Source organism: Bacillus spongiae (assembly GCF_037120725.1).
Taxonomy (GTDB): Bacteria; Bacillota; Bacilli; order Bacillales; family Bacillaceae_K; genus Bacillus_CI; species Bacillus_CI spongiae.
In genome coordinates, this window is record NZ_JBBAXC010000002.1 from 345,121 (window position 1) to 402,791 (window position 57,671).

Annotated in this window: 48 protein-coding genes and 1 pseudogene; 44 read left to right on the forward strand and 5 right to left on the reverse strand. The window is 37.6% G+C overall.

Annotated elements, in window-relative coordinates; genetic code table 11:
* Nucleotides 1-47: 47 nt before the first annotated feature.
* Both WAK64_RS03880 and WAK64_RS03885 read right to left on the reverse strand, forming a co-directional pair.
* Nucleotides 48-185 carry a hypothetical protein gene (locus WAK64_RS03880; RefSeq protein ID WP_336585630.1) on the reverse strand — a complete coding sequence of 46 codons (138 nt, stop codon included), beginning with the start codon at nt 183-185 and terminating at the stop codon, nt 48-50.
* Nucleotides 186-403: 218 nt separating this feature from the next.
* Nucleotides 404-589 (reverse strand): hypothetical protein, encoded by a 186-nt coding sequence (locus tag WAK64_RS03885; protein WP_336585631.1) that lies wholly within the window; start codon nt 587-589, stop codon nt 404-406.
* A gap of 434 nt (nt 590-1,023) precedes the next feature.
* Between WAK64_RS03885 and WAK64_RS03890 the strand changes: the two genes are divergently transcribed.
* From WAK64_RS03890 to WAK64_RS03990, 21 genes are all read left to right on the forward strand, one after another.
* On the forward strand, nt 1,024-5,340 hold the full coding sequence (locus WAK64_RS03890; protein WP_336585632.1) for a PolC-type DNA polymerase III: 4,317 nt from the start codon (nt 1,024-1,026) through the stop codon (nt 5,338-5,340).
* Between the two features lie 158 nt (nt 5,341-5,498).
* The gene (gene rimP / locus WAK64_RS03895; RefSeq protein WP_336585633.1) at nt 5,499-5,969 is read left to right on the forward strand and encodes a ribosome maturation factor RimP; all 471 of its coding nucleotides are present in this window, start codon (nt 5,499-5,501) and stop codon (nt 5,967-5,969) included.
* A gap of 30 nt (nt 5,970-5,999) precedes the next feature.
* On the forward strand, nt 6,000-7,127 hold the full coding sequence (nusA, locus tag WAK64_RS03900; RefSeq protein ID WP_336585634.1) for a transcription termination factor NusA: 1,128 nt from the start codon (nt 6,000-6,002) through the stop codon (nt 7,125-7,127).
* Between the two features lie 12 nt (nt 7,128-7,139).
* Entirely contained in the window at nt 7,140-7,409 is a 270-nt protein-coding gene (gene rnpM / locus WAK64_RS03905; RefSeq protein ID WP_336585635.1) for an RNase P modulator RnpM, read from the forward strand.
* A 3-nt stretch (nt 7,410-7,412) separates the two neighbouring features.
* A complete protein-coding gene (locus tag WAK64_RS03910) occupies nt 7,413-7,715 on the forward strand; it encodes a YlxQ family RNA-binding protein (RefSeq protein WP_336585636.1) in 303 nt (100 codons plus the stop codon).
* 19 nt (nt 7,716-7,734) lie between these two features.
* Entirely contained in the window at nt 7,735-9,834 is a 2,100-nt protein-coding gene (gene infB, locus WAK64_RS03915; protein WP_336585637.1) for a translation initiation factor IF-2, read from the forward strand.
* Nucleotides 9,834-10,112 (forward strand): DUF503 domain-containing protein, encoded by a 279-nt coding sequence (locus WAK64_RS03920; protein WP_336585638.1) that lies wholly within the window; start codon nt 9,834-9,836, stop codon nt 10,110-10,112. The genes infB and WAK64_RS03920 overlap by 1 nt, the downstream gene beginning before the upstream one ends.
* Nucleotides 10,113-10,133: 21 nt before the next feature.
* Nucleotides 10,134-10,490, forward strand: coding sequence for a 30S ribosome-binding factor RbfA (gene rbfA / locus WAK64_RS03925; RefSeq protein ID WP_336585639.1), 357 nt, complete (start codon nt 10,134-10,136; stop codon nt 10,488-10,490).
* 179 nt (nt 10,491-10,669) lie between these two features.
* Complete coding sequence (gene truB, locus WAK64_RS03930) at nt 10,670-11,581, forward strand: tRNA pseudouridine(55) synthase TruB (RefSeq protein ID WP_336585640.1); 912 nt, start codon at nt 10,670-10,672, stop codon at nt 11,579-11,581.
* A gap of 13 nt (nt 11,582-11,594) precedes the next feature.
* Nucleotides 11,595-12,545, forward strand: coding sequence for a bifunctional riboflavin kinase/FAD synthetase (gene ribF / locus WAK64_RS03935; protein ID WP_336585641.1), 951 nt, complete (start codon nt 11,595-11,597; stop codon nt 12,543-12,545).
* Between the two features lie 133 nt (nt 12,546-12,678).
* Nucleotides 12,679-12,948 carry a 30S ribosomal protein S15 gene (gene rpsO, locus WAK64_RS03940; protein WP_336585642.1) on the forward strand — a complete coding sequence of 90 codons (270 nt, stop codon included), beginning with the start codon at nt 12,679-12,681 and terminating at the stop codon, nt 12,946-12,948.
* Nucleotides 12,949-13,175: 227 nt separating this feature from the next.
* Nucleotides 13,176-15,293 carry a polyribonucleotide nucleotidyltransferase gene (gene pnp, locus WAK64_RS03945; RefSeq protein ID WP_336585643.1) on the forward strand — a complete coding sequence of 706 codons (2,118 nt, stop codon included), beginning with the start codon at nt 13,176-13,178 and terminating at the stop codon, nt 15,291-15,293.
* 139 nt (nt 15,294-15,432) lie between these two features.
* Nucleotides 15,433-16,422, forward strand: coding sequence for a polysaccharide deacetylase family protein (locus tag WAK64_RS03950; protein ID WP_336585644.1), 990 nt, complete (start codon nt 15,433-15,435; stop codon nt 16,420-16,422).
* A gap of 52 nt (nt 16,423-16,474) precedes the next feature.
* Complete coding sequence (locus WAK64_RS03955) at nt 16,475-17,707, forward strand: M16 family metallopeptidase (protein WP_336585645.1); 1,233 nt, start codon at nt 16,475-16,477, stop codon at nt 17,705-17,707.
* A 185-nt stretch (nt 17,708-17,892) separates the two neighbouring features.
* On the forward strand, nt 17,893-18,132 hold the full coding sequence (locus WAK64_RS03960) for a YlmC/YmxH family sporulation protein (RefSeq protein ID WP_336585646.1): 240 nt from the start codon (nt 17,893-17,895) through the stop codon (nt 18,130-18,132).
* A gap of 503 nt (nt 18,133-18,635) precedes the next feature.
* Nucleotides 18,636-19,523, forward strand: coding sequence for a dipicolinic acid synthetase subunit A (dpaA, locus tag WAK64_RS03965; protein WP_336585647.1), 888 nt, complete (start codon nt 18,636-18,638; stop codon nt 19,521-19,523).
* Between the two features lie 4 nt (nt 19,524-19,527).
* The gene (dpaB, locus tag WAK64_RS03970) at nt 19,528-20,121 is read left to right on the forward strand and encodes a dipicolinate synthase subunit B (protein ID WP_336585648.1); all 594 of its coding nucleotides are present in this window, start codon (nt 19,528-19,530) and stop codon (nt 20,119-20,121) included.
* 159 nt (nt 20,122-20,280) lie between these two features.
* Nucleotides 20,281-21,324 carry an aspartate-semialdehyde dehydrogenase gene (asd, locus tag WAK64_RS03975; RefSeq protein ID WP_336585649.1) on the forward strand — a complete coding sequence of 348 codons (1,044 nt, stop codon included), beginning with the start codon at nt 20,281-20,283 and terminating at the stop codon, nt 21,322-21,324.
* 110 nt (nt 21,325-21,434) lie between these two features.
* Complete coding sequence (dapG, locus tag WAK64_RS03980) at nt 21,435-22,673, forward strand: aspartate kinase (protein WP_336585650.1); 1,239 nt, start codon at nt 21,435-21,437, stop codon at nt 22,671-22,673.
* A gap of 27 nt (nt 22,674-22,700) precedes the next feature.
* Nucleotides 22,701-23,561, forward strand: coding sequence for a 4-hydroxy-tetrahydrodipicolinate synthase (gene dapA / locus WAK64_RS03985; protein ID WP_336585651.1), 861 nt, complete (start codon nt 22,701-22,703; stop codon nt 23,559-23,561).
* A gap of 869 nt (nt 23,562-24,430) precedes the next feature.
* Nucleotides 24,431-26,950, forward strand: coding sequence for a hypothetical protein (locus WAK64_RS03990; RefSeq protein ID WP_336585652.1), 2,520 nt, complete (start codon nt 24,431-24,433; stop codon nt 26,948-26,950).
* A gap of 575 nt (nt 26,951-27,525) precedes the next feature.
* Here the strand turns inward: WAK64_RS03990 and WAK64_RS03995 are convergent.
* Nucleotides 27,526-27,657 (reverse strand): hypothetical protein, encoded by a 132-nt coding sequence (locus WAK64_RS03995; protein ID WP_336585653.1) that lies wholly within the window; start codon nt 27,655-27,657, stop codon nt 27,526-27,528.
* Between the two features lie 409 nt (nt 27,658-28,066).
* On the opposite strand from WAK64_RS03995, the gene WAK64_RS04000 reads away from it, so the two are divergent.
* The 9 genes and pseudogenes from WAK64_RS04000 (at nt 28,067) to WAK64_RS04040 (ending at nt 37,494) form a co-directional block, all read left to right on the forward strand.
* A complete protein-coding gene (locus WAK64_RS04000) occupies nt 28,067-28,606 on the forward strand; it encodes a GNAT family N-acetyltransferase (RefSeq protein WP_336585654.1) in 540 nt (179 codons plus the stop codon).
* A gap of 178 nt (nt 28,607-28,784) precedes the next feature.
* Nucleotides 28,785-29,240 (forward strand): hypothetical protein, encoded by a 456-nt coding sequence (locus tag WAK64_RS04005; RefSeq protein WP_336585655.1) that lies wholly within the window; start codon nt 28,785-28,787, stop codon nt 29,238-29,240.
* Nucleotides 29,241-30,229: 989 nt separating this feature from the next.
* Nucleotides 30,230-31,897: a ribonuclease J gene (locus tag WAK64_RS04010; RefSeq protein WP_336585656.1), complete on the forward strand. Its 1,668-nt coding sequence runs from the start codon at nt 30,230-30,232 to the stop codon at nt 31,895-31,897.
* Nucleotides 31,898-32,115: 218 nt separating this feature from the next.
* Entirely contained in the window at nt 32,116-32,841 is a 726-nt protein-coding gene (locus WAK64_RS04015; protein ID WP_336585702.1) for a ClpP family protease, read from the forward strand.
* The gene (locus WAK64_RS04020; RefSeq protein WP_336585657.1) at nt 32,838-33,050 is read left to right on the forward strand and encodes a YlzJ-like family protein; all 213 of its coding nucleotides are present in this window, start codon (nt 32,838-32,840) and stop codon (nt 33,048-33,050) included. The genes WAK64_RS04015 and WAK64_RS04020 overlap by 4 nt, the downstream gene beginning before the upstream one ends.
* Before the next feature lie 97 nt (nt 33,051-33,147).
* Nucleotides 33,148-35,505 carry an FtsK/SpoIIIE family DNA translocase gene (locus WAK64_RS04025; protein WP_336585658.1) on the forward strand — a complete coding sequence of 786 codons (2,358 nt, stop codon included), beginning with the start codon at nt 33,148-33,150 and terminating at the stop codon, nt 35,503-35,505.
* 428 nt (nt 35,506-35,933) lie between these two features.
* A pseudogene (locus WAK64_RS04030) lies at nt 35,934-36,550 on the forward strand (DUF3885 domain-containing protein).
* Nucleotides 36,551-36,786: 236 nt separating this feature from the next.
* Entirely contained in the window at nt 36,787-36,942 is a 156-nt protein-coding gene (locus tag WAK64_RS04035) for a hypothetical protein (protein WP_336585659.1), read from the forward strand.
* Entirely contained in the window at nt 36,943-37,494 is a 552-nt protein-coding gene (locus WAK64_RS04040; protein WP_336585660.1) for a dihydrofolate reductase family protein, read from the forward strand.
* A gap of 251 nt (nt 37,495-37,745) precedes the next feature.
* Here the strand turns inward: WAK64_RS04040 and WAK64_RS04045 are convergent, their stop codons facing one another.
* Nucleotides 37,746-39,632, reverse strand: a complete 1,887-nt coding sequence (locus tag WAK64_RS04045) for a glycoside hydrolase family 30 protein (RefSeq protein ID WP_336585661.1) — start codon at nt 39,630-39,632, stop codon at nt 37,746-37,748.
* A 712-nt stretch (nt 39,633-40,344) separates the two neighbouring features.
* Here WAK64_RS04045 and WAK64_RS04050 point away from each other — a divergent pair.
* The 5 genes from WAK64_RS04050 to WAK64_RS04070 all read left to right on the forward strand — a co-directional run bounded on the left by WAK64_RS04050 (nt 40,345) and on the right by WAK64_RS04070 (nt 45,954).
* The gene (locus WAK64_RS04050) at nt 40,345-41,070 is read left to right on the forward strand and encodes a GntR family transcriptional regulator (protein ID WP_336585662.1); all 726 of its coding nucleotides are present in this window, start codon (nt 40,345-40,347) and stop codon (nt 41,068-41,070) included.
* Nucleotides 41,071-41,127: 57 nt separating this feature from the next.
* Nucleotides 41,128-42,210 carry a BMP family lipoprotein gene (locus WAK64_RS04055; protein WP_336585663.1) on the forward strand — a complete coding sequence of 361 codons (1,083 nt, stop codon included), beginning with the start codon at nt 41,128-41,130 and terminating at the stop codon, nt 42,208-42,210.
* 212 nt (nt 42,211-42,422) lie between these two features.
* Entirely contained in the window at nt 42,423-43,955 is a 1,533-nt protein-coding gene (locus WAK64_RS04060) for an ABC transporter ATP-binding protein (protein ID WP_336585664.1), read from the forward strand.
* Nucleotides 43,948-44,994 (forward strand): ABC transporter permease, encoded by a 1,047-nt coding sequence (locus tag WAK64_RS04065; protein WP_336585665.1) that lies wholly within the window; start codon nt 43,948-43,950, stop codon nt 44,992-44,994. The genes WAK64_RS04060 and WAK64_RS04065 overlap by 8 nt, the downstream gene beginning before the upstream one ends.
* The gene (locus WAK64_RS04070) at nt 44,995-45,954 is read left to right on the forward strand and encodes an ABC transporter permease (RefSeq protein ID WP_336585666.1); all 960 of its coding nucleotides are present in this window, start codon (nt 44,995-44,997) and stop codon (nt 45,952-45,954) included.
* A 41-nt stretch (nt 45,955-45,995) separates the two neighbouring features.
* Here the strand turns inward: WAK64_RS04070 and WAK64_RS04075 are convergent, their stop codons facing one another.
* Nucleotides 45,996-47,468, reverse strand: coding sequence for an aminotransferase class V-fold PLP-dependent enzyme (locus WAK64_RS04075; protein ID WP_336585667.1), 1,473 nt, complete (start codon nt 47,466-47,468; stop codon nt 45,996-45,998).
* 305 nt (nt 47,469-47,773) lie between these two features.
* Here WAK64_RS04075 and yfmF point away from each other — a divergent pair, with 305 nt between their 5' ends.
* The 9 genes from yfmF to recA all read left to right on the forward strand — a co-directional run bounded on the left by yfmF (nt 47,774) and on the right by recA (nt 56,983).
* Nucleotides 47,774-49,054 (forward strand): EF-P 5-aminopentanol modification-associated protein YfmF, encoded by a 1,281-nt coding sequence (gene yfmF, locus WAK64_RS04080; protein WP_336585668.1) that lies wholly within the window; start codon nt 47,774-47,776, stop codon nt 49,052-49,054.
* Entirely contained in the window at nt 49,051-50,337 is a 1,287-nt protein-coding gene (gene yfmH / locus WAK64_RS04085) for an EF-P 5-aminopentanol modification-associated protein YfmH (protein ID WP_336585669.1), read from the forward strand. The genes yfmF and yfmH overlap by 4 nt, the downstream gene beginning before the upstream one ends.
* A gap of 359 nt (nt 50,338-50,696) precedes the next feature.
* Nucleotides 50,697-51,422, forward strand: coding sequence for an elongation factor P 5-aminopentanone reductase (ymfI, locus tag WAK64_RS04090; protein WP_336585670.1), 726 nt, complete (start codon nt 50,697-50,699; stop codon nt 51,420-51,422).
* 72 nt (nt 51,423-51,494) lie between these two features.
* Nucleotides 51,495-51,743, forward strand: a complete 249-nt coding sequence (locus WAK64_RS04095; RefSeq protein ID WP_336585671.1) for a DUF3243 domain-containing protein — start codon at nt 51,495-51,497, stop codon at nt 51,741-51,743.
* A 167-nt stretch (nt 51,744-51,910) separates the two neighbouring features.
* Nucleotides 51,911-52,702, forward strand: a complete 792-nt coding sequence (locus WAK64_RS04100; protein ID WP_336585703.1) for a DUF3388 domain-containing protein — start codon at nt 51,911-51,913, stop codon at nt 52,700-52,702.
* An 18-nt stretch (nt 52,703-52,720) separates the two neighbouring features.
* A complete protein-coding gene (locus WAK64_RS04105; protein WP_336585672.1) occupies nt 52,721-53,617 on the forward strand; it encodes a helix-turn-helix domain-containing protein in 897 nt (298 codons plus the stop codon).
* Between the two features lie 53 nt (nt 53,618-53,670).
* Nucleotides 53,671-54,249: a CDP-diacylglycerol--glycerol-3-phosphate 3-phosphatidyltransferase gene (gene pgsA, locus WAK64_RS04110; RefSeq protein WP_336585673.1), complete on the forward strand. Its 579-nt coding sequence runs from the start codon at nt 53,671-53,673 to the stop codon at nt 54,247-54,249.
* 21 nt (nt 54,250-54,270) lie between these two features.
* The gene (locus WAK64_RS04115; protein ID WP_336585674.1) at nt 54,271-55,509 is read left to right on the forward strand and encodes a competence/damage-inducible protein A; all 1,239 of its coding nucleotides are present in this window, start codon (nt 54,271-54,273) and stop codon (nt 55,507-55,509) included.
* A gap of 448 nt (nt 55,510-55,957) precedes the next feature.
* Nucleotides 55,958-56,983, forward strand: a complete 1,026-nt coding sequence (gene recA / locus WAK64_RS04120) for a recombinase RecA (protein ID WP_336585675.1) — start codon at nt 55,958-55,960, stop codon at nt 56,981-56,983.
* Nucleotides 56,984-57,671 lie beyond the last annotated feature (688 nt).

The window sequence follows — 57,671 nt, forward strand, 5'->3', positions numbered from 1 at the left end:
TAGCAGCTCGGGGTCATTTGTCAAATCACTGCGGAAATCAGGATTTCCTACGTGCTTCGCCAAATGCCTGTCGCTGCTGAGCAACTCGACTCCGCTTTTCGGTATTGTCTAGCTTCGTCGGGTAGCAGCTCGGGGTTATTTGTCAAATCACTCCGGAAATCAGGATTTCCTATGTGCTTCGCCAAATGCCTGTCGCTGCTGAGCAACCCGTCTCCGCATTTCGGTGTTGTCTAGCTTCGTCGGCTTGTGGCTCGGGGTCAACTGCCACCCCACTCCGGAAATCAGGATTTCCTACGTGTCTCGTCAGTTGCCTGTCGCCCCAGAACGAGCCGACTCCGCATTTCGTTGTTGTCTAGCTTCGTCGTGTAGCAGCTCGGGGTCATTTGTCAAATCACTGCGGAAATCAGGATTTCCTACGTGCTTGCCAAATGCCTGTCGCTGCTGAGCAACCCGACTCCGCATTTCGTTGTTGTCTAGCTTCGTCGTGTAGCAGCTCGGGGTCATTTGTCAAATCACTCCGGAAATCAGGATTTCCTACGTGCTTCGCCAAATGCCTGTCGCTGCTGAGCAACCCGACTCCGCTTTTCATTTTGTCTAGCTCCACAGCCCAGCGCCTAGTAAACTTGTCCTCTCCTCTTTACGATAAGTCAACATCGGATTCCTTTGTAATCCGTGTTTCCTTTATCTCGTATGGAGAGGAGCAAGTTTATACGTCGCTGAACGGGCTGTTCCGCTTAGGCCTACAGGAAGTAGGTCATGAAGGCGTTGTGACAGGACGTCACGCACTTAGCCTTCGTTCCTTGATGTTGTCCAGCTTCGTCGGCCAGCGCCTAGTAAACTTGTGCACTCCTCCTTACGATAAGTCAACATCGATTCGCTATCGCTCCTCGTGTTTCCTTTATCTCATGCGGAGCACCTCAAGTTTATACGTCGCTAAACGGCCTCCTCCGCATTTCAGGATTGCATTATTCTTTGGTTTTCATTAATATGAGTACTAGATTTATTTAGATAGGAGAGTGAAGTATGAGTAATAACCTATCCGGTAGAGAACGATTTCGACTATTGTTACAGCAAATGCAATTAACGGAGGATGCATTTGTACAGTATTTTAAGGAAGCTGAGATTTTACGCTTAATCGTTGATCGAAAAACAAAAAGTTGGCATTTTGTGTTTCAGCTAGACGAAGTCATACCGTATCCTGTATTTGCACGATTTTCAGATCGTTTAATTCATACATTTAAGCATATTGCGACAGTAGGTTTTTCAGTAAGTGTGAAAAATCATCATCATTCCGAAAATCACATTGCGGATTATTGGAGAGAGTGCATTAAAGATATACAAGGAATATCCCCTCCTATTTTAGCAATGCTAAATCAGCAACAGCCAAAGGTTCAAGGGAATAGATTATTAATTGAAGCTACTAATGAATTAGAAGCAACGCAAGTGAAAAAGAAATACGGAGATATGATCTCTTCGATTTTAACTAAATACGGATTTCCTGCATTTTCGATTGATACAGCTATCGTCGAAAAACAGGAAAACGAGGATTTTGCAAATTTTCTGAAGCAAAAGCAAATAGAGGATCAAGAACGAGGCAAACAAGCAGTTGTTGATATGCAAAAGCGTGATGCGGAAGAGACAAATGGCACAGAACCATCAGGTCCATTAATGATTGGCTTAACGATTAAAGAGGATGCTGATTTCCGTAAGCTAGAGGAGATTTATGATGAAGAGCGCAGAGTAGCTGTCGAAGGGTTTGTTTTTGAAGCGGAAACGAAAGAGTTACGAAGCGGGAGAACCTTGTTAACTTTTAAAGTGACAGATTACACTAGCTCAATTATGGTAAAAATGTTCTCTAGAGATAAAGAGGACGCTGCAATTATGGCGAATTTGAAAAAAGGAATGTGGATTCGCGCAAGAGGAAGTATTCAAAATGATACATTTGTTCGTGATCTCGTTATGATTGCGAATGACTTAAATGAAATTACCCCTGTTTTACGTAAAGATAAGGCACCTGAAGGTGAAAAGCGAGTTGAGCTTCATCTTCATACACCGATGAGTCAAATGGATGCAGTATCATCTGTAAGTGACCTAATTTCGCAAGCGAAAAAATGGGGACATAAAGCGATAGCTGTGACCGACCACGCAGTTGTTCAATCCTTTCCTGAGGCATTTAGTGCTGGGAAAAAAAATGACATTAAAATAATATATGGAGTTGAAGCGAATCTAGTAGATGATGGAGTCCCGATTGCGTATAATGAAGCCCATCGTTTATTAGAGGAAGATACCTTTATTGTTTTTGACGTAGAAACTACAGGGTTATCTGCCGTATACAATACGATCATTGAATTAGCAGCAGTTAAGGTTCATAAGGGAGAGGTAATTGACACATTTGAACGATTTGCCAACCCTCATCACCCACTATCAGCGACAACAATTGACTTAACGGGTATTACTGATGATATGGTTTCTGGTGCTCCAGAGGTTGAAGAAGTTTTAAGAGATTTTCATAAATGGGCGGAAGACGGTATTCTAGTTGCTCATAATGCTACCTTTGATATGGGCTTTCTAAATGTTGGCTACCAAAAATCCGGTTTAGCAAAAGCTAGTAATCCGGTTATCGATACGTTAGAATTAGCTCGTTTTCTTTATCCTGAGATGAAAAACCATCGATTAAATACTTTAGCGAAAAAGTTTGATGTTGATTTAACGCAACATCACAGAGCAATCTACGATGCAGAAGCTACAGGATATTTACTTATTAAAATGTTAAAAGACGCAAATGAAAAAGACATACACTACCATGATCAAATGAACCAGTATATGGGTAAAGGAGAAAGTTTCAAACGATCTAGACCGTATCACTGTACCTTGCTCGCTCAAAATGAAATAGGACTTAAAAACTTGTTTAAGCTTGTGTCCATTTCTCATATTGATTATTTTTATCGTGTCCCTAGAATTCCTCGATCCGTACTACAAAAGCATCGTGAGGGAATAATTGTTGGCTCTGGCTGTTCTAAGGGTGAAGTGTTTGAAGGAATGATGCAGAAGGCTCCTGAGGAAGTAGAAGACTCCGCTCGGTTTTACGATTATATCGAGGTTCAACCGAAGGAAGTCTATCAACATTTAATCGAGATGGATTTAATTCAAAGTCAGCAAAATTTAGAAGATATTATTGAAAAAATTATTGACCTTGGAGAGCGACTGCATATCCCTGTAGTAGCGACAGGAAATGTACATTACTTAAACCCTAACGATGCCATTTATCGTAAAATTCTTATTAATTCACAGGGTGGTGCCAATCCATTAAATCGCCATCAATTGCCTGAGGTTCATTTTCGAACAACGGATGAAATGCTTCAATGCTTTTCCTTTTTAGGTGAGGATAGGGCGAAGGAAATAGTTGTCACGAATACGAATAAAATGGCGGATATGATTGAAGTCATAAAACCGATTAAGGATGACCTGTATACGCCAAAAATTGATGGTGCTGATGAAGAAGTGAGGGAAATGAGCTATTCAATGGCTCGAAGTATTTACGGTGACGAATTACCAGACCTCGTTGAAGCAAGATTAGAGAAAGAATTAAAAAGTATTATTGGTCACGGGTTCGCCGTAATTTATTTAATTTCTCATAAACTCGTAAAAAAATCACTTGACGATGGGTACCTAGTTGGTTCACGTGGCTCAGTCGGATCTTCATTTGTAGCGACGATGACTGAGATTACGGAAGTAAATCCACTTCCCCCACATTATGTTTGTCCTAGTTGTAAGCATTCAGAGTTCTTTAATGATGGTTCTGTAGGGTCAGGGTTTGATTTGCCGAATAAAGATTGTATAAAGTGTGGAGTACCATACACAAAAGATGGTCATGATATACCTTTTGAAACATTCCTTGGCTTTAAAGGGGACAAAGTTCCAGATATCGATTTGAATTTCTCAGGAGAATACCAACCTCGCGCTCATAACTATACAAAAGTGCTGTTTGGGGAAGAATATGTTTATCGAGCAGGAACAATTGGAACAGTTGCAGATAAAACAGCTTATGGATATGTAAAAGGCTATACTTCAGATCATAATTTACAATTAAGAGGGGCAGAGGTTGATCGGTTAGTAAAAGGGTGTACCGGAGTGAAACGAACTTCTGGTCAGCATCCAGGTGGAATTATCGTTGTTCCAGATTATATGGAAATCTATGATTTTTCGCCCATCCAGTATCCCGCCGATGATCAAAGCAGTGAATGGAAAACAACACATTTTGACTTCCATTCTATTCACGATAATTTACTTAAATTAGATATATTAGGCCATGATGATCCCACTGTTATCCGGATGCTTCAAGATTTATCAGGAATTGACCCTAAAACAATCCCAACAGACGATCCAGAAGTGATGAAAATATTCAGCGGTCCAGAGCCGTTAGGCGTCACTGAAGAACAAATTATGTGTAAAACAGGAACGTTAGGAATTCCTGAATTCGGGACTCGGTTTGTCCGTCAAATGCTAGAAGATACAAAACCTACGACGTTTTCGGAGCTTGTCCAAATTTCAGGATTGTCTCACGGGACGGATGTTTGGTTGGGCAATGCACAGGAGTTAATACACAATAAAACGTGTACGTTAAGTGAAGTAATTGGGTGTCGAGACGATATAATGGTCTATTTAATTTATCAAGGCCTAGAACCATCCTTGGCATTTAAGATTATGGAATCTGTTCGTAAAGGGAAAGGGCTTCAACCTGAAATGGAAGATGAAATGAAAAAAAATAACGTTCCCGATTGGTATATCGATTCCTGTAAAAAGATTAAATATATGTTCCCGAAAGCACATGCCGCAGCCTACGTTCTTATGGCTGTTCGAATAGCGTATTTTAAGGTTCATTTGCCTCTATTATATTATGCTGCTTACTTTACAGTTAGGGCAGAGGACTTTGACGTAGATGCGATGGTAAAAGGAACTCAATCCATTCGAGCAAGAGTAGAAGAGATATTGGCGAAAGGCTTAGAGGCTGCGCCAAAAGAAAAAAGTTTATTGACCGTATTGGAGTTGGCATTGGAAATGACAGAAAGAGGATTTAACTTCCAAAGAGTTGACTTATACAAATCGGATGCAAGTCAATTCATTATTGAAGGTAATTCACTCATTCCGCCGTTTAACTCGATTCCTGGATTAGGTACAAATGCGGCCATTAATATTGTGAAGTCTCGTAAAGAAGGTGAATTCCTCTCGAAGGAAGACCTGCAGCAGCGCGGCAGAGTGTCTAAAACGATTATTGAATATCTAGACAATCACGGCTGTTTAGAATCGTTGCCAGACCAAAACCAGTTGTCTCTTTTTTAATGTCATATTTGCATAAAAATAGTGGATATGGTATAGTTTTATTGGAAATACTAGAGATAACTCTGAAGGAAAGAGTGGGGGCTCCCCACTCTTTCCTGTTTGCTAAGAGACTTTTTTCATTCTTGGTTCCAGATCTATTATTTAACCAGGAGGTATATATGAGTAAAATTACGAATCTCGTAGAGGAGCTTGTTTCACCGATTTTAGAGGATATGAATTTAGAATTGGTTGAAACGGAATACGTAAAAGAAGGAAGTAGTTGGTTTCTTCGCGTATTTATAGATAAAGAGCAAGGTGTAGATATTGAAGAATGTGGAATCGTCAGTGAAAAACTGAGTGAAAAGCTTGATGAGCTTGATCCGATTCAACACAATTATTTTCTTGAAGTTTCTTCTCCTGGAGCGGAAAGACCTCTGAAGAAAACGGAGGATTTTCATAAAGCTGTTGGAAAAAATGTTCATATTAAAACATATGAACCCGTTGATGGAGAAAAAGTTTTTGAAGGAAAGCTTCTTGAATACACAGAAGATACTCTTATCATTGAATTAACGATTAAAACAAGAAAAAAACAAGTGCAAATCCCAAAGGAAAAAGTGGCAAAAGCAAGGCTTGCTATCATCTTTTCCTAAGGAATCGTATAGAAGGGGGATAAAGGGAAAATGAGCACAGAATTTTTAGATGCTCTAACGATTTTAGAGAAGGATAAAGGTATTTCAAGGGATGTATTAATCGATGCAATTGAAGCAGCACTCGTATCGGCGTACAAGCGGAATTTTAATCAAGCACAAAACGTCCGTGTAGACTTAAATGTTGATACAGGTACAATGCGCGTATTTGCTCGTAAAGAAGTAGTGGATGAAGTATTTGATCCTCGTTTAGAAATATCCATTGAAGATGCTAAAAATTATAATCCTAACTATGTTGTAGGGGATATCGTTGAATTGGAAGTAACACCAAAGGATTTTGGACGAATAGCTGCGCAAACAGCGAAGCAAGTGGTTACACAACGTGTTCGTGAAGCAGAGCGAGGTATTGTCTATTCTGAATTTATCGATAGAGAAGAAGATATTATGACAGGTATTGTTCAACGATTGGACCATCGCTATATTTATGTAGCCCTTGGCAAGATTGAAGCACTTCTTCCAATTAACGAGCAAATGCCAAATGAATCCTATAAACCACACGACCGTATTAAAGTATTTCTTACAAAAGTTGAAAAAACAACAAAAGGACCACAAATTTTTGTATCTCGGTCCCATCCTGGCTTATTGAAGCGTTTATTTGAAATTGAAGTTCCTGAAATTTTTGATGGGACGGTTGAAATTAAGTCTGTTGCACGTGAGGCAGGAGACCGCTCGAAAATTTCTGTTTACGCTGATAACCCTGAAGTTGATCCTGTTGGCGCTTGTGTAGGAGCAAGAGGAGGACGTGTTCAGGCTATCGTTAATGAATTAAAAGGTGAAAAAATCGACATTGTTGAATGGTCAGAAGACCCTGTTGAATTTGTTGCAAATGCACTTAGCCCTTCAAAGGTCCTTGAAGTACAAGTGAATGAAGAGGAGAAGGCTACGACCGTAATCGTTCCTGACTATCAGCTTTCTTTAGCAATCGGTAAGCGCGGTCAAAATGCAAGGTTAGCAGCAAAATTGACGAATTGGAAAATTGATATTAAAAGCGAAACGGATGCACGTGCATTGGGAATCTATCCTCGTGAAGAGAATCTCCTCGTATCTGAACCTACTGAATCAGATGAAGAAGATGATCTTTTTAAAGATGGAATCGAGTAAAAGGTGCATACAATGAATACTCGAAAAAAAATCCCATTAAGAAAATGTGTAGCAACTGGTGAAATGAAACCAAAAAAAGAAATGATCCGTATCGTTCGTTCAAAACAGGGAGACGTATCTATCGACCTAACTGGAAAGAAGTCTGGTAGAGGGGCTTATTTATCTAAGGATAAGGAAGTCATTTTATTAGCCAAAAAGAAAAATATTTTAGCCAACCAATTAGGTGCAAAGATTCCTGAGACTGTATACGAAGATCTTTTACAAGCAGTGGAAGAGGAGTAGAACATGAAATCAGCGCCTTGGCTATCGTTACTAGGTTTGGCAAATCGAGCGAGAAAAGTGATTTCTGGAGAAGAATTGGTCATTAAAGAAGTAAGAAGCGGACGTGCCAAGCTTGTTATATTATCACAAGATGCTTCTGAAAATACGGCGAAAAAAGTGAAAGATAAATGTCGTACATATGGTGTGCCAGTTAGGATTGTCGAAAATCGTGAACTCTTGGGTCACGCCATTGGCAAGGAAGCTCGTGTTGTGGTTGCCCTGTCTGACAATGGGTTTGCTAACAAGCTGTTCACTTTGCTCGATTAAATTCAATGGGGGTGAACATATGAGTAAAACGCGTGTTTACGAATATGCAAAAAAACATAATGTATCTAGTAAAGACATTATTAACAATTTGAAAGAACTGAATGTGGAAGTATCGAATCATATGGCAACATTAGATGATGCGATGATTCAAAAGTTAAATAAAAAATATGTAAAAGAAAATCCGGTGGAAGATGCACCGAAAAAAGAAAAGGTGAAATCTGTGCCGACAAATCCAAATAAAAAAAATCCAAATAAACCTGCAAATAATAAAGGGAAAAACCAAAGAAATCAAAGAAAACAAAATAGTAAGCGACCAGCTAATAAAAATCAACACAAGCCAGCTCCAACACCTAGAAAAGAAAAAGAGCTTCCAGAAAAAATTACATTCACAGAATCTCTAACAGTAGCAGAATTAGGGAAAAAGCTTCACCGTGATCCAGCTGAAATTATAAAAAAATTATTTATGTTAGGTGTAATGGCTACCATTAACCAACAATTAGATAAAGATTCGATTGAATTAATATGTTCTGAGTATGGTGTTGAGGTAGAAGAAGAAATCTTAGTCGATACAACTGATCTTGAAACATATTTCACTGAAGATAGCGAGAATGATGTTGTTGAACGCCCATCAGTTGTAACGATTATGGGACACGTTGACCATGGTAAAACAACGCTTCTTGATTCCATTCGTAATACGAAAGTGACGGAGGGAGAAGCTGGTGGAATTACACAACATATTGGTGCTTATCAAGTAGAAGAAAAAGGTAAGAAGATTACTTTCCTTGATACACCTGGCCATGCTGCGTTTACAACGATGCGTGCAAGAGGGGCTAAAATTACGGATATTGCGATTATCGTTGTTGCAGCAGACGATGGAGTAATGCCTCAAACAGTAGAAGCCATTAACCATGCAAAAGCAGCAGAGGTTCCGATTATTATTGCTGTTAACAAAATGGACAAACCAACTGCAAACCCTGATCGTGTTATGCAAGAGCTTACTGAGCATGGACTTGTACCTGAAGATTGGGGTGGAGATACGATCTTCGTTCCACTATCTGCTCTAACAGGTGAAGGAATCGACTCTTTGTTAGAAATGATTTTACTTGTTTCAGAAGTAGAGGAGTTAAAAGCGAACCCAGACCGTTTAGCAATGGGTACAGTAATTGAAGCAGAGCTTGATAAGGGAAGGGGTTCTGTTGCAACATTACTTGTGCAAAACGGTTCGTTAAAAGTAGGAGATCCAATCGTAGTTGGAAATACGTACGGACGTGTTCGTGCAATGGTCAACGACCTTGGCAGAAGAGTGAAAGAGGTTGGACCGTCAACTCCTGTAGAAATAACGGGATTAAATGATGTCCCACTTGCTGGAGATCGTTTTGTCGTATTGCCAAACGAAAAGAGTGCTCGTCAAATTGGAGAAAGCCGTGCTCAACAAGCTTTGCAAGCACTTCGAAGTGAAAAATCCCGTGTTACACTTGATAACCTATTCGAGCAAATGAAGCAAGGGGAAATGAAAGACTTAAACATCGTATTAAAAGCAGACGTTCAAGGTTCTCTAGAGGCTGTATCAGCAGCTCTATACAAAATTGACGTTGAAGGTGTAAATATTAAAATTATTCACACAGCTGTTGGTGCGCTGAATGAGTCTGATATTACGTTAGCAGCTGCATCAAATGCCATTGTTATTGGGTTTAATGTTCGTCCTGACGTAAATGCAAAACGTGCTGCAGAAGCTGAAGGTGTTGATATCCGCCTTCATAGAATTATTTATAAAGTTATTGAAGAAATTGAAGCGGCAATGAAAGGGTTATTAGACCCTGAATTTGAAGAAAAAGTAATTGGGCAAGCAGAAGTGCGCCAAACGTTTAAAGTTTCAAAAGTTGGTACAATTGCGGGTAGTTTCGTAACGGAAGGGAAAATTACTCGTAATAGTGGCATTCGTGTTATTCGCGATGGAATTGTCATTTTTGAAGGAGAATTAGATGCACTTAAACGCTTTAAAGATGACGCAAAAGAAGTTGCTCGTGGATATGAATGTGGTATTACAGTTCAAAACTTTAACGATATTAAAGAGGGCGATGTATTAGAAGCCTTTGTAATGGAGGAAGTGGAGCGTTAATGATCGGCTTTGCCGAATGTGAATTTTTTATTCATCATACGCACTCCTTAAAAGAAAAAAGAGCCGTGCTTCAGCGTGTACTGACACGGCTTAAACAAAAAGCGAATGTTTCTGTTGCTGAAGTGAAGTATCAAGATTTATGGCAGCGCACTGGGGTTGCCATTGTGACAGTAGCTTCTAGTAGAAAGGCAGCAGAACGGGAGCTTAATAACGCGCTAACGTTTTTGGACTCTTTTCCAGATTGGGAAAGAACAAATACAACGGTAGAATGGTTATAACAGACAAAAGAGGTGACAAATATGAGTCTTCGTGCCAATCGAATCGGAGAGCAAATGAAAAAAGAGCTCAGCGATATTATCGGACGCAAAATTAAGGACCCTCGTATTGGATTTGTTACAGTTACAGATGTTCAAGTATCTGGTGATTTGCAACAATCAAAAGTATATATTACTGTCCTTGGTGATGAAAATCAAAGAGAAAATACATTAAAAGGACTTGCCAAGGCGAAAGGTTTTATCCGTTCGGAGCTAGGGCATCGAATTCGTTTACGCAAGACACCTGAAATCATTTTTGAATTTGATGAATCAATTGATTATGGAAATCATATTGAAACACTGTTACAGAAAATTTCAGATGAACCAAAAGTAGAAGAATAAGAAAGAAGGATGCTCTAAATACAACAATTCAGTTTTGTATTTGAGCATCCTTCTTTTTTTATTGGGAAAAAAGGAAATGTTTTGCTTCAGAAGTAGGAGGTATAGAACATTTCCATATACGCATTCATCCATTACTGGTATGCGTACTTGAATTAATTACAACTCGAGGAGCGATTTTATTGAACGGTATTTTGCCTCTTTGGAAACCAAAAGGAATGACAAGCCACGATTGTGTATTTAAAGTCCGAAAGATTTTAAAAATGAAAAAAGTAGGTCATACAGGGACGTTAGATCCCGATGTAACAGGCGTTTTACCGATATGTCTTGGTCGTGCAACAAAAGTTGCAGAATACATTACAGATGCTGGTAAGGTGTATGAAGGTGAGGTAACGATTGGGTGGTCAACTACAACAGAAGATTCTTCAGGTGAAACCGTTGACAAGAAAACAGTAAACCGTTCCATTAAAAGGGACGAGGTATTAGCTGTTCTGAAAAACTTAACCGGTGAAATCCTGCAAACTCCACCAATGTTTTCTGCTGTGAAAGTGAATGGTAAAAGGCTTTATGAATACGCTCGACAAGGAATTGAGGTTGAAAGACCATCGCGTAAAGTAACGATACACTCTTTAGAGTTATTAGACGATCGTCAGTGCTTTGAAGGAGAGTCGATAACATTTGCATTTCGTGCAGCTTGTAGTAAGGGCACATATATAAGAACACTAGCAGTAGAAATAGGGGAGCAATTGGGATACCCCGCTCATATGTCTAAACTAGTTAGAACAAGTGCGGCAAACATTTCCTCCGATATGTGCATCACACTACAAGATTTAGAAGATAAGATGAAAATGGGTGATTTGAAAGAGAATATCCTTCCTATTGAATATGGAATTTCTTATTTGCCGAATCTTGTAATAAGTGATACATTAGCAGAGAAAGTAAAAAATGGAGCACTTTTAACTATTCCTGATGCTTGGCCTTCCTCTGATGCAAAAGTTGTGTTTTATCATGATAATAAGGCGATAGCTATTTATCAAAATCATCCAACAAAATCAGGTTTAATTAAACCTATAAAAGTTCTTCATAATGACTAATGAAGTAAGGTGAATGATTGTGGAAAAAATAACGATACATCATCCCCATGATTTGAATAAAGCGGAAATCTCTCCCCTTGTCATGGCACTTGGCTATTTTGACGGTGTACATAAAGGACATCAAAAAGTCATCTCAACAGCGAAAAGATATGCTGATGAACATCAATTAAAAACAGCGGTTATGACCTTTGACCCCCACCCTTCAGTGGTATTAGGGCGTAAGCATCAGCATGTCCGATATATAACACCATTAGAAGAGAAGATGAAGGTTTTTGAGGATTTAGGTGTTGATATTGCCTTTGTCGTGCGATTTACGTCAGATTTTGCTTCATTAACACCACAGGAGTTTGTCGATCAGTATATTATTATGCTAAATGTTCAACATGTTGTTGCTGGCTTTGATTACACATACGGACGTCTTGGAAAGGGAACGATGGAAACGATTCAGTTTCATTCACGGGACACCTTTACTTATACGACAGTAGCTAAGCTTACTGAAAGAGAAGCGAAAATCAGTTCAACCAAAATCCGAGAATGTATTGCTGAGGGACAAATTGAGACGGTGCATAATTTGTTGGATCGACCTTATCATACAAAAGGAACCGTTGTTCATGGAGATAAAAGAGGGAGAAAAATAGGGTTTCCAACAGCTAATATTGAACAAGAAGATACGTATTTAATACCAAGAACAGGCGTATATAGTGTTCAAATATTTGTTCAAAATAAATGGTATGATGGTGTTTGTAATGTTGGCTATAAACCAACGTTTAAAAACCCTGATGAAAAAGTTTTATCAATTGAAGTTCATATCTTTAATTTTGATCATTCTATTTATGGAGAAGAGATTCAATTAAAATGGTTTAAGCGAATTCGTGATGAACAAAAATTTAATGGAATCGAAGCTCTCATTAGCCAAATTGAAAAAGACAAGATGACAGCCTTAGCTTTTTTCAAAAACCATTAGGTTTAGACTTGCTTTTTTCATTAAAAAAAGGTATTCTATTAAACGTATGATATTAACCATTGCTTGGCAGTGCGATTCACCAACGTCTGCGAGGTAATTGGGGATTATAATGAATATTTAGGAGGTGAACAGGATGGCTATCACTCAAGAACGTAAAAACGAATTAATCAGTGAATACAAAATTCACGACAATGATACTGGATCTCCAGAAGTTCAAATTGCTATCCTTACGGAAGAGATTAACAACTTGAACGAGCATCTACGTACTCATAAAAAAGACCACCACTCACGTCGCGGTCTTCTAAAAATGGTAGGACGTCGTCGTAACCTATTGACTTACCTACGTAATAAAGACGTACAACGCTATCGTGAAGTAATCAATAAACTTGGTCTACGTCGATAGTTCACTTAAAGAAGCGGGATTCTTCCCGCTTTTTTATTAGCCAAAAAAGTGATACAATAACCGCCATAAAGATAGAAATTAAAATTATTATTTCCAAAAGATGAATGGGAAGGTATAAGTTCCTACTTCTTTTGATTAAACTATTTATACATAAGGAGTGATATGTACTATTGCATATCACAATATACAATGAAAATATAATGAAAATTGATGAGAGGGGTTTGTAAATGGAACAAGAAAAGAAAAGTTTTTCAATAGATTGGGCAGGAAGAACTTTATCAGTTGAAATCGGCCAGTTGGCTAAGCAAGCAAATGGCGCAGCAATGGTTCGTTATGGTGATACTGCTGTATTAAGTACAGCTACAGCTTCAAAACAAGCAAAGCCAGTAGATTTTTTTCCGTTAACCGTTAACTATGAAGAGCGTCTGTATGCTGTTGGAAAAATTCCTGGTGGCTTTATTAAACGGGAAGGTCGCCCTAGTGAAAAGGCTATTCTCGCTAGTCGACTAATTGACAGACCGATTCGCCCGTTATTCGCGGATGGTTTTCGAAATGAAGTTCAAGTTGTCAGCATGGTAATGAGTGTTGATCAAGACTGTTCTTCAGAAATGGCAGCAATGTTCGGATCATCATTAGCACTGACAGTTTCGGATATACCATTTGAGGGACCTATTGCAGGTGTTGTTGTTGGGATGATTGATGGGGAGTTTATTATTAACCCATCGGTTGAACAAATGGATCAAAGTGCTATGAATCTTGTCGTAGCTGGAACAAAAGATGCCATTAATATGGTAGAGGCTGGGGCTGATGAGATTCCAGAAGAAACGATGCTTGAAGCCATCATGTTTGGACATGAAGAAATCAAGCGCTTAATTGCGTTTCAAGAAGAAATCCGTGAAGCAGTAGGAAAAGAAAAAAGACAAGTAGAACTATTTCAAATAGATCAGGATCTTGAAGCGGAAGTGCGTTCCATGTGTGAAACGAAATTAATTTCCGCCATTCAAGTACAAGAGAAACATGCTCGTGAAGAGGCGATTACTTCTGTAAAGGATGAAGTCATTGCTACATTTGAAGAAAACGAGGCAGAAGAAGAAGATATCAAGTTAGTGAAAAAAGTATTAGACAAACTTGTAAAAGCGGAAGTACGTCGCCTAATTACGGAAGAAAAGGTGCGTCCTGATGGTCGTGGCCTAGATGTTATCCGCCCACTATCATCTTCTATTGGATTGCTATCACGAACTCACGGTTCTGGCTTATTCACACGTGGACAAACACAAGCCTTAAGTGTATGTACATTAGGAGCACTTGGAGATGTACAAATATTAGATGGACTTGGTATAGAAGAATCAAAACGATTTATGCATCATTACAACTTTCCGTTATTTTCTGTAGGTGAAACGGGGCCTTTACGTGGACCTGGCCGTCGTGAAATTGGACATGGGGCATTAGGAGAGCGTGCATTAGAGCCTGTTATTCCGAATGAAAAAGAGTTTCCGTACACCATTCGTTTAGTTTCAGAAGTTCTTGAATCCAATGGTTCTACTTCTCAAGCTAGTATTTGTGCAAGTACGCTCGCAATGATGGACGCTGGTGTCCCAATTAAGTCTCCAGTAGCTGGAATTGCGATGGGACTAGTTAAATCTGGTGAACATTACTCTATTTTAACGGATATTCAAGGTATGGAAGACCATTTAGGAGATATGGACTTTAAGGTTGCGGGAACATCCAGTGGTGTAACGGCCCTACAAATGGATATTAAGATTGATGGGTTAAGTAGAGAGATTCTTGAAGAAGCACTACAGCAAGCCAAAAAAGGTCGTATTCAAATCCTTGATTCCATGCTTGCAACAATCAACGAACCTCGTACACAGCTTTCAGAATATGCACCTAAAATAGTGATGATGTCGATTAATCCTGATAAGATTCGTGATGTCATCGGTCCAAGTGGAAAACAGATCAATAAAATTATTGATGAGACTGGTGTAAAAATTGATATAGAACAAGATGGAACAGTCTTTATCTCTTCAACTGATGAAGAAATGAATAAGAAAGCAAAGAAAATCATTGAGGATATTGTTCGCGAAGTAGAAGTTGGGCAAATGTATTTAGGAAAAGTGAAACGAATTGAAAAATTCGGTGCTTTTGTTGAAATCTTTGCTGGTAAAGACGGGTTAGTTCATATATCTGAACTTGCAGAGGAACGAGTTCGAAAAGTGGAAGACGTTGTTGCACTTGGAGATGAAATTCTCGTGAAAGTGATTGATATTGACAATCAAGGAAGAGTAAACTTATCCCGAAAAGCAGTCATTCGAGAACAGAAAGAAAAAGAAGAACAACAAAACTAGCCGTAAAAAAGGCCAGCTCTCAGCTGGCTTTTTTTTATGTTCTAGTTTTGACACCCCACAACGCTAGGAATAGTACTAGTAAGCATTATGGTTCTACCTTGTCCATAAAGGTCATAAAGTACTAGGGGGGGTGGATTAAATGAAAATAGAAAAAAAAGGGATTGCCATTGTACTTATTATTATTATAGGGTGGTTAACAGTAAATAATCCTTGGACTAACAGTTATGTAACCACATTAAAAACCATTGACGTTCCAGTAGATGGTAAAAATGAGTTGATCCAAAGAATTGAAAAAGAAGCAAAAGCTTTTTATATTGCGCCTAAAGATGCAGTTGTGGATTCTGTCTGGAAGGCAACAGCAGGATATAATGGATTAAAGGTAGATATAGAAGGCTCGTATAAGAAAATGAAAAAGGAAGGAAAGTATCAAAAGGATTTACTCATTTTTGAACAGATTTCTCCAAAGGTGCATTTATCTGATCTTCCTGCTGCCCCAATTTATCGTGGAAACCCAGACAAGCCAATGGTAAGCTTTCTTATCAATGTTGCATGGGGAAACGAACACTTACCGAAAATTCTTTCCGCTTTAAAAAAACACCAAGTATTTGCGACTTTCTTTTTAGAAGGAAGATGGGTTAAAGAAAATCCAGACCTTGCCAAAATGATTGTAGATGCAGGGCATGAAGTAGGGAATCATTCTTATTCTCATCCTAATATGAAAAATTTGAGTAGTGCTGAAATTCAAAGAGAACTGACGAAAACAAATGAAATAATAGAATCGACTATAGGAAAACGAGTAAAGTGGTTCGCTCCTCCTAGTGGAAGTTTTGGAGAGGAAGTCGTAGACATTGCGGCAAGCATGCATATGAAAACGATTTTATGGAGCGTTGATACGATTGATTGGCAAAAACCATCAGTAAACGTTATGATAGAGCGAGTAGTGAAAAAAGTACATCCGGGGGCAATGATTTTAATGCACCCAACCCAACCTACCGCTGATGCTATGGAACAGTTAATTATTGAAATTAAAAAGAAAAACCTTCGGATAGGTACCGTAACCCAACTTTTAAAAGAAGACAGAATTATTCTCCCTCAAGGAAATAATCCAACTAATTCTGGAGAAACTTAAACTAATAATACATGTGAATGGTTTTTTGACAGCAAGAACAGGAGGAAGTAATTTGATAAAGAGATATACATGCCAAAATGGACTAAGAATTGTACTAGAGGAAATCCCAACTGTTAGGTCTATAGCAATTGGTGTTTGGATTGGTACAGGTTCTGTTAATGAAAATAGCCAAAATAACGGTATTTCTCATTTCTTGGAACATATGTTATTTAAGGGAACGAAAACCCGTTCAGCTAGAGAAATAGCGGAGTCGTTTGATAAAATTGGTGGACAAGTTAATGCCTTTACTTCAAAGGAATATACTTGCTACTATGCAAAAGTACTTGATAATCATTCATCATATGCATTGGAAATTTTAGCTGATATGTTTTTCAATTCTACTTTTGATAAAGATGAGCTTGAAAAAGAGAAAAAGGTTGTATATGAAGAAATCAAAATGTATGAGGATACACCTGATGATATTGTGCACGATATGCTCGGTAAAGCGATTTATCAAGACCATTCGCTAGGTTATCCAATTTTAGGTACTGAACAAACGTTATCCACCTTTACAAGTGACACATTAAAAGAATATGTACATAATATGTATGCGCCTGAAGAGGTTGTTATTTCGATAGCAGGCAATGTTGAGGAATCTTTTATGAAACAAGTAGAAAAGCTATTTGGTAGCTATACTGGAGGAGTTCGCGAACCAAAAGACGAAAAACCCGTTTTCCATGCCGTTCAAATTTCTAAAAAGAAAGAAATTGAACAAGCCCATTTATGTTTAGGATTCGAAGGATTTAAAGTAGGGCATCCTGATATATATAACTTAATTGTTTTAAATAATATTCTAGGTGGAAGTATGAGCTCTCGTCTGTTCCAAGAAGTAAGAGAGCAAAAAGGATTAGCCTATTCAATATTCTCTTATCACTCAGCATATCAGGATAGTGGGCTTGTTGCATTATACGGCGGAACGGGAGCAACACAGCTTCAAGAATTATTTGAGACCATCCAACAAACCCTCAGTACCATTACGAAGGATGGAGTGACAGAAAACGAATTTTTAAACAGTAAAGAGCAGTTAAAGGGAAATCTTTTACTAAGTCTTGAAAGTACTAATAGCCGAATGAGCAGAAATGGGAAAAATGAATTATTATTACGAAAGCATCGGTCACTAGATGAAATTGTTGAAGATATTGATAAAGTAAGTCTTTCTGCTGTTAATGAAACGGCAAAGACAATCTTCTCACGTGACTATTCTATGGCGCTCATATCACCTACTGCAGAACTACCGACAATCTAAACATAGGAATGGGAATATAAGCAATGGTGTTAGAAGGGGATAGCGGCTTCTTAAACAATTGTAATTTACATCAATGATATTTCTGTCTACACACTAAAACTTATTTGTACTATTAATCGAGTTTCTTCATTCTAAATCTTTTCTCTTTCGTATAAAATGTACTATAAAGAAAATGGGAGGGAACTATGCGATTAAGTGAATTGAGTGGAAAAGAAATCGTTGATTATCAAAAAGCAGAAAGATTAGGGATACTAGGTCAAACGGATTTGGAATTTGATGATAAAACAGGTCAAATTTCATCGTTAATTATTCCAACGGGTAAATGGTTTGCCCGAAAGCAAAATGCTGAAACAAGGGTTCCTTGGCATCAAATTAGAACAATTGGAACAGATATGATCATTTTAGAAATACAAGATCATGACTAACATCTACCCTTCTCATGTGACACAAGCAAACACTACTTAGGCTGCCTTACCTCCAACTTTAAATGGAGGAAGGTAGCCTTATTTTTTGTTTGTATCATCATGTAGCAATAAGGCTAGGGCCTCGTTTAAAAAATGGGAAAAATAACTTCTCCTACTTTTAGGACTTTGCTTGAATCAATCTTATAACTGCTTCCTTCATTTTCTACAATGGAAACACCCTCTAATATACATGTTAAGTGTATTTTTCGTCATTCATCCATTCTTCGTCAATTTTGATATTTAAGCAACGTTTACATTCTTTAACGATCATTTCCAAGCAGCTTTTATTGAACAACAATAAGAACGAGTTTGTACCAAGGATAGTACGAGGGAAAAGCATCTATTTTCCTTATCTTCATTATTTCCTATAGTCTTCAATCACCCATCTCTCTATAGTCACATACAATGTTGAAGTGATATACACTCGGAAGAAGTTATTACAATTAAAGAAGGTGAATGCATTGATGTTGACTGGAATGCAGATCGCAATCATTGGCGGAGATGCTCGTCAACTCGAGATCATTCGTAAGCTTACAGAACTAGATGCCAAACTCTCCTTGGTAGGGTTTGAACAATTGGATCACGCGTTTACAGGGGCAGTGAAAGAAAGGTTGGAAGATGTTGAATTCAGTGACCTTGATGCAGTAATTTTGCCTGTTCCAGGTACTAGTTTGACAGGAGAAATTGATACAATCTTTTCTAATGAAAAAGTTCAGCTTACAAAAGAGCTTATATCGGAAACTCCGCCACATTGTACGATTTATTCAGGGATTAGCAACGACTATTTAAATGAATTAACAGGAAGTACGAATCGAAAACTTGTTCAATTATTTGAAAGAGACGATGTAGCTATCTATAATTCTATTCCAACAGTCGAAGGAACGATTATGATGGCCATTCAGCATACGGATTTTACGATCCATGGTTCTAATTGTATTGTTTTAGGATTAGGTCGAGTGGGAATGAGTGTAGCAAGAACATTTCACCACCTTGGTGCAAAGGTTAAAGTTGGAGCGAGAAAAACGGAGCATATTGCAAGGATATCTGAAATGGGTCTGACTCCATTTCATTTGGATCAATTAGAAGAAGAAGTACATGACGTCCACCTTTGTATAAATACGATTCCTGCTCCTGTTGTAACAGCATCCGCTATAAGTAAGATGCCTACACATACGTTAATTATAGATCTTGCTTCTAAACCAGGAGGAACCGATTTTCGATATGCAGATAAAAGAGGAATAAAAGCTTTACTCGCGCCTGGTTTGCCTGGAATTGTTGCACCGAAAACAGCTGGTCAAATATTAGCCAATGTATTGTCTTCCTTACTTCTAGGTCAGTGGAAAGGAGAATAGGGATATGGATCTAAATGGAAAGCGAATAGGTTTTGGTCTAACAGGGTCACATTGTACGTATGATGCAGTCTTTCCTGAAATTGAGAATTTAGTGAAAATTGGAGTGGATGTCATTCCAGTCGTATCTTCAACTGTTAAAAATACCGTTACACGTTTTGGTGACGGTGAGGATTGGATTAAAAGAATTGAAGAGGTAACGGGACATAAAGTAATTGATACCATTGTGAAAGCTGAACCATTGGGACCTAAACTTCCGCTTGATTGCATGGTTATCGCTCCATTAACAGGAAATTCAATGAGTAAATTAGCCAATGCGATGACTGATTCCCCAGTCTTAATGGCGGCAAAAGCGACATTAAGAAATCATCGACCAGTTGTTCTCGGCATCTCAACGAATGATGCTCTAGGATTAAACGGAACGAATCTAATGAGGCTAATGGCGACAAAAGATATTTATTTCATTCCATTTGGGCAAGATGCACCTGAAAGTAAACCAAAATCAATGGTAGCAAGAATGACTAGTTTACAACAAACGATTGAAGCTTCATTAGACAGAAAGCAAATCCAACCAGTTGTGATTGAACGATATCTAGACTAAAGTAAAAATGGCGACTCAAAGGAGGGTCGTCTTTCCTACGAATGCAAGCAAAAAGAGTTACAGTATTGCTTGCGACTATGGTAAAATAATTTTTATTAAACAAATATATATTTGCGACAGTTTATACTGTCTTTGAGAATTGGAAGGAGAAAAGTAGTCATGAATACAACTGGATTTCATGTGGCAGTACTTGGAGCAACAGGAGCAGTAGGGCAGCAAATGATCGCAACACTTGAAAAGAGAGATTTTCCTATTAGAAAATTGACGTTACTTTCCTCTGCTCGTTCAGCTGGCAGTATTGTAAACTTTAAAGGAAAAGAAATCATCGTAGAGGAAGCGACTCCAGATAGTTTTGAAGGGGTTAATATTGCTCTATTTAGTGCAGGAGGATCGATTTCTAAAAAGTTTGCCCCAGAAGCAGTAAAACGTGGGGCGATTGTAGTCGATAATACGAGTGCTTTTAGAATGGATCAAGATGTTCCACTAGTCGTCCCAGAAGTAAATGAAGCTGATTTACATCAACACAAAGGGATTATCGCAAATCCAAATTGTTCAACGATTCAAATGGTTGTTGCATTAGAACCAATTCGAAAGCAATTTGGGTTAAATAAAGTTTTAGTTAGTACGTATCAAGCTGTATCGGGTGCAGGTAAAGATGCAATTGACGAACTTTATGAACAGTCTAGGAATATATTAAACGGTGAAAAGGTAGATCCGCAGGTACTTCCGGTTAAAGGCGAGAAGAAGCACCATCAAATTGCTTTTAACGCAATTCCGCAAATTGATTCGTTTATGGAAAATGGCTTTACGTTTGAAGAGATGAAAATGATCAATGAAACGAAAAAGATTCTCCACATGCCTTCATTGAAGGTAGCCGCAACCTGTGTTAGATTACCAATTGAAACGGGGCATTCTGAATCCGTCTATATTGAAGTAAACGAAAGCGGCGTTGATACAAAAGATATTCAGTTACTTATGAAAGACTCGCCAGGGGTCGTTCTTGAAGACTTCCCGGAACAACAGGTTTATCCTTTGCCAGCTAATGCTGTAGGGAAAAATGAAGTGTTTGTAGGAAGAATTCGTCGTGACCTTGATGAAGAAAAAGGCTTCCATTTATGGATTGTTTCAGATAATCTCCTTAAAGGAGCAGCCTTTAATTCTGTACAAATTGCGGAAAGTCTAGTGAAACTTGGACTTGTTTAAAACGACAGTGACCATAAAACTTATTCTATGAGTTATCCATTAATAAAGCTTCACTTTTTTGACCCCCAATAGGCTGCCTAAGGGAATAATTAGAAAACAGAGGTGTAAAAATGAAGCTTATTGTGCAAAAGTTTGGAGGAACATCAGTTAGAGATGAAGATGGAAGGCAACGAGCATGTAACCATGTGAAAAATGCTAGAACTGATGGGTATAAGGTGGTAGTGGTAGTGTCAGCCATGGGAAGGAAAGGGGACCCTTATGCAACTGACACCCTTCTTTCCCACGTAGGTGGATCGAATACGCTTCTAACCAAAAGAGAGCAAGATTTATTATTGTCTTGTGGTGAGGTTATTTCCAGCTTAGTATTTGTTAATATGCTAGTAGAACAAGGAATCAATGCGGTCGCATTAACAGGTTCTCAAGCAGGATTTATAACGAATAATGACCATACTAACGCTAAAATTATTGAAATGAAAACTGAACGGGTTGTGGAGTTATTAAAAAATCATGATGTGGTTGTGGTAGCTGGGTTTCAGGGAGCAGGTAAAAATGGAGATGTTACAACGATTGGAAGGGGAGGTAGTGATACCTCTGCTGCTGCTTTAGGTGTCGCGTTAAAAGCGGAATATGTCGATATATTTACCGATGTTACAGGAATGATGACAGCTGACCCAGGATTAACGAAAAAGGCGAGAGCTTTATCAGTCGTTACCTATAATGAAGTGTGCAATATGGCGTATCAAGGGGCAAAAATCATACATCCTCGTGCGGTTGAAATCGCTATGGCAGCGAAAATACCAATCAGAATTCGTTCAACCTATTCTAGCGAATTAGGAACGCTCGTTACTTCATTAGACCATAGACAAAACCACTATATAATGGATGAACGACCTGTCACGGGAATTGCTCATGTTCCAAATATTGCTCAAATAAAAGTGTTTGCTAAAAAGGATCAATATAATTTGCAGTCTGAAGTATTTAAAGCCATGGCACAGGCGAATATTTCTGTCGATTTTATCAATATCTCACCTCAGGGAGTTGTGTACACCGTATCGGAAGATGTGATAGAAAAGGCTATTCAAACCTTAAAAGACCTTTCTCATCAACCTGTTGTAGAGTACAATTGCGCAAAAGTATCGGTCGTAGGTGCGGGAATGACAGGAGTTCCTGGAATAACGTTTACGATAGTAACAGCTTTAGCGGAAAAAGGAATACGCATTCTTCAATCAGCTGATAGTCACTCAACGATTTGGGTTTTAGTAAAAGATAAAGATCTTGTTAGTGCTGTTAATGCTCTGCATGACGTCTTTCACTTAGAAGAGGTACCAGAAAAGCAGCTCAACGAATAAAAAATGGAATAGGAGTGTAGGAAAAGCATGAACTTTGGTCTAATTTCAACCGCAATGGTGACACCTTTTGATCATAAAGGGAATATTGACTTTAAGAAAACATCTGCCCTTGTAAATTATTTAATTGCAAATGGTACGGACTCTCTCGTAGTAGCGGGAACCACAGGAGAGTCTCCAACCTTAACGACAGAAGAGAAGCTCGCTTTGTTCTCCCACGTTGTGAAAGAGGTAGATGGACGTGTACCAGTTATTGCTGGAACGGGAAGTAATAATACTTACGCTTCTATTGACTTAACAAAAAAAGCTGAACAGACAGGAATTGATGGAGTATTAGTTGTAACCCCATATTATAATAAACCATCTCAAATGGGACTATATGAACATTTTAAATCAATTGCTGAAGCAACCTCTTTACCTGTAATGCTTTATAATGTTCCAGGTCGAACAGTAACAAACCTTTTACCTGAAACAGTCATTAAGTTATCTAAGATTGACAACATCGTTGCTGTAAAAGAGGCGAGTGGGAATTTAGATGCAATGACTGAAATTATTGCAAATACGCCAGAAGATTTCCTTCTTTATAGTGGCGATGATGGGTTAACCCTACCGATTCTCTCCATTGGAGGAGTAGGAGTTGTTTCTGTTTCATCCCATATTATTGGAAACGAAATGAAAAAAATGATAAATGCTTTCCTTGATGGAAATCATGCTGAAGCAGCTATTTTACATCAAAAGCTTCTCCCTTTAATGAATGGATTATTTGCTCAACCAAGCCCATCTCCAGTTAAAACAGCACTCCAATTAACGGGTATGGATGTAGGTTCTGTCAGGTTGCCTCTAATTCCCTTAACAGAAGAAGAGCGTAATACACTTCAAGCGTTACTTTAAATGACAGTGGGCGAAATATAATATCGGATATTTAGGAAAGTAGGATGAAAATCTTCCTCTCCAATGCACATAAAAAGAGCTGGGTTCTTAAGGAATCCAGCTCTTTTTATGCATGATACGCAATTGTACTGAGTGATAGGAAGTACTCAAGGATATGTCAGCATCTGATTTGTTTAAAAATGAATCGCTTCATTGCTCCCTTATTGAATTATCAGTAAGACTTTTTCTTTGTTCAATTTTTCTCGTACTCAACGCTCATTTAATTAAATTCTTGAGTTTGTGGTTTGTTCCTTCTGTGTGTCTATTTTAAAAAAGGAGAAAAGATAGGAGAGTTTCTGCGTCCATTCTCAAGTTTTTTCACTAGAAGTATTTATAGGTGATGGCATTATTTTTATAAGTCTATAAGTCTTCATTTTTTAGCTATAATTACTATGTTTCTATTTTTTTATTCAGAATTTTCATAAAAAATAATTAACGACAAAATCCTACATTTCTTGTTATTTACTCTCTAAGAGCTTTGTTCTATTATTAAGACGATAGGGATTGTAGGCGCCGGCACTCTCTATTACATATGTAATGTTTCAAGATTATACAATAGACTCTAGTCAATCTGACATCACCCATTCTCCCAAGGTGAATTGTATGAAACCTCATCAAGTGCGATAGTAAAAACATATCTTGATAATTTTCTTAATATTCTTTTTACTTTAAGTCCCCATTAGAATACTTCTACAAACAACAGCGTACCACCATCTTTGTAATCTACATAAATTTATTAGTCATACCCCAACTAAGTAAAACAGTCTATGAATAAATAGAAACTTAACGAAACAAGTAAGTCAAAAAACTTTATAGAGAGAGGTCGTTATATGATAAAGAAATCGTACATTTTATCACTCATTTTTTTCATATGTTTATTTTTCATGGCTATTAAAACTCCTGATACAAAAGCTGAAAGTAAATCTGGATCATTTTCCTTGTTGACCTACAATGTTGCTGGACTATGGGATCCCGTTTCCTCATCAAACCCAGCTACTAATACAAAACTCATTAGCCCAAGATTAAATGACTATGACCTTGTCCTGGTTCAAGAAGATTTCAATTATCATAGTGATCTGATTTCGAGAGTAGATCATGATTACCTTTCTTCTCACTCTGGCATTATGGGGTTTGGAGACGGATTAAACCGAATGTCAGATTTTCCATTTAAAGGATTTAAACGTGAGGATTGGAATGATTGCAACGGAATATTTAGTGATGGATCTGACTGCTTAACTCCTAAAGGCTTTTCATATGCTAGACATGAAGTTTCAGAGGGTGTATTTATTGATGTATATAATTTGCACGCAGACGCTGGTGGAAGTGGTTCTGATTATACAGTTAGAAAAAAGAATTTCCAGCAGGTATTATCAAAAATTGACCAATGGTCGAAGGGGCATGCTGTTATTGTGACTGGTGATTTTAATAGTCACTGGAAAGATAAAGATGGTGTCCGTCAATTCGTAGAAGCAGGTTTTTCTGATGCATGGGCTGAAATATCGAATAATGGGGAAATTCCAGATATCGGCGAATCAGGTGGACGAATTGATAAAATTTTATTCAGAGAAAGTGACGACCTAGAGTTGAATGTGACGAATTATAACGTTCCGAATAGCGACTTTTTAGATAGTAAGGGGAATAAATTGTCCGACCATAAGCCAGTATCCGCAATGTTTGAATATAGCAAAAAATCATTTTACGATTTTGACTCGTTTCAAAACACAGATGTGAGAGAAACGTCAGAGTTGTACGAAGGGTTACCCGTTTATGAACTTACCTCTACATCTCCAAATGATAGTTGGTCATGGGTTAGAAAAACGGTAAATAGTAACCCGTCAGAAAAAAGTTATCAAATAGGCGTATGGTTAAAAGCAGCAGACGGATATGACTCTCAGGAAATCACATTGAAGCTTGAAGATAATGAAGGGAATGGAACTGGTTATAACTATTTCACTGTAACGGATCAATGGGAGTATTATTCCGTGGATTATACGTTTCCAAAAGGTAGTGGAGATCAGCTAGAATATAAAATTTACCCAGCCAACGCAAGGAAAGGTTCACAAGGAAGTGTTTTAGCTGCTGCACCAGAATTAAAAGAAATATCTTTCTACGATTTTGACTCGTCGCAAAACACAGCAGTAAGAGAAACATCAGAGTTGTACGAAGGGTTACCGGTATATCAACTAACTTCTATAGCACCAAGTGAAAGCTGGTCATGGATTCGGAAAAAAGTTGATCGTAACCCGTCAGAGAAAAGTTATCAAATAGGTGTATGGTTAAAAGCAGCAGACGGATATGACTCTCAGGAGATCACATTGAAGCTTGAAGATAATGAAGGGAATGGAACTGGTTATAACTATTTTACCGTATCGGATCAATGGGAGTATTATTCCATAGATTATACGTTTCCAAAAGGTAGTGGAGATCAGCTAGAATATAAAATTTACCCAGCCAACGCAAGGAAAGGTTCACAAGGAAGTGTTTTAGCTGCTGGGCCAGAATTGAAGGAGGTATCTTTCTACGATTTTGATTCATCGCAAAATACAGCTGTGAGAGAAACGGCACAGTTGTACAAGGAGTTACCGGTATATCAACTAACTTCTATAGCACCAAGTGAAAGCTGGTCATGGATTCGGAAAAAAGTTGATCGTAACCCGTCAGAGAAAAGTTATCAAATAGGTGTATGGTTAAAAGCAGCAGACGGATATGACTCTCAGGAGATCACATTGAAGCTTGAAGATAATGAAGGGAATGGAACTGGTTATAACTATTTCACTGTAACGGATCAATGGGAGTATTATTCCATAGATTATACGTTTCCAAAAGGTAGTGGAGATCAGCTAGAATATAAAATTTACCCAGCCAACGCAAGGAAAGGCTCACAAGGAAGTGTTTTAGCTGCTGCACCAGAATTGAAGGAGGTATCTTTCTACGATTTTGATTCCTCCCAAAATACAGCTGTGAGAGAAACGGCACAGTTGTACAAGGAGTTACCGGTATATCAACTAACTTCTATAGCACCAAGTGAAAGCTGGTCATGGATTCGGAAAAAAGTTGATCGTAACCCGTCAGAGAAAAGTTATCAAATAGGTGTATGGTTAAAAGCAGCAGACGGATATGACTCTCAGGAGATCACATTGAAGCTTGAAGATAATGAAGGGAATGGAACTGGTTATAACTATTTTACCGTATCGGATCAATGGGAGTATTATTCCGTGGATTATACGTTTCCAAAAGGTAGTGGAGATCAGCTAGAATATAAAATTTATCCAGCCAATGCAAGGAAAGGCTCACAAGGAAGTGTTTTAGCTGCTGGGCCAGAATTAAGAGAAGTCTTTTTAGAGGATTAACGTGCCACGTAGTTTATAATTTTCACCGGAACTAACGAAACTCAAAGTACCATTTCCAAGGAAGGTTACATTGTTTTCAAATCAAACGGGATAAGCTCGAAGTAGTGCAACGATATGTAATTCATAATAAGGGAAACCTCTCCTATTAAGGAGAGGATATTCCATGTATAGATTTTGCTCCTGAATTTTTATTAATAGGTAGAAATGCCAGCATAAAATTATTTCGAATTTGAGTCCTCAGCTATTGTGCATTTCATTGTTAAATTTCAGGAAGATGAATAGTCTATTATTATCTGCTCGGGGAAAGTATCTACTTGATAAGAAGATGCAGGGATCCTCAGATTTAAAATTAAAGCCATCCTGCTTTTAATACATTATGTTATTAAGATATTTTGCTAATATATATATGAAATTACCACAGATAAATTAAAAAACTCATGAAAGCAGAGGAACATTTAAATCGATAATCCATCTAGGGTGGCACCGAGTTCGTTGTATTCGGTCATTATTAAAGGGGTCATATGACAGAGGTTTAATGAACGGAAAAAGAAGAATGGTGAAAAGTGGGAAATTATCTAAATAGCCGCTTCTGGCTGGATAAATACTGAATTTTGAACGGGTATTCGAGTAAATAATCCTGAAGTAGCCCCCATGGATACTATCATACATATATAACATACCATTATTATGATATACGTAGAATTCATTAAATTACCTCCTTAAATACATAGAGTTACTATATACTATTCTAGAAATAATATAATGCTACAACAAATACTTGTAGTTTTTACTATTGATGATTGCAGCAAAGATTTAAGAGAATTAAAGGCTGCAAATTTTTATCTTGAATTCAATGATTTCATCATTGTGCGCTAATCTAGTAAAAGTACCGTCTTTAAATAGGAAAAGGCCTAATTGTGAAATAAAGAAAATGAATAATATGCTACAATCAGAGGAGATTGTAACAGACTCTCTTAAAATAACGTCGTATTTTTCTCTATGAAGTTATACAGGTGTTTAAAACTGAGTGAGTACACCTTCTTAAAGGGATATAACCTATAAAAGAGTGCCATTTATAGAAAAATACCCAATACAAATAATGTTAGGAGACTATAAATGGAAATTATAATAAGACCAGAACTCAAAAAAGAATATAGTAAAACCGAAGAGGTTGTTAAAAGAGCTTTTTCCAATGTAGAGATTAGCGATAAAACAGAGCATTTACTTGTCAATCGGATTAGAAAATCGAATGCTTTTATTCCTGAACTGTCATTACTTGCTCTAAATGAAAATAAAGATAGGATAGGCCATATACTATTTTCAAAAGTAGCAATTGTAGATGGAGGTGACGCTGTAGAAGCTTTAGCTCTTGCTCCGCTGTCTGTTGAACCAGAATATCAGAGAAAGGGTGTTGGCAGTCAATTAGTACATATGGGAATAAAAAAAGCAAGAGAGCTTGGTTATCATTCAGTAATTGTTTTAGGTCATAGTGAGTATTATCCAAAGTTTGGTTTTAAACCAGCTAGCTTATGGAATATACAGGCGCCTTTTGATGTACCAGACGAAATTTTCATGGCCCTTGAATTAAAGCCCAATGCCCTTGAAAATGTTCAAGGTATTGTTCAATATTCAAGTGCTTTCTCTGACTTAGATTAGTAATTACATTCAAGGGGAGATATTAATCATGTTTCTCCTTATTTAGTAAGAAGTTAATGATTCTTGTCTAGTATCCTTGTAAATCAAAAATGGGTAACGCACCTTTTTAAAAATTGGCAGTGATGTATAACAGGGATAGTTAATGTTAAAGAAAACTTTAAAAGAAGGTTTGTTATAAGTGAGTAATTCAAAATTTAAAGATAATGGTGAATCAATTGATTACTTTATAGTTAACTTTTCCATCTTATTGGAATGTCTTACTTGTAATAAGGTTGTAGTAGCGACGAGAAATAATGATGAGGAATTGGGATTTAGATTTATATGTTGTAATTGTGGTATTGTCCACAAAAATAATCCGATGGATTCTTGGGAAAGGGATACCTTTTATGGATTTAATACTTGGTTAAATACCAATTGCTGTGGTCAAACCCTATGGGCATACAATAAAGAACATCTTCATTTCATGGAAGGGTATATTCTTTCAACTTTAAGAGAAAGGGTACCAAATCTAAATCAAAGTCTTGCAAGTAGACTCCCAAATTGGATGAAGTCAGCTAAAAACCGTGAAGAACTTACTAATGGATTTAAGATACTTAGAAAAAAGTTAGCTGAAGCAGAAAAATTATTGAAGTAAAGTGCACTAGAGTTGAAAGTTATTGCTATTTCTAGTTCATCTTACATTCAAGATAGGATAGTTTAACGGAAGTGTAAAATGTTAGACTAATAAAGGTTTACTTAACTAACAAGAAGGAGTGCAACTCAATTGAGATGCGCTCCTTTTACAGTTCTTTCAGCTCTGAGTTCTTAGGCCTACAGGATGTAGGTCATGAAGGCGTTGCGACAGGACGTCGCGAATTTAGCCTTCGTTCCATAATGACTTAAGTTTATACGACGCTGAACGGGCAGTTCTGCTTTTCTTATTGTCTAGCTGCAGCGCCTAACGTCTAGTAAACTTGGCCACTCCTCCTTGCGATAAGTCAACATCGATTCGCTCCCGCTCCTCGTGTTTCCTTTATCTCATACGAAGCGGTTCAAGTTTATACGACGTTGATCAGGCACTTCCGCTTTTCTTATTGTCTAGCTCCGTCGGGTAGCAGCTCGGGGTCATTTGACAAATCCCTCCGGAAATCAGGATTTCCTGCGCGCTTTGTCAAATGCCTGTCGCTGCTGAGCGACCCGACTCCGCTTTTCTTTGTTGTCTAGCTCCGTCGGCTTGTGGCTCGGGGTCAACTGTCACCCCACTCCGGAAATCAGGATTTCCTGCGCGTTGCGTCAGTTGCCTGTCGCCCCAGAGCGAGCCTCCTCCGCTTAGGCCTACAGGATGTAGGTCATGAAGGCGTTGCGACAGGACGTCGCGAACTTAGCCTTCGTTCCTTAATGTTGTCTAGCGCCACTGCCCAACGACTAGTAAACTTGCCCACTCCTCCTTACGATAAGTCAACATCGATTCGCTATCGCTCTTCGTGTTTCCTATATCTCATACGAAGCGGTTCAAGTTTATACGTCGCTGAACGGGCAGTTCTGCTTTTCTTTAATAATTTGGTTGTACAGGAAAAAAAACTTAAAGTATAATAAGAATAACTGATTATTGATCGGGGAAGTCAACAGAGGAGGATTACTAGAGTGAGTAAGAGAAAGAATGAATCCATTAAGATTATACCTCTTGGTGGAGTGGGAGAAATCGGAAAAAATATGTACGTCGTTGAGGTAGACGAGGAAATTTTTGTGATCGATGCAGGGCTTAAGTTTCCAGAAAATGAAATGCTAGGGATTGATATCGTTATTCCTGATATTCGTTACCTTGAAGAAAATAAAGAGCGTGTCAAAGGGATTTTCTTAACGCACGGGCATGAGGATGCAATTGGTGCATTGACATACGTTCTTAGGAAGGTAACGGCTCCAGTGTATGGGACTAAATTAACGGTGGCACTGGCAAAAGCTAGACTTAAAGAGGATCATTTTTATCAACCAGTGAAATTTTACACAGTGCATTCGAAAAGCGAATTGTTCTTTGGTCGCGTAAGTGTTAACTTCTTTAAAACGACCCATAGCATACCTGATTCAGTGGGAGTTTGTATTAACACATCTGAAGGCAGTATTGTACATACAGGAGAATTTAAATTTGACCAAGGTGCAAAGGGTCATTATAAGCCAGACATAGGTAAAATGGCACGTATAGGTGAAAAAGGTGTATTATGTTTGCTTTCTGATAGTACAGAGGCAGAGCGACCTGGATATACTACTTCTGAAACAGTAATTGCTGCTGAGTTATCTGACGCCTTCCATTCATCGAAAGGGAGAATTATTGTTGCCTGCTTTGCGAGCAACTTAATAAGAATTCAACAAGTGTTTGATTCAGCTTATGCTAACCAACGAAAAGTGGCTGTTGTAGGGAAAAGTATTGAACGTGTATTTGAAATTGCTTTAAAGTTAGGATACCTTCATGTCCAAGAAGATATACTGATTCCTATGGAAGAGGCAAAAGGATACAATCAAGATGAAATCGTTATTTTAGCTACTGGCAATCAAGGTGAGCCTCTAGAAGCTCTTCAAAAGATGGCCAAGCAAAACCATAAACATGTCAATATTGAAGAAGGAGATACAGTCTTTATCGCCGCTACGCCATCGCCAAGTATGGAGCTTATATTATCTAAAACAGTGAATATGCTTTATCGAGCGGGGGCAAATGTTTTAACGGGACCAAAGAAAGTACATGTATCAGGTCATGGAAGTCAAGAAGATTTAAAGATGATGTTAAACTTAATGAAGCCTCAATATTTTATTCCAATTCAAGGTGAATATCGCATGCTTCGTAGTCATGCTGCTTTAGCACATGCATCTGGAGTTCCTCGTCATCATATTTATATTGCCGATAAAGGTGATATTGTTGAGTATAAGGAGAAAAAGATGCGAGTAAGTGGCAAAGTTCCTGCAGGAAACGTATTGATTGATGGCCTAGGTGTTGGAGATGTTGGAAACATCGTTTTACGTGACCGTAAGCTTCTGTCACAAGATGGAATTTTTATTGTTGTAGTGACATTGAATCGAAGAGACCATTCTATTGTGTCAGGACCTGAGATTATTTCAAGAGGATTTGTTTATGTAAGAGAATCCGAGAAACTTATCGAACAATCAACTGACTTAATAAAAGAGATTGTTGAAAGAAACATTGCAAAGAAAAGCTTCGAATGGTCAAATATTAAACAAGAAATTCGCGATCAACTAAATTACTTCCTGTTTAATAAAACGAAGCGTCGTCCAATGATTTTACCAATCATTATGGAAGTGTAAGACAAATAAGTTAACTGGGAAAAAAGAACGCCCATTTTTATAAAACACGCAGCTATAGTAATGAATATAGCTGTGTGTTTTTTTAGTTTTCTTTAGTCGGTCGGTAATATACCGATTGAAAAGCTAATTAGTATTCATTGAATGAAAAGCTAAAAGTGAAAGATACTAGAGATATACGTATAGAAGGAGTTGGAAAGAGAATGGACCATTCTTTATTTATGAATCAACCGACACCGGAAAAAGGTAAAGATGACAAAGGCTCATCACCCCTTTTAGAAAAGATACAGCAATTGGGTCAAACGAATGTACCACAAATGTCACAGGATTCAAACATTCATTGCTTAACCATTGTCGGACAAATAGAAGGTCATATGCAGCTTCCCCCTCAAAATAAGACGACAAAGTATGAGCACATTATTCCTCAGCTTGTAGCGATAGAACAAAACCCGAAAATAGAAGGGGTTTTGATCGTTTTAAACACTGTTGGAGGTGATGTTGAAGCAGGTTTGGCAATATCAGAAATGTTAGCATCATTATCTAAACCAACTGTCTCAATCGTGTTAGGAGGGGGACATTCTATCGGTGTTCCTATTGCTGTTTCGTGTAATTATTCATTTATTGCTGAAACAGCAACGATGACAATCCATCCTGTTCGTCTTACAGGGTTAGTCATTGGTGTTCCGCAAACATTTGAGTATTTAGATAAAATGCAAGAGCGGGTCGTTAAATTTGTGACAGGTCATAGCAATATTTCTGAAGAGGATTTTAAGAATTTAATGTTTGCAAAAGGGAATTTAACTAGAGATATCGGGACGAATGTCGTGGGAAATGATGCTGTAAAATATGGGCTGATTGATTTTGTTGGTGGCGTAGGAGAAGCTATTAAAAAGTTAAATGAACTAATTGACCAAGACAAGGATAATAAGGAGGAGCTTATTCAATGATTTTACATACGACGGTTCCTTATGAACTCATCTTCCCAACAGCGATAAATCTATATGATGAGCAAAAGATGGTAACGTTTAATGGAATACCTGTCATTGTCCAGCAAGACCAACAAGGCTATAGAGTTGTCAGAGTGTTAAGTAGTGATCCACAACATTATATGAACGACAGCATTACGCCAGGACAGTACCTTTCTGATTTTATTTAACTGTGTTAGGTTCTATTGTGTATGGTATAATAAGGAGGTAACAGCAGCCGATGTTGGCTGCTTTTTCTATCGAGCAATTAAAAATAGGTGATGACAAATGGCAAAAAGAAAAAAGCGGTCTCGAAAGCAAACAAAAATAAAACAAACATTAAAATATGAGCTTATAGGTATGGTCCTGATTGCATTAAGCTTAATTGCTATTGTGGAAGTAGGAGCCGTAGGAAAAGCTTTTGTTCTTTTTTCACGCTTTTTCCTTGGTGAATGGTTTATTCTAGCTTTTATCGGAATGATTGCACTCTCAGGATATTTAATGATTAAAAGGGAAATGCCGTTCTTATTTCGGATGCGACTTGTAGGCGTATACATAATTGTACTTGCTCTATTATTACTTAGTCATGTTGAATTATTTAATCAGTTATCAAATAATGGTCAAATGTCTACAAGTGTAATTAAAAATACTTGGAGCTTATTCTGGGCAGACGTTCGAGGCGAGCTTTCAACTTCAGACTTGGGTGGAGGGATGTTAGGAGCAACTCTATTTGCCCTCTTTTATTTTTTATTTGATTCATGGGGGACCCAAATTTTTAGTATTATTCTCATTATGATTGGATTCATCCTTTTAACAGGAAAATCATTTGGTGAGTTGTTTGGACAATTCTTTAACTATGTAAAAGATTTAGTAAAAAAACAGTGGAACGCGTTTCAGCAGGATTTGGAAGAGTGGAAAGAGGATCGCAAGCAAAAGAAAGAAAATAGAAAGATGCGAAAGAACGAAAAGAAAAAAGAGGATCAATCAAATGAGGCTTTGGAAACAACTTCTTATGAAATAGTAGAGAGTGATGATGAAGAAGAACGAATTGATCCGATTATTTCTAGTTTTGTTCAAAAAGCGTATGGGGACGATTCTGCACCAGATGATCAATATATTGAGAATAGTGAATCAGAGAACAAGGGCGAAATGAGTAAGGTCTCGACGGAAGAAGAAGCTTCACTACCATCTATTACATTTACTGAAGTTGAAAACGTCGATTACGAACTTCCTCCTATTTCTTTATTGAGCCGACCTAGACAAGCTGATCAAAGTAGTGAGTATCGTCTTATACATGCAAACGCAGCTAAACTGGAGAGGACTTTCCAAAGCTTTGGAGTTAAGGCAAAGGTAACACAAGTTCACCTAGGGCCTGCCGTAACAAAATATGAAATACATCCCGATGTAGGGGTGAAGGTAAGTAAAATAGTTAATTTAACAGATGATTTGGCGTTAGCATTAGCGGCCAAAGATATTCGAATTGAAGCACCCATTCCGGGTAAATCAGCTATTGGGATAGAAGTGCCAAATTCAGAAGTGGCAATGGTCTCGTTAAGAGAAGTGCTTGAGTCAAATGAAAAAGACCGCCCTGATTCAAAACTAATGATTGGTTTAGGGAGAGATATTACAGGAGAGGCAGTTGGAGCTGAACTAAATAAAATGCCTCATTTACTTGTTGCAGGAGCAACAGGTAGTGGAAAGAGTGTTTGTATTAATGGAATTATTACGAGTATATTAATGAGGGCAAAGCCACATGAAGTAAAACTAATGATGGTAGACCCTAAAATGGTAGAACTAAATGTTTATAATGGGGTCCCACACTTACTTGCACCTGTCGTAACAGATGCAAAAAAAGCTTCTCAAGCATTAAAAAAGGTTGTTAGTGAAATGGAAAGACGGTATGAATTATTCTCGCATACTGGAACGAGAAATATTGAAGGGTATAATGAATATATTCATCGTCACAATTCAGAACAAGAAGAAAAACAACCAAATCTACCTTATATCGTCGTTATTGTCGACGAGTTAGCAGACCTTATGATGGTCGCTTCAAATGATGTCGAAGACTCGATTACACGACTTGCTCAAATGGCCAGAGCAGCGGGGATTCACTTAATTATTGCGACTCAAAGACCGTCGGTAGATGTTATCACAGGAGTAATTAAAGCGAATATTCCTTCTAGAATTGCATTTGCCGTGTCATCCCAAACGGATTCCCGAACGATTCTCGATATGGGAGGCGCAGAAAAGCTATTAGGAAGAGGAGATATGCTATTTTTACCAGTAGGGGCATCTAAGCCAGTACGGGTTCAAGGAGCATTTTTATCAGATGATGAAGTTGAGGAAGTTGTGGATTTTGTTATTTCTCAACAGAAAGCTCAGTACCAAGAAGAGATGATTCCAGATGAAAACGAAGAGCAAGTAACTTCTCAAGCGGAAGATGAATTATATGACGAAGCAGTACAGCTTATTGCCGAAATGCAAACGGCATCCGTTTCCATGCTTCAACGCCGTTTCCGAATTGGGTATACACGTGCTGCTCGCCTCATCGATGCAATGGAGGAGAGAGGTGTCGTCGGACCTTATGAAGGAAGCAAGCCTCGTACAGTGCTAATTGGAAAACCTTCTGAAGAGCAATCATCCTAATAAGATACCATCTTTTATCATTTGTAATGTAAAAATCCTGTTTATATTTTGACAGGATTTTTTTTTTTTTTCAGTCATCAGCTCGCAACGTGGGTGTCTTATATAGTAAACTCCACCACAAATTGTTGCGTAAACTGTGTATTCCTTCTAATCTCCGTAAATTACATCGGTATTTATGAATTAAGTTATGCAGGATCACCTTGCGCTTTTTTCGATTTTATTACTAAAAGCTTGATAGATAAGTTTCTTAATAAACTATAATCCGTATACATGTTAGCTTTCTTAATCTTTTATTTAGAACGGTTTGGGAGGTGCACGACAGTTATTGAGATTGTCATCGGAAAGTTGACCAAAGTCTATTTATAATTAAGAAATAGGTAAAATACACAAGAAGTACACGTTCAAACACTAAGAGAGGAAGTCTTTACATGTCCTTAAATAGATATCTGAAAGCAAAGTTCCCTAACTTAACTTAAAGACCACCCTTTTTTATCATTGGGAAATTGGCATTCGGTTCGAGTTAGGTGTGGACTATGATAGCACTACTATTTATCAAAATTGTCCATATTTAAAAAATGTTTATTAAGTTTTTACATGCACCGGAAGATAATATTTATCTAGTTGTAGATGTAAATGATTTCGCAGACGGCAACACTTTTTAACATAAATTGAACATTTTTTCTAAGTATGTAAAAGAGAGTTCCGTTTTATTAGCGTTACAGCAAAGTACCATTCCGTATATCTTCCCAGAGGATGATGAGGATGGAGTCTATAGAACACATCGATTTAGTCTTGCATGCAAAACATCTGATTTTCAATACGTTCAAATATTAAAATTTGTAATCAAGATATGGGCTTATGGCCAAGCATTTTTCATGATTTTTACATAATAAATAGGGATAGAGAAACTATTTTTCATGTTTATGATGATAGAGGTTGTAACTTGATTGCCACATCAATTGATACAATACGAGATAGTTATAAAGTTTATAATGAATGGCTATTCGATTATGACCGAAACAAAATTGATAGCCTCTTCAAATAGTTCATTAAGCTTGTAGAGTAAAACAATAGCCTAATGGTTAAGGATTTTAACGAAAAAGTAAAACTAATACTAGAGTAAGGGGAGGTTAAATTCAATATTTTAACCTCCTATACTTTTCGGTTTATTTCGTCTTTCGCAATGAATGCAATATCGTGTGATTTTTATTTTTAAGGTATATACCAACTCTTTGGTTAAATTGATAAGATATTGACAAATGGTTATGAGGAGCACGGTTGTTGAATAGTATTTTGTTAAGAGGTAGCAATAGTTTTCTTGATACCTTAAAAGCATTACTTGGTAGCCTATCAGAAATGAGTATTTTTCTAGAAAGCATTTTAGCTGGCTGCATGTTGGGAGTAAATAGAGATGAACTCTTTAGGAGGGATGATTGAATGGCTGAAATAATTTATTATGTTGCCGTTTCATTAGATAATTTTATTGCAGACCAACCTATGATAGAGGGGAAAATTGACGAATCTCTTTTTTTATTTGAAGGGGATCATGTTCCTGACTTTTTAACAGATATACAGCAATATGAATCCGTGTTGATGGGTGGAAAAACATATGAATTCGGATTTCAATTAGGAGCTAAGCCTGGTGAACCTAGCTATAAGGGCATAAAACACTACATATTTTCAAACTCTTTAGAGTTTATGTCCAATGAGGAAGTCAAACTAATTAAAGAAGATGCTATTGTATTTATTAAGGATCTAAAGCAGCAAGTCAACAGTAAAATTTGGTTATGTGGGGGTGGAGAATTAGCAGGCTCGTTGATTAAACATAAACTTATTGATCAATTAGTATTAAAGATTAATCCTATTATAGTCGGTGAAGGAATTTCCTTGTTCGGTAGCATAAATCCTTCCCTTAAATTGGAATTAATGGATATGAAGCAGTATTCTAATGGAATTATCAAGGCTACCTACAATATTATGTATATGTAGAACATCTTTATGAAAATCATTCAATTTTTTTTAGAAGAGTGATCACGAGCGGTTTCCCATTCCTATTTTACGAAAACAAAAAGCGAGGCTGGGACAAAACTAAATGTACCATTCTCTAAGCCGAATAATTTCTTATATAACAAGAGTTATAATTACAAAAACCGAACTATATTGGAACTCTATATTAGAGTTTTTCATTATAGTTCGGTTTTTCCTTTGGCTGGAATGCTTCTGTCCCAGCCTCGTTTTCTTTATTTTGCTATAAGCTGAAAGTCATCAAATACAGCCCAATCATTTGCATTTCCGTCTGAATGAACACCAATGGTAATTGTTCCTGCCGTTACAGGAATATTATCAATTTCATACATGGTCCAATTGCCAATAGAAAAGGATCCAATAGTAGAATATAAAGTTGGTCCTCCATAATTACTCGCTTCTAATCGTAACGTATTGTGGCCACCACCTGAACGAACCCAAACAGATGATTTGTACATTCCATTTGAAGCATTAATATGTTGATAGGTCGTTTGTTTATAAGCAGTAGAATTCCAATGTGTCAGTTTAAATGTACCCGAAAAAGGAAAGTCAGTATCTATTTTATGAGCTGTTTCTTGTCCTTCAGGAGTCCAGCTGTGCCATTGTGAAAAATCTCCTGTTTCGAAGCCGTTATTAACAACTAAATTGTTATCTGCAGCATTTTCATCTCCCCACACAAACGTTGCGACTGCTCCTGCTGGAAGAGTATAAGAAAAAGAGGATGCTCCGTCTTTTACATTAAAAGTCTTCTCTGTTGTGGCGTTATTTAATACTAGCAACGCTTTTGATCCATCAGGATTTTTAAAAGCGACATTTTGTAAGTCATCGTCAAAATTTGTATCGATTCGTTTTGCGCCAGGATTAACAAATTTGCTAATGTGACCAAGGACGTAATACTCGACATTTTTCTGGACGTCCCCATTGGTTTGGTTAATCGTCACGACACCGCGACAATCTGTACACCCACCATTAATCGGACCATAATTTTCGTCTAATGCCAAATTCCATAAAAGAACAGATTTTGCCCAATTTCGAGTGGAACCGATTACTACATTAGACATGTTCCAGGCTAAATTCTCGCCAAAATCTGTAGACCACTCACCACCAGAACATTCAGTGAACCATATCCCTTTATCAGGATGAGCATTCTGAACGAAGGACTGTTGATCGGGAGTACCAGCATAGCAATGGAATGCAGTGCCTGCTATATAGGACTTGGCAACTTCATCATTTAATACTTCAATAGGATAGTCATATTCATTCCAGTTATGGTCCCAACTAAGAATTTTCGTGTCTATTGATTCATTCGTAAACGTAGGTCCTAAATGATTTTTTATAAAATCAATTTGTTCAGAAGCTTCCATCATCATACTAGGGTAGCCCGAAGTTTCGTGATGCGGTTCATTTTGGACAGTAAAAGCATAGATTGGAAGACCTTCATTTTCATAGCTATTAATATACTTTACGATGTAATCAGCATAAGCTTGGTAATATTGAGGTAGAAGCTTCCCTCCATTTAGAGTGGAACTGTCTTTCATCCATGCAGGTGCACTCCAAGGCGTACCTAAAAGTTTTAAATCTGGGTTAATGGTTAAAACTTCTTTTAACATTGGAATCACATTTTGTTTATCTTTATCTATAGAAAAATGATTTAAAGGAAAATCGGTTGTCCCGCTTGCTATATCATTATACGAAAAGTTTTCAAGTGAGAAATCCGATGCACCGACTGTGTGGCGAACAAAATTTAAGCCAATTCCATCACTACCGAAGAGGTCATTTAGTACGGCTTGGCGCTGTACATTACTTAGCTTTTGATTGAACAGGTACGCAGATGAGCCTGACATCGCCGCACCAAATCCATCCATTTCTTGATACTCTCTATTTTCATCAACATTAATGGTATAGTGATTCGATGGGTTATTTGAAGATACTTGAATATCAGCTTGCTTTTGTAGTAGCTGCTGTTGATCTGCTGTCGTTAACCAAACTTCAACGTTGTTCTCTGCTCCAATTACGTTTCTTGGAGGTATAAAACTAGTGGTTAATAATAATGATAACGTTATCATTATTATGAAACGAAAATCTCTTATTTTTCTGTTCATCTTTATTCCTCTCCCCTTACTTAGTCGTGTTGAACGAATTACAAATAGTGTTAACGCTTACAAAAATAACAATAATAATCTGAAAACTAATTTTCTTCATCATTTTACAATGTTCTATGAATTTCAGCAAGTTAAAATTTACCTCTTATAAAGAAAGGTGTAGAAAATAGTAAAGGATTACGAGAAAGCGTAAATTGTTTGAGGGAGAGGATAGGTTTCTATTTAAGTGGTTGAAAAGAATAGGGCGAAAGTTTAAATCAGGAAGTAGCATTTTGTATCCACGTAAGGTATAGCACTTTTTTAATGAAGTAGTCAGGTATAAAAATGAAGAGGTATACAATTAATGAAATACATATAATAGGAACATACTAGATAGACGTCAGACATCATTCCTATTTATCCACGAATAGGTCATACTATTGTAATCGCTTGCATAATAAATTTAAATAAAGAACATAATCATTTAAAAAGATGTAATATTCTGAAATAAGGGAGAAAACAGGTGTTTATACCTATAAAACACCCTTATAATTGTTATTTATTCTATTTTCGTCCATTTATAATAGTTAGAATTCTTATTTTTTTATGATATTTCGACAAAATCCATTCTTTCTATTTATTTCTTATAGGAAAAGTGTTATAGTATTTTCGATTAGTAGGAATGAATGCATCAGAGGTCTGATGTCTTAAGAAAGTATGGTGGTGGTACCAAGTGACAATTAGAACAGATACGAGACATTTGTACTTACAAGTCATTGATCGCTTGAAACAAGATATTGAAGCTGGTAAATACAAAGAAAAAGAAAAGCTTCCATCTGAGTTTGATTTATCGAAACAGCTAGGGGTCTCAAGAGCCACGTTAAGAGAGGCGTTGAGAATTTTAGAAGAGGAAAATATCATTGTTCGTCGACATGGCGTAGGTACATTTGTAAATGCTAAACCGTTATTTACTTCAGGGATAGAACAGTTAAATAGCGTAACTAACATGATTAAACAGGCTGGTATGACACCTGGGACCATTTTCTTAAGTTCTACAACCCAAGGACCTACCGAGGAAGATGTTCGCCGATTTACTTGTGAAGAAGAGGATGAAATGGTTGTAATCGAAAGGGTTCGAACGGCTAACGGAGAACCGATCGTTTATTGTATTGATAAGATTCCTTCTCATATCATCCCTGAAAAATTGACACATGAAAATGAGTCATTATTAGTAGGTCTTGATAAAGAAGGAGATGTGTCAATTTCCTATGCAGTAGCTCAGATTGAACCAATGGGGTTTCATGAGAAAATTTCTCCAATTCTTCATTGTGAACCAGAAACAGCGCTACTGATTTTAAAACAAATGCACTACGATGAGAAGGATCAGCCGATCCTATACTCAGTCAACTACTTTCGGGCAGATAAGTTCAGCTTCCATGTACTAAGGAAACGAATTTAACTGTTCAAATAGCATACCTACTAATTACTATTCATATTTACTAGGGGGTACATGATAGTGAAGAAACGTAAATTTGGCTTGGCTTTATCATTAATTTTAGCAGCGGGAACGATTTTAGGAGCCTGTGGCTCGAAGGATGAAGAGAAAGCTGGAAACACAGCAGAGACAGAATCAGAGTTTTCTGTTGCAATGGTAACGGATACTGGTGGAATTGATGATAAATCCTTTAACCAATCTGCTTGGGTAGGTCTAGAAGCGTTTGGTGCAGAAAATGGACTTAAAGAAGGAAAAGGTGGATACAACTACCTTCAATCAAAATCTGATGCAGATTATTCTACAAACTTAAATACACTTGTACGCGAAGATTTTAACCTAGTATACGGAATTGGATTCTTAATGGTTGATGCAATTGCTGAAATTGCAGAACAACGCCCAGAAGTTAATTTCGGTATCGTAGATGGAGTAGTAGAGCAAGACAACGTAGCGAGCATAACATTTAAAGAACAAGAAGGTTCATTCCTTGCTGGAGTTGCAGCAGGACTTGCGACAAAATCTAATAAAATAGGTTTTATCGGCGGTATGGAAATTGAGGTAATTGAACGCTTTGAAGTTGGTTTCCTAGCAGGTGTTGAAGCGGTTAACCCTGATGCTGAAGTTGATGTAAAATATGCTGGTGATTTTAACAAGCCTGAGTTAGCTCAGCCTATCGCATCTTCTATGTACTCTTCTGGAGCAGACGTTATTTTCCATGCTGCAGGTGGTACTGGTAAAGGACTATTTAAAGAAGCGAAAGATTTAAAACAAAAAGACCCTGAAAGAGTTCTTTGGGCTATCGGAGTAGATTCTGATCAATCTGCTGAAGGTGAAGTTGAAGTAAATGGTGAGAAGAAGAACATTATTTTAACATCAGCGTTAAAGCGTGTTGACCGTGCCGTTCAAGATGTAGCAACAAAAGCTATGAATGATGAGTTCCCTGGTGGAGAGGTTATTTCTTACGGATTAGCGGAAGATGGCGTTGGTCTTGCTGAATTAAATGAAGAACTAGAAAATAAAGCGGACATTCTTTCTGCTGTAGAAGAATGGACAGCAAAAATTAAAAATGGTGAGATCGAAGTTCCAGAAACTCGCGATCAATTATAATCATTTTCTACTAGCTAATGAACAAAGGGGATAAGGAACTTTCCTTATTCCCTTTCCTTTAGAAGATTAATTGAAGAATAGAAAGCTCATTCTATCTTTCACTTAATCTTTTAAGGGGGAAACCTGAAACCTCATTTTTTTTAATTAATATCGTCTGACCTCTTACAATTAACTATATTTTCCTATTAATTTAGGAGAGGAGTGGAGAAATTATGGATTATGTTATTGAAATGCTTAATATCCGTAAAGAGTTTCCTGGTATTGTAGCTAACAACAATATTACACTACAACTTAAAAAGGGTGAAATTCACGCTTTATTAGGAGAAAACGGTGCAGGAAAATCAACCCTTATGAATGTTCTTTTTGGTCTATATCAGCCAGAAAAAGGCGAAATTCGTGTTGAAGGGAAACCTGTCAACATTACAAACCCTAATATCGCAAACGACTTAGGGATTGGAATGGTTCACCAACATTTTATGTTAGTTGAAACGTTCACCGTTACAGAAAACATTATATTAGGAAGTGAGCCTAAAAAGTTCGCGACGGTCGATATAAAAAAGGCAGAACAAGAGGTTAGAGAAATCTCTGAGCGTTACGGGCTGAAAGTAGATCCTTCTGCCAAAATTTCTGATATATCAGTTGGGATGCAGCAGCGTGTTGAAATTTTGAAAACATTATATCGTGGGGCAGAGATTATAATTTTTGATGAACCGACAGCCGTCTTGACACCACAAGAGATAAGTGAACTGATTCAAATTATGAAAACGCTTATTAAAGAGGGAAAATCGATTATCCTCATTACTCACAAGCTGAAGGAAATTATGGAGGTTTGTGACCGAGTGACCGTTATCCGGAAAGGGGAAGGGATTGGTACGGTTAATGTACCAGATACAAACCCAAATGAGCTAGCTAGTTTAATGGTCGGTCGTGAAGTGACATTTTCTACTGAAAAAGTGGCTTCTACTCCCTCACATAAAGTATTAGAAATAGAAGAGTTAACAGTGAAAGATCCAAGAGGAATTGTTGCCGTTAACAAATTGAACTTAGCTGTACGTGCGGGGGAAATCATCGGTATTGCTGGTGTTGATGGCAATGGACAATCTGAGTTAATTGAAGCGATAACCGGGCTTACGAAAAGTGAAAGCGGGAGTATTAAACTGAATGGAAACAATATCCTTAATGAAAAACCGAGGAAAATTACGGAAGCTGGACTTGCTCATATACCGCAGGATCGTCATAAACATGGACTAGTATTAGACTTTCCGGTTGGTGAGAATATGGTTCTACAAACCTATTATCAAGCTCCATTCTCGAAATCTAGTGTTTTAAATTACAAGGAAATATATTCTCATGCTAAAAAGCTCATTGAAGAGTTTGATGTGCGTACACCAAGTGAGTATACACAGGCTCGTGCTTTATCCGGTGGAAATCAGCAGAAGGCGATTATTGGTCGAGAGATTGATCGTAATCCTGATTTATTGATTGCTGCCCAGCCTACTCGTGGGCTTGATGTTGGGGCGATTGAATTTATTCATAAGCGTCTTATCGAACAACGAGATCAAGGAAAAGCGGTTTTATTAGTATCGTTTGAACTTGATGAAATTATGAACGTAAGCGATCGGATTGCAGTTATTTATGAAGGGGAAATTGTAGCAATTGTTGATCCGAAAGAAACGACAGAACAACAGCTAGGACTTTTAATGGCTGGTGAAACGAAAGGAAAGGCAGGTGTGAAGAATGTCTAATCGATTCGTTAATATTATAGTTCCAGTTATTGCTGTAATTTTAGGAATAGCTGTTGGAACTCTTATTATGATTCTTTCAGGCTACAATCCGTTAGATGCATTTGCCGCACTTTGGCAAGGGGCCTTTGGGGATGAGTTTTATTTTGGTGAAACGGTTCGACTCGTAACCCCACTACTATTAGCGGGAATTTCGGTAGCATTCGCCTTCCGTACGGGACTTTTTAATATTGGAGTTGAAGGCCAGTTAATTGTTGGGTGGCTTGCAGCCGTTTGGGTGGGAACAGCAGTCGAGTTGCCAAAACTCATCCATTTACCATTAGCTGTATTGGCGGCAGCATTAGCAGGAGCTCTTTGGGGATTTATTCCAGGGTTATTAAAGGCACGATTCCGTGTCCATGAAGTTATTGTCACCATTATGATGAACTATGTTGCTCTACATGTGACAAACTATTTTATTAAGAATGTGTTGAGTGATAACGGAGATAAAACAGAAAGAGTTGCAGAATCCGCCTCATTACGTTCAGAATTTTTCGAAGGCTTAACTGATTTATCTCGCATGCATTGGGGAATTTTTATCGCATTATTCTGTGTATTTATCATGTGGTTCTTATTAGAGAAAACAACGACTGGATATGAGTTACGTTCAGTAGGATTTAATCAGCATGCATCACAATATGCAGGGATGAATGTGAATAAAAATATTATCTATTCCATGGTTATTTCAGGTGCTTTCGCTGGACTTGCTGGAGCAATGGAAGGGCTAGGAACTTTTGAATACGCTTCAATTAAAGGTGGATTTACAGGAACTGGATTTGATGGCATCGCTGTTGCTTTGTTAGGGGCAAATGGACCAATTGGAATCATCTTAGCTGCAGTACTTTTTGGAAGCCTTAAACAAGGTGCATTAAATATGCCACTTCAAGCAGGAGTTCCAAATGAATTAGTTGATATTATTATTGCTTTAATCATTTTCTTTGTTGCATCAAGTTACATGATTCGCTGGTTTATTGAACGAATCAGTAAAAAGGAGGTGAAATAAGTGGGTATCATTGAAATTTTAGCTATCGTTGTACCGTCAGCATTAATTGCCGCCTCTCCACTTATTTTCACAGCTTTAGGCGGAGCGTTCTCAGAACGTTCAGGTGTCGTAAATATTGGACTCGAAGGCTTAATGATCATAGGAGCGTTTTCAAGTATTGTCTTTAATTTAAATTTTGCTGATCAATTCGGTGGTGCAACACCGTGGCTCGCTCTTATTGTCGCAATGGTTGCTGGTGGATTATTCTCTATCCTTCATGCGGTCGCATCCATTACCTTCCGAGCGGACCAAGTTGTATCGGGTGTAGCGATAAACCTACTAGCATTAGGGGTGACGTTATTCCTTGTAAAGCTGTTGTATGATAAAGGTCAAACAGATGACGCAACACAAACTTTTGGTAAAATTGATGTCCCTTTTTTAAGTGATATTCCTGTGATTGGTGACATTTTCTTTACTAACACATATGCGCCTCCATTTTTAGCTATTGGTGTAGCCTTTCTTGTTTGGTTTATCATGGCGAAAACACCATTTGGATTACGTCTTCGATCCGTCGGAGAGCATCCGATGGCAGCGGATACGATGGGAATAAACGTAACAAAAATGCGTTACATTGGTGTAATCCTATCAGGTGCCCTTGCAGGAATTGGTGGGGCAGTATACGCGCAAGCATTATCACCAAACTTCTACCACGCTACCATTAATGGTCAAGGGTTTATGGCACTTGCAGCCTTAATTTTTGGTAAATGGCATCCATTGGGTGCGATGGGAGCTGCCTTGTTTTTCGGATTTGCACAAAGCTTAAGTGTAATTGGGAATTCTATTCCTTTATTAGAAAATATACCGAATGTATATCTATTAATTGCTCCTTATGTCTTAACGATTTTAGCATTAGCTGGATTTATCGGACGTGCTGATGCTCCAAAAGCGTTAGGTACACCTTATGTAAAGGGTAAAAGGTAAGTAAAAAGGAAGAGTTGCTCAGGCAACTCTTCCTTTTAATTTTATTTAGTCTTGTGTAGTGGAAGGTGAAAATACGAACTGATTTGTTGATCAACCTTCGCTTGATGTTCAAAGTCATTTAAGCTTGGGATAAATTGATAGTCTGTTTCGAGGTCACTGATATGCTCAATAATATATTTTAAGGCATCTGTGATATAGTCGACATCTTTATTTTCCATTGTTGGATGTAATGAAACTCTAACCCACCCCGGTTTAGCAACTAATCCACCAGACTCAATTTCAGATGAGATGGTATCGGACATTTCTTTATCGATATTTAATAAATAATGACCATATGTACCAGCACATGAACAGCCCCCTCGTACTTGTATTCCGTATAAATCGTTAAGTAGACGGACAACTAAATTATAATGAATCCCTTCAACATAAAAGGAAATAATAGGGAGCCTTTTTCTATGCTTCCCTGCCATAATATGTACTTTTGGAATACCCGCAAGGCGTTGGCATAATAGGTCTAAAAGCTCTTCCTCTCGTTTTTTGATATTGTTAACACCCATGTCCTCTTTTAATTGTATACAAAGAGCGGTTCGAATCGCTTGTAAAAAGCCCGGTGTTCCTCCATCTTCTCTTTCTTCTATATTCGTTATATAGCCACGACCGCCCCAAGGGTTGGTCCAGGTGACTGTACCGCCACCTGGATGGTCAGGTATATGATTTTTATATAAAGCACGATCAAAAATTAATACACCACTAGTTCCTGGCCCTCCAAGAAATTTATGGGGAGAAAAGACGATTGCATCGAGCTTCTCGAGTGGGTCATCAGGGTGCATATTTATTTCAACATAAGGGGCTGATGCAGCAAAGTCAATAATGGCAATTCCACCAAACTCGTGGATCATTTTAGCTAATTGATGATAAGGAGTTTGGATGCCAGAAACATTTGAGCAAGCGGAAAATGCACCAATTTTTGTCTTTCTATTTGCATAAACTTTTAATAATTGATGGAAGGCCTCTAAATCAATGAGTCCGTCTTTGTCTGGCGGAATGACGACCACTTCACAAATGGTTTCTATCCAAGAAGTGTGGTTTGAGTGGTGTTCCATATGGGTGATAAAAACTATAGGCCTTTCATCTTGAGGAATAGTGGACTTATCGAATTGTTCTGGATATTTAAGTCCGAGAATTCGTTGAAGCTTATTAATAACACCAGTCATACCTGTCCCTTCTGTAATAATAATATCGTCTTCGTTAGCATTAACATGTTTTTTGATTACTTTATGTGCATGTTTATAAGCGTTTGTCATAAATTGGCCTGTCCAATTCGACTCAGTGTGGGTATTGGCCACAAAAGGACTAAATTCTGTCAGCATTTTATTTTCGATTGGTCCGTACATTCTTCCACTTGCTACCCAATCAAAATAGTGTATTTCTTTTTCGCCAAATGGAGTTGTAATTGGATGATGATGTCCAATTACGTTTTGTCGAAATGGTTTAAAATAAGCTTCTAATTCCATTAGAATTCCCCCTCTAAACGATGTACCTCCAGTTTAACAGAAATTGACGAAAAAGCTCGAATTTTGCTCCGATTGAACTTTAGGACTGGAGGAGGATGAGAAGGGAGCGGTTTGACAATTAAAATATTGCCGGAGCTGTGCATACAAATAGATAGGGATGTAATATATTTTTATAGGAAGAAAAATATTCATGAACAGGTAAATACTTGTACGGTATAACGAAAAACATGTATAGTAAAAATAACTTGATACAACACTATCAATATAATATTGAAGTAGATGATGTGGCGAAGGAGGAACAAGCGATGAGCATTGTAAATGAATGTATTTCTAAACAACAAGGATTTACACTTCACACTGTTAAAACAGATAAGTATAAAACGAATACGATTGTTTGGAAAATGAAAGCACCATTAACGAATGAGGATGTAACTGTAAGAGGGCTATTGCCTTATGTATTACAAAGCAGTACAGCCACTTATACGACGACAACGGCATTGCGTTCATATTTAGATGATTTATACGGGGCGAATTTTTTCGTTGATTTAAGCAAAAAAGGAGAAAATCATGTCATAAGCTTTTCAATCGAAATTGCGAATGAAAAATTTTTAACGAATTCTCCACCATTATTAAAGAAAGCGCTCGCGTTTTTAGCAGATGTTATTTTGAATCCAAATTTAGAGAACGGATCATTTCATGATGGCACTGTTGAACAAGAGAAAAGAAATCAAAAGCAACGAATTCAAGCTATTTACGATGACAAAATGCGTTTCTCAAGTGCTAGACTTGTCCAAGAAATGTGTAAAGGTGAACCTTATGCTATCCAACCAGCTGGTATAAAAGAGGAGGTAGAGGGGGTTACATCAAATAATCTATTCGATTATTACAAAAGAGCGATTAATGAAGATGAGTTAGATTTATATGTTATTGGGGACGTAGATGATCAAGAGGTAAATACGTATTGTGAAGAGCTATTTCATCTGAGTGAAAGACAAGGGCAAGCATCGAGTGTTACGAGGAGTAGTGAGCGAAGCGAAATTCAAGTCATTAAAGAAGAGCAGGCAGTGAATCAAGGGAAATTAAACATTGGGTACCGTACTCATGTCACATATGGTGAGACAGACTATTATGCACTTCAGCTCTTTAACGGAATATTTGGTGGCTTCTCCCACAGTAAGTTGTTTATTAATGTTCGTGAAAAGGCAAGTCTTGCATACTATGCTGCTAGTCGTTTAGAAAGTCACAAAGCGTTGCTTATGGTGATGTCTGGCATTGATATTAATCACTATGATCAAGCTGTTACAATCATTAAAGAACAGATGGAAGAAATGAAGCAAGGCAACTTTACTGAAGATGAAATCGATCAAACAAAAGCGGTTATTCGTAATCAATTGTTAGAAACGATTGATACAGCTAGAGGGTTAGTTGAAGTTCTATATCATAATGTAGTAGCTAAAACAAACATACATTTGAACGATTGGTTGACTCAAATTGAAAAAACGACAAAAGATGAAATTATCGATGTAGCACAAAAGATAGAAATGGATACAATCTATTTTTTAACAGGAATGGAGGGAGAGCAATGAAAAAAATTCAATTTAACCAACTAGATGAGGAGCTATATTATGAAAAAATGGAAAATGGGTTAGATGTTTATATTCTTCCTAAAAAAGGTTTTAACAAAACGTTTTCCACATTCACAACAAAATATGGCTCAATCGATAATCATTTTCTCCCATTAAATCAGAATAGCCTTGTGAAAGTACCAGATGGAATTGCGCATTTTTTAGAGCATAAGCTTTTTGAAAAAGAAGATGGTGATGTGTTTCAACAGTTTAGTAAACAAGGAGCCTCAGCTAATGCATTTACATCGTTTACTAGAACAGCCTATTTATTTTCAAGCACGTCTAATGTGGAACAAAATTTAGAAACATTGATGGATTTTGTACAATCACCTTATTTCTCGGAAAAATCAGTGGAAAAGGAAAAGGGGATCATCGGTCAAGAAATACGTATGTATGATGATAATCCTGATTGGCGTTTGTATTTTGGGCTTATTCAAAATATGTTTCACAACCATCCGGTTAAAATTGATATAGCTGGTACGGTGGATTCAATAAGTGAGATTACGAAAGATATGTTGTATGAGTGTTATGAAACATTTTATCATCCGAGCAATATGCTCCTCTTTATTGTGGGGCCTGTTGATCCAGTTGAAATGATGACCCAAGTAAGAGAGAATCAAGACAAGAAGGATTATGAAAAACAGGAGGAGGTTGAGCGTAAGTTTGAACAAGAACCTAGCACTGTTGCTCAAACTAAAAGAGTATTGAAAATGAATGTTCAGTCCTCTAAATGTCTTGTTGGAATTAAATCGATTGATGTTAACCAATCTGGGAAAGAGCTGTTAAAAAATGAACTTACTGTCAATATTTTGTTAGATATGTTATTCGGTAAGAGCTCAACTTCTTACTTTGAATTGTACAATTCTGGCTTAATTGATGATAGTTTTTCTTATGATTATACGCAAGAGAATGGCTTTGGCTTTTTAATGGTAGGTGGCGACACCGAAAAGCCAGACGAATTAGCAGAGCGGGTTAAAACTATTTTACTTGAAGCGAAAGAAGGACTTCATTTAACCGAAGAAAGTCTTGAAAGAACGAGAAAGAAAAAAATAGGTGGCTTTCTACGATCCGTTAATTCACCAGAGTATATTGCAAATCAATTTACTAGGTATGCATTTAATGACATGAATTTATTTGATGTCGTTCCAACTTTAGAAGAAATTACGTTCCACGATGTTGTTGACAGTGCTCGCAAAATGATTGAACAAGAACGAATGACTGTTTGTCAAATTGTTCCACAGTAGTTATCGATGTCTACCATACGTAGACGAGCGCTCAGAAAAATCTGAGCGTTTTTTTATGCTTTTAATTTATTTAAATGAACGATAAGCCGATAAGCTGTTGCATGGATGACTTTGAGTGCATCATGATGTTTATAACATACATAGCCATTGTATAAATCACTTAATCGTCAAGGGTGCGTGGCCCTTGGTGAATTAAAAATAAAATTCTGAAGCTCTAGTAAGGATAGGGCTAGTATGATTTCCAATCAGATAGCCATATATCCTAGATGCTTTAACAATCGTTGTTGCAGACTATTTTAGTCTTTCCTTTTCTAGTTCATCTTTTTTCGTTACAATACGAATGAAAGGTGGCTATTAGAATGCAGAAAGGCAAGTACGTCCTCATTACAGGCGCGAGTGGTGGAATTGGTCAAGCAGTTGCGAGAAAGCTGGCCTCACTCGGTTGGAATCTTTATTTACATTATCATTCTAACGAAGAAGAAATCCAAGCGTTGGTTAAAGAGTTACGCAATGAAAAAATAGATATTATATCTTTAAAGGCAGATTTATCCCGACCTGTGGAAGCAGTTCATTTAACGAAACATATTCATACACTACATAGTATTGTTCACTGTTCAGGCACAGCGCAATATAGCTTATTTCAGGACATAAAGGAACAGGAAATGGATACTCTTTGGAATGTTCATATGAAAAGCCCAATGATGATGACTCAATCACTCTTACCTAAACTTCTTGCTACGAAAGGCAGTATCGTTATCATATCATCCATTTGGGGACAAACAGGAGCTGCTTGCGAAGTAGTCTACTCATCTGTAAAAGGAGCTCAAATTTCCTTCGTGAAAGCGTTAGCGAAAGAGTTAGGAAGAAGTGAGGTAAGAGTTAATGCTGTAGCACCAGGTGTTGTAGATACCAATATGATTTCTGGATTTTCAGAAAGTGAAAAAATGGAAATGAAAGAGGACATTCCATTTGGGAGATTTGCTTATCCAAGTGAGACAGCAGATGCCGTAGCTTACTTAGTCTCAGACCAATCTTCATATATAACAGGACAAGTATTGGGGGTTAATGGTGGATGGTATATGTAAATTTTATACACCGTATATTTTAGCCATTCAGTCGTACACTATAATTGTAACTTTAAAATGGGAGGTTGCATCATGAGTGTATTAGACAATTGGCAAGAATGGAAAGGCTTTTTAGGAGATCGTCTACAACACGCAGAACAAGACGGACTGAATAAGGATGTCATTAATGATTTAGCGTATCAAATTGGAGATTATTTAGCGAAGCAAGTAGAACCGAAAAATGAACAAGAAAAGGTATTGGCAGATCTTTGGTCAGTAGCGTCAGAGGAAGAGCAACATGCCATAGCCAATATAATGGTCAAACTTGTTCAAGATCATTAAATCGGAAGAGGGGGAATCCCTCTTTCTTTTTTTTTTTGAAAACTTGCAAACAAAACTCATAATTCTTTCCTAATATGTTAAAATCATATATGATGGTAATTACGTAAAGAACAGACATTTTACTAATCTTTATCAAATTTTTTATGAAATAGACCTGGGAGGTTATGATGGCAAAAACAGAATGGTATTTAGAATATGAAATTCAAAAAAACCGTCCAGGGCTTCTAGGGGATATTTCTTCCTTACTAGGTATGCTTTCCATAAATATTGTTACAATTAATGGTGTTGACGAAGGGAGAAGGGGGTTATTGTTACTAGCTGACAATAATGCTCAAATCACTCGTTTGGAATCAATTCTACGAACTATGGATACGATAAACGTAACAAAGATTCGAGAACCTAAATTAAGGGATAGGTTGGCTATTCGCCACGGTCGCTATATTCAACGTGATGCTGATGATAAAAAGACCTTCCGCTTTATTCGTGATGAACTAGGCCTGTTGGTTGACTTTATGGCAGAGCTTTTCAAGCAAGAAGGTCATAAGTTAATCGGTATAAGAGGAATGCCAAGGGTTGGGAAAACAGAATCTATTGTTGCTTCAAGCGTTTGTGCCAATAAAAAATGGTTATTTGTATCCTCGACACTTTTAAAGCAAACGATCCGCAGTCAATTAATTAAAGATGAATATAATGAAAATAATATTTTTATCTTAGATGGAATCGTCTCTACAAAATCTACAAATGAAAAGCATTGGCAGCTTGTAAGAGAAATTATGAGAATGTCTTCAGTAAAAGTTATTGAGCATCCCGATGTTTTTGTTCAAAATTCAGAATATACGATGGATGACTTTGATTATTTTATTGAACTACGAAATGATCCAGAAGAAGAAATTACATATGAACTTGTCCAACGAAATCAGTTTTTTCAAGAACATGATTTCGGAGGGTTTGATTTTTAACGTTAGAAGGTGGTTGTGTTGACCGAACTAGGCGCTCGTTTGAAAGCGGCCAGAGAAGAAAAGGGATTTTCCTTAGAGGATCTTCAACGAAAAACGAAAATACAGAGAAGATATTTAATAGGAATTGAAGAAGGAAATTATGAATTAATGCCTGGGAAATTTTATGTTAGGGCATTTATTAAGCAATATGCTGAGGCAGTTGATTTGCACCCTGAAGAGATTTTCGATGAATATGCGAATGAAATTCCGAATGTTGAAGCGAATGAAATTCCACAACAGTTATCCCGAGTTTCATCACGCAAAAAGAAGGTGACAGATTCGACATCAAAAATAGTAGATATTATTCCAAAGCTGTTGGTTTTCATCATTATTGTTGGAATCGCATTTTTGGCATGGTATTTATTTCAGCGATATGTTGACCCAAGTGATAATTTAAGTCAAAAAGCTGCTAAAGATGGAGCAAAAGATGAAATTATTTTAGAGGACAACCTTGCTGTTGAGGTAACAGAAGAAGAATCAACAGATGGAGAAGCACCTTCAACGGATGAGGAGTCGGGTGACGAGGAAATAATCAATACACCTTCTCAAGAAATTGTCGTAAAGGGCACTTTGGGTGTTGAAACGACATATGAGTTGAAGAATGCTGATGCGTTTAATCTGGAGTTAACGGCACTCGATGAACAGAATTCATGGGTTACAGTATACAATGGAAGTGATGAGATACTGTATGATAAGAGTTTAGCAAATGGGGATTCCCTATCATATGACTTATCAAATGACACGGAAGCATACCTTGTAATTGGATATGCTCCGGCTGTGACCATTACAATAAACGGTGAGCCTTTGTCTTATGAGATTGACGTGAACGACGAAGTTGTACAGAAGATTTCGATTCAGTATGTAAAGACAGAATAGTCATCTATTTGGGGTGACTATTTTTACTTACAACATTTTGGAGGAATTTTAACATGAATGTACCAAATAAGATTACCATTTCAAGGATTTTTCTAATCCCTATTTTTGTTGTTATGATGCTTGTTGATTTTGGATGGGGAGAGTTAGCTCTTTTCGGAACGACGATGCCTGTTGAGCATTTTGTAGGAGCGCTTATTTTTATTATTGCATCCACTACGGATTGGGTGGACGGCTATTATGCACGGAAATACGATATGGTAACGAATTTAGGGAAGTTTTTAGATCCGTTAGCGGACAAGCTATTAGTGTCAGCAGCACTTATCATTCTAGTTGATTTGAATATGGCCCCATCGTGGATTGTCATTTTAATTATTTCTAGGGAGTTTGCTGTAACAGGGTTACGCCTTGTGTTAGCTGGGTCCGGTGAAGTTGTAGCTGCTAAAATGTTAGGGAAAATCAAAATGTGGACACAAATTGTCGCGATATCAGCTCTACTTCTTCACAATGTGATTTTTGAAAGTATTTCATTTCCGTTTGCAACTATCGCCCTATGGGTTGCCTTATTCTTTACATTGTGGTCAGGTTGGGATTATTTTGTGAAAAATCGTGAAATATTCAGAAATTCAAAATAGGTTTTTAAGGAGGGGAGTCTAATGCGTGCAGAGATCATCGCTATTGGCTCTGAACTATTACTCGGACAGATTGTGAATACGAATGCCAAGTTTTTATCTCAACATTTAGCAGAAATGGGGATTCCGGTTTATTACCACACAGTCGTAGGGGATAATGCTGATCGATTGAAACAAGCGATAGAAATAGCTGAATCACGCTCTTCCTTAATCATCTTTACGGGTGGATTAGGCCCAACGAAAGATGATTTGACGAAAGACACGATTGCTAAGCATATTGGAGTAGAGCTCGAATTACATGAACAGGCAATGAACATGATTGAGAAGTACTTTCAAAAAGCAAATCGAACGATGACAGAGAATAACCGAAAACAAGCCATGGTGTTGAAAAATGCGACTATCCTTTCAAATGATTACGGTATGGCACCTGGGATGCTTTATAAAAATGAGACGCATTATTACATGCTGCTTCCGGGACCACCTAAGGAATTAGAACCGATGTTTATGCAATATGGTAGGGATGCCCTACTAAATGAATTGGACGAGCAACAGGTGATAAAATCCAAAGTATTACGCTTTTTTGGTATTGGTGAGGCTCAACTTGAAACAGAGATAGAAGATATTATCGATGAGCAATCAAACCCAACTGTGGCCCCTCTTGCTAGTAACGGAGAAGTCAAACTTCGTCTAACTGCCAAGCATATGTCTGAGCAAGAGGCAGATAAATTAATTCAAGCTCTTGAAGAAAAAATTAAGAAACGGATTGGTCAATACTTATATGGCTATAATGACTCCTCATTAATGGGGGAAGTTGTTCGTTTACTGAAGAGCCATAATAAAACGATATCCATAGCAGAAAGTTTAACAGGTGGCTCATTTAGTGCAGAGCTCACTTCCTTTCCTGGCATTAGTGAGAATTTTTTCGGTGGAATTGTGTGTTATTCGAATGAGGCGAAAAAAGATTTGTTACACGTTCAACAAAATACGCTTGATTCTTCTGGAGCGATTAGTTCAGAATGTGCTGCAGAAATGGCCGTTAATATTCGAGAGAAATTAAAAACGGACATAGGGATTAGTTTTACCGGTGTAGCAGGTCCAGATCCTAGTGAGGGAAAAGATGTTGGGACGGTTTGGATTGGGCTATCGTTTAAAGGAAGGGAACCTTATACTTTTCCACTACAGTTAGCAGGTACCCGACAATCGATTCGGATGAGAACGACTAAATATGGTTGTTATTATATATTGAAACATTTTCTAGCATAACAATGGCCCCTGTTTTACAAGGGGTCTTTGTTATGCTCGTTTCCATTTATCGACAAGTTTCATCATAGTTTCATAAGAACAATGGGAATGAGAAAGACGGGGGAGTTAACATGAACTCAATTTATAGGTTGAGCAGTTTTTTATACGCTGAATAAAAAGATGGACTGAACGAATTGTGTGGGCAAAGGAACAAAGCATAGTTAATGAGATGAATAATGATTCGCTACTTCTAAATCAAATCATGCTTTTTGTAATTATGCACTTATAAAAAATTAGACCTCCATTAAGATGGATTTCAGATTCAAAAAAACACCAGTAAAAAAAGCGAACATTTATTCGTTTTTTGCTTGGCAAAACAGGTAAACTGGTTTATAGTATAGATAGCTTAACAAATTAAACATAACTTTTAGTTAAACAATAGAATGCTATGAAAGAGGAGGAAATATTGGTGAGTGAACGTAAAGCTGCCTTAGATATGGCATTGAAACAGATAGAGAAACAATTTGGAAAAGGGTCAATTATGAAGCTTGGAGAAGAAACAGAACGAAGGGTTTCTACAATACCAAGTGGATCATTAGCGTTGGATGCAGCATTAGGAATTGGGGGATATCCTAGGGGGAGAATAATCGAAACGTATGGACCGGAAAGCTCTGGTAAAACGACAGTTGCTTTACATGCGATAGCTGAGGTACAAGCCCAAGGTGGTCAAGCTGCGTTTATTGACGCTGAGCATGCGTTAGATCCAGTTTATGCACAAAAGCTAGGTGTTAATATTGAAGAACTACTATTATCTCAACCCGATACAGGTGAGCAAGCACTGGAAATAGCTGAGGCACTTGTTCGAAGCGGAGCAGTTGATATTATTGTTATCGATTCTGTTGCTGCGCTTGTTCCAAAGGCAGAAATCGAAGGGGAAATGGGAGATTCACATGTTGGTTTACAAGCTCGATTAATGTCTCAAGCACTTCGTAAGCTTTCTGGAGCGATTAATAAGTCTAATACTATTGCCATTTTCATTAACCAAATTCGTGAAAAAGTGGGTGTTATGTTCGGGAACCCTGAAACAACACCAGGTGGGCGTGCACTTAAGTTCTATTCGTCTGTTCGTTTAGAGGTTCGTCGTGGCGAAACATTAAAACAAGGAAATGAAATGGTTGGGAATAAAACAAGAATTAAAGTCGTGAAGAATAAAGTAGCACCACCGTTCCGTTTAGCAGAAGTGGATATAATGTATGGGGAAGGTATCTCTAAAGAAGGTGAAATCATTGACTTAGGTTCTGAGCTTGATATCGTTCAGAAGAGTGGTTCATGGTATTCCTACAATGATGAACGTCTAGGTCAAGGTCGAGAAAATGCTAAGCAATTTTTGAAAGAAAACCCTGAAATTCGTCAAGAAATCATGGTTAAGATTCGTGAACATTATGGTCTAGATACGGGTATAGTAGAAGAAGGCCAAGATCAGTTAGACATCTAAATACGGTGCTTAAGGAGAGGGAATTCGCTTCAGAATTTACCTCTCCTTTCTTAAATTCAGAAGGTCTACAAAGGAAAGGAACTTCGCTGTGCAGCTAGGCCTACAGGATGTAGGTCATGAAGGCGTTGCGACAGGACGTCGCGAATTTAGCCTTCGTTCCTTGATGTTGTCCAGCTGCGTCGGCTTGTGGCTCGGGGTCAACTGGCCACCCCACTCCGGAAATCAGGATTTCCTGCGTGTCGCGTCAGTTGCCTGTCGCCCCAAATCGAGCCGACTACGCTTAGGCCTACAGGATGTAGGTCATGAAGGCGTTGCGACAGGACGTCGCGAATTTAGCCTTCGTTCCTTGATGACTCAAGTTTATACGTCGCTAAACGGTCAGTTCCGCATTTCTTTTTGTCTAGCTGCGTCGGCTTGTGGCTCGGGGTCAACTGCCACCCCACTCCGGAAATCAGGATTTCCTGCGTGTCGTGTCAGTTGCCTGTCGCCCCAGATCGACCCGACTTCGCTTTTCTTTGTGGAATTGTTTTCCTCTTATGGAGCGAACCCCTTGACAATCAAATTTTACAGAATTAAAATTAACTTGTATAATTTTAATTTTTTTCAATGAGTTATGAAAATCTTAGAGCTGTATATTGAAGAGATGTAATACAATGTATCAGCAGACATGTTAAAAACATGAGTTAAA

Coding starts and splice junctions, on each gene's coding strand:
- WAK64_RS03885 (WP_336585631.1), bottom strand. CDS start 589: ATGAAAAGCGGAGTCGGGTTGCTCAGCAGCGACAGGCATTTGGCGAAG.
- WAK64_RS03890 (WP_336585632.1), top strand. CDS start 1,024: ATGAGTAATAACCTATCCGGTAGAGAACGATTTCGACTATTGTTACAG.
- rimP (WP_336585633.1), top strand. CDS start 5,499: ATGAGTAAAATTACGAATCTCGTAGAGGAGCTTGTTTCACCGATTTTA.
- nusA (WP_336585634.1), top strand. CDS start 6,000: ATGAGCACAGAATTTTTAGATGCTCTAACGATTTTAGAGAAGGATAAA.
- rnpM (WP_336585635.1), top strand. CDS start 7,140: ATGAATACTCGAAAAAAAATCCCATTAAGAAAATGTGTAGCAACTGGT.
- WAK64_RS03910 (WP_336585636.1), top strand. CDS start 7,413: ATGAAATCAGCGCCTTGGCTATCGTTACTAGGTTTGGCAAATCGAGCG.
- infB (WP_336585637.1), top strand. CDS start 7,735: ATGAGTAAAACGCGTGTTTACGAATATGCAAAAAAACATAATGTATCT.
- WAK64_RS03920 (WP_336585638.1), top strand. CDS start 9,834: ATGATCGGCTTTGCCGAATGTGAATTTTTTATTCATCATACGCACTCC.
- rbfA (WP_336585639.1), top strand. CDS start 10,134: ATGAGTCTTCGTGCCAATCGAATCGGAGAGCAAATGAAAAAAGAGCTC.
- ribF (WP_336585641.1), top strand. CDS start 11,595: ATGATTGTGGAAAAAATAACGATACATCATCCCCATGATTTGAATAAA.
- rpsO (WP_336585642.1), top strand. CDS start 12,679: ATGGCTATCACTCAAGAACGTAAAAACGAATTAATCAGTGAATACAAA.
- pnp (WP_336585643.1), top strand. CDS start 13,176: ATGGAACAAGAAAAGAAAAGTTTTTCAATAGATTGGGCAGGAAGAACT.
- WAK64_RS03950 (WP_336585644.1), top strand. CDS start 15,433: ATGAAAATAGAAAAAAAAGGGATTGCCATTGTACTTATTATTATTATA.
- WAK64_RS03960 (WP_336585646.1), top strand. CDS start 17,893: ATGCGATTAAGTGAATTGAGTGGAAAAGAAATCGTTGATTATCAAAAA.
- dpaA (WP_336585647.1), top strand. CDS start 18,636: ATGTTGACTGGAATGCAGATCGCAATCATTGGCGGAGATGCTCGTCAA.
- dpaB (WP_336585648.1), top strand. CDS start 19,528: ATGGATCTAAATGGAAAGCGAATAGGTTTTGGTCTAACAGGGTCACAT.
- asd (WP_336585649.1), top strand. CDS start 20,281: ATGAATACAACTGGATTTCATGTGGCAGTACTTGGAGCAACAGGAGCA.
- dapG (WP_336585650.1), top strand. CDS start 21,435: ATGAAGCTTATTGTGCAAAAGTTTGGAGGAACATCAGTTAGAGATGAA.
- dapA (WP_336585651.1), top strand. CDS start 22,701: ATGAACTTTGGTCTAATTTCAACCGCAATGGTGACACCTTTTGATCAT.
- WAK64_RS03990 (WP_336585652.1), top strand. CDS start 24,431: ATGATAAAGAAATCGTACATTTTATCACTCATTTTTTTCATATGTTTA.
- WAK64_RS03995 (WP_336585653.1), bottom strand. CDS start 27,657: ATGAATTCTACGTATATCATAATAATGGTATGTTATATATGTATGATA.
- WAK64_RS04000 (WP_336585654.1), top strand. CDS start 28,067: ATGGAAATTATAATAAGACCAGAACTCAAAAAAGAATATAGTAAAACC.
- WAK64_RS04015 (WP_336585702.1), top strand. CDS start 32,116: ATGAATCAACCGACACCGGAAAAAGGTAAAGATGACAAAGGCTCATCA.
- WAK64_RS04020 (WP_336585657.1), top strand. CDS start 32,838: ATGATTTTACATACGACGGTTCCTTATGAACTCATCTTCCCAACAGCG.
- WAK64_RS04025 (WP_336585658.1), top strand. CDS start 33,148: ATGGCAAAAAGAAAAAAGCGGTCTCGAAAGCAAACAAAAATAAAACAA.
- WAK64_RS04040 (WP_336585660.1), top strand. CDS start 36,943: ATGGCTGAAATAATTTATTATGTTGCCGTTTCATTAGATAATTTTATT.
- WAK64_RS04045 (WP_336585661.1), bottom strand. CDS start 39,632: ATGAACAGAAAAATAAGAGATTTTCGTTTCATAATAATGATAACGTTA.
- WAK64_RS04060 (WP_336585664.1), top strand. CDS start 42,423: ATGGATTATGTTATTGAAATGCTTAATATCCGTAAAGAGTTTCCTGGT.
- WAK64_RS04065 (WP_336585665.1), top strand. CDS start 43,948: ATGTCTAATCGATTCGTTAATATTATAGTTCCAGTTATTGCTGTAATT.
- WAK64_RS04075 (WP_336585667.1), bottom strand. CDS start 47,468: ATGGAATTAGAAGCTTATTTTAAACCATTTCGACAAAACGTAATTGGA.
- yfmF (WP_336585668.1), top strand. CDS start 47,774: ATGAGCATTGTAAATGAATGTATTTCTAAACAACAAGGATTTACACTT.
- yfmH (WP_336585669.1), top strand. CDS start 49,051: ATGAAAAAAATTCAATTTAACCAACTAGATGAGGAGCTATATTATGAA.
- ymfI (WP_336585670.1), top strand. CDS start 50,697: ATGCAGAAAGGCAAGTACGTCCTCATTACAGGCGCGAGTGGTGGAATT.
- WAK64_RS04095 (WP_336585671.1), top strand. CDS start 51,495: ATGAGTGTATTAGACAATTGGCAAGAATGGAAAGGCTTTTTAGGAGAT.
- WAK64_RS04100 (WP_336585703.1), top strand. CDS start 51,911: ATGGCAAAAACAGAATGGTATTTAGAATATGAAATTCAAAAAAACCGT.
- pgsA (WP_336585673.1), top strand. CDS start 53,671: ATGAATGTACCAAATAAGATTACCATTTCAAGGATTTTTCTAATCCCT.
- WAK64_RS04115 (WP_336585674.1), top strand. CDS start 54,271: ATGCGTGCAGAGATCATCGCTATTGGCTCTGAACTATTACTCGGACAG.